The 56,353-nt window shown below is 75.0% G+C and carries 56 protein-coding genes, 1 tRNA gene and 1 riboswitch (2 of these 58 only partly in view); of the genes, 30 read left to right on the plus strand and 27 right to left on the minus strand.

The window, feature by feature from the left end; genetic code table 11:
- The 4 genes from ACI789_RS03870 to ACI789_RS03885 all read right to left on the minus strand — a co-directional run.
- Nucleotides 1–302 carry the 5' portion of an LLM class flavin-dependent oxidoreductase gene (locus ACI789_RS03870; RefSeq protein ID WP_457006815.1) on the minus strand. 745 nt of this gene lie to the left of the window's left edge, so only the first 302 of its 1,047 coding nucleotides appear in the window; it begins with the start codon at nt 300–302; the stop codon falls past the left edge of the window.
- Nucleotides 303–333: 31 nt separating this feature from the next.
- Nucleotides 334–1,425, minus strand: a complete 1,092-nt coding sequence (locus tag ACI789_RS03875; protein WP_457006816.1) for an AbrB family transcriptional regulator — start codon at nt 1,423–1,425, stop codon at nt 334–336.
- A gap of 143 nt (nt 1,426–1,568) precedes the next feature.
- The gene (locus ACI789_RS03880) at nt 1,569–1,862 is read right to left on the minus strand and encodes a transcriptional regulator (protein ID WP_456916949.1); all 294 of its coding nucleotides are present in this window, start codon (nt 1,860–1,862) and stop codon (nt 1,569–1,571) included.
- Complete coding sequence (locus ACI789_RS03885) at nt 1,859–2,308, minus strand: hypothetical protein (protein WP_457006817.1); 450 nt, start codon at nt 2,306–2,308, stop codon at nt 1,859–1,861. The genes ACI789_RS03880 and ACI789_RS03885 overlap by 4 nt, the downstream gene beginning before the upstream one ends.
- 103 nt (nt 2,309–2,411) lie before the next feature.
- Nucleotides 2,412–2,538: riboswitch (cobalamin riboswitch) on the plus strand.
- A gap of 57 nt (nt 2,539–2,595) precedes the next feature.
- On the opposite strand from ACI789_RS03885, the gene ACI789_RS03890 reads away from it, so the two are divergent.
- From ACI789_RS03890 to cobA, 7 genes are all read left to right on the plus strand, one after another.
- Nucleotides 2,596–4,617, plus strand: coding sequence for a putative cobaltochelatase (locus ACI789_RS03890; RefSeq protein WP_457006818.1), 2,022 nt, complete (start codon nt 2,596–2,598; stop codon nt 4,615–4,617).
- A gap of 1 nt (nt 4,618) precedes the next feature.
- Entirely contained in the window at nt 4,619–5,233 is a 615-nt protein-coding gene (gene cobO, locus ACI789_RS03895) for a cob(I)yrinic acid a,c-diamide adenosyltransferase (protein WP_457006820.1), read from the plus strand.
- The gene (locus ACI789_RS03900) at nt 5,230–6,603 is read left to right on the plus strand and encodes a cobyrinate a,c-diamide synthase (RefSeq protein WP_457006821.1); all 1,374 of its coding nucleotides are present in this window, start codon (nt 5,230–5,232) and stop codon (nt 6,601–6,603) included. The genes cobO and ACI789_RS03900 overlap by 4 nt, the downstream gene beginning before the upstream one ends.
- The gene (locus ACI789_RS03905) at nt 6,600–6,947 is read left to right on the plus strand and encodes a cobalamin biosynthesis protein (protein ID WP_457006822.1); all 348 of its coding nucleotides are present in this window, start codon (nt 6,600–6,602) and stop codon (nt 6,945–6,947) included. The genes ACI789_RS03900 and ACI789_RS03905 overlap by 4 nt, the downstream gene beginning before the upstream one ends.
- A complete protein-coding gene (gene cobC, locus ACI789_RS03910) occupies nt 6,940–8,019 on the plus strand; it encodes an Rv2231c family pyridoxal phosphate-dependent protein CobC (RefSeq protein ID WP_457006823.1) in 1,080 nt (359 codons plus the stop codon). The genes ACI789_RS03905 and cobC overlap by 8 nt, the downstream gene beginning before the upstream one ends.
- A gap of 44 nt (nt 8,020–8,063) precedes the next feature.
- A complete protein-coding gene (gene cobT, locus ACI789_RS03915; RefSeq protein WP_457006923.1) occupies nt 8,064–9,116 on the plus strand; it encodes a nicotinate-nucleotide--dimethylbenzimidazole phosphoribosyltransferase in 1,053 nt (350 codons plus the stop codon).
- A 61-nt stretch (nt 9,117–9,177) separates the two neighbouring features.
- Nucleotides 9,178–10,437 (plus strand): uroporphyrinogen-III C-methyltransferase, encoded by a 1,260-nt coding sequence (gene cobA / locus ACI789_RS03920; RefSeq protein WP_457006824.1) that lies wholly within the window; start codon nt 9,178–9,180, stop codon nt 10,435–10,437.
- Nucleotides 10,438–10,680: 243 nt separating this feature from the next.
- On the opposite strand, the gene ACI789_RS03925 is transcribed toward cobA, so the two are convergent.
- Entirely contained in the window at nt 10,681–11,265 is a 585-nt protein-coding gene (locus ACI789_RS03925; protein WP_457006825.1) for a hypothetical protein, read from the minus strand.
- Between the two features lie 74 nt (nt 11,266–11,339).
- Here ACI789_RS03925 and ACI789_RS03930 point away from each other — a divergent pair, with 74 nt between their 5' ends.
- From ACI789_RS03930 to ACI789_RS03940, 3 genes are all read left to right on the plus strand, one after another.
- Nucleotides 11,340–12,263: an ABC transporter ATP-binding protein gene (locus ACI789_RS03930; protein WP_457006826.1), complete on the plus strand. Its 924-nt coding sequence runs from the start codon at nt 11,340–11,342 to the stop codon at nt 12,261–12,263.
- The gene (locus tag ACI789_RS03935; RefSeq protein ID WP_457006827.1) at nt 12,260–13,132 is read left to right on the plus strand and encodes an ABC transporter permease; all 873 of its coding nucleotides are present in this window, start codon (nt 12,260–12,262) and stop codon (nt 13,130–13,132) included. Before ACI789_RS03930 ends, ACI789_RS03935 begins: the two co-directional genes overlap by 4 nt.
- A 73-nt stretch (nt 13,133–13,205) precedes the next feature.
- On the plus strand, nt 13,206–13,469 hold the full coding sequence (locus tag ACI789_RS03940; protein WP_457006828.1) for a helix-turn-helix transcriptional regulator: 264 nt from the start codon (nt 13,206–13,208) through the stop codon (nt 13,467–13,469).
- A gap of 78 nt (nt 13,470–13,547) precedes the next feature.
- On the opposite strand, the gene ygiD is transcribed toward ACI789_RS03940, so the two are convergent.
- Nucleotides 13,548–14,399 carry a 4,5-DOPA-extradiol-dioxygenase gene (ygiD, locus tag ACI789_RS03945; RefSeq protein ID WP_457006829.1) on the minus strand — a complete coding sequence of 284 codons (852 nt, stop codon included), beginning with the start codon at nt 14,397–14,399 and terminating at the stop codon, nt 13,548–13,550.
- Nucleotides 14,400–14,492: 93 nt separating this feature from the next.
- Nucleotides 14,493–14,963: a redox-sensitive transcriptional activator SoxR gene (soxR, locus tag ACI789_RS03950; protein WP_457006830.1), complete on the minus strand. Its 471-nt coding sequence runs from the start codon at nt 14,961–14,963 to the stop codon at nt 14,493–14,495.
- A 71-nt stretch (nt 14,964–15,034) separates the two neighbouring features.
- Here soxR and ACI789_RS03955 point away from each other — a divergent pair, with 71 nt between their 5' ends.
- The 6 genes from ACI789_RS03955 to ACI789_RS03980 all read left to right on the plus strand — a co-directional run bounded on the left by ACI789_RS03955 (nt 15,035) and on the right by ACI789_RS03980 (nt 21,727).
- Nucleotides 15,035–15,730 carry an SDR family NAD(P)-dependent oxidoreductase gene (locus tag ACI789_RS03955; protein WP_457006831.1) on the plus strand — a complete coding sequence of 232 codons (696 nt, stop codon included), beginning with the start codon at nt 15,035–15,037 and terminating at the stop codon, nt 15,728–15,730.
- Complete coding sequence (locus ACI789_RS03960) at nt 15,727–16,746, plus strand: S-adenosylmethionine:tRNA ribosyltransferase-isomerase (protein WP_456916933.1); 1,020 nt, start codon at nt 15,727–15,729, stop codon at nt 16,744–16,746. Before ACI789_RS03955 ends, ACI789_RS03960 begins: the two co-directional genes overlap by 4 nt.
- Nucleotides 16,747–16,860: 114 nt before the next feature.
- Nucleotides 16,861–18,003 carry a GTPase HflX gene (gene hflX, locus ACI789_RS03965; RefSeq protein ID WP_457006832.1) on the plus strand — a complete coding sequence of 381 codons (1,143 nt, stop codon included), beginning with the start codon at nt 16,861–16,863 and terminating at the stop codon, nt 18,001–18,003.
- Between the two features lie 170 nt (nt 18,004–18,173).
- On the plus strand, nt 18,174–20,126 hold the full coding sequence (gene acs, locus ACI789_RS03970) for an acetate--CoA ligase (RefSeq protein ID WP_457006833.1): 1,953 nt from the start codon (nt 18,174–18,176) through the stop codon (nt 20,124–20,126).
- A gap of 151 nt (nt 20,127–20,277) precedes the next feature.
- Nucleotides 20,278–20,781 carry a phage holin family protein gene (locus ACI789_RS03975; RefSeq protein WP_457006834.1) on the plus strand — a complete coding sequence of 168 codons (504 nt, stop codon included), beginning with the start codon at nt 20,278–20,280 and terminating at the stop codon, nt 20,779–20,781.
- Nucleotides 20,782–20,800: 19 nt separating this feature from the next.
- A complete protein-coding gene (locus tag ACI789_RS03980; protein WP_457006835.1) occupies nt 20,801–21,727 on the plus strand; it encodes an alpha/beta fold hydrolase in 927 nt (308 codons plus the stop codon).
- A gap of 108 nt (nt 21,728–21,835) precedes the next feature.
- Here ACI789_RS03980 and ACI789_RS03985 read toward each other — a convergent pair whose 3' ends face one another.
- Genes ACI789_RS03985 through nth form a run of 5 tightly spaced genes read right to left on the minus strand, consistent with a single transcriptional unit; the run spans nt 21,836 to nt 25,594 of the window.
- Nucleotides 21,836–23,017 carry a MarP family serine protease gene (locus tag ACI789_RS03985; RefSeq protein ID WP_456916928.1) on the minus strand — a complete coding sequence of 394 codons (1,182 nt, stop codon included), beginning with the start codon at nt 23,015–23,017 and terminating at the stop codon, nt 21,836–21,838.
- A gap of 3 nt (nt 23,018–23,020) precedes the next feature.
- Nucleotides 23,021–23,479 carry a plastocyanin/azurin family copper-binding protein gene (locus ACI789_RS03990; protein WP_456916927.1) on the minus strand — a complete coding sequence of 153 codons (459 nt, stop codon included), beginning with the start codon at nt 23,477–23,479 and terminating at the stop codon, nt 23,021–23,023.
- Complete coding sequence (locus tag ACI789_RS03995; protein WP_457006836.1) at nt 23,476–24,234, minus strand: NUDIX hydrolase; 759 nt, start codon at nt 24,232–24,234, stop codon at nt 23,476–23,478. The genes ACI789_RS03990 and ACI789_RS03995 overlap by 4 nt, the downstream gene beginning before the upstream one ends.
- Entirely contained in the window at nt 24,231–24,812 is a 582-nt protein-coding gene (locus ACI789_RS04000; RefSeq protein ID WP_457006837.1) for a TlpA family protein disulfide reductase, read from the minus strand. Before ACI789_RS04000 ends, ACI789_RS03995 begins: the two co-directional genes overlap by 4 nt.
- Nucleotides 24,809–25,594, minus strand: a complete 786-nt coding sequence (nth, locus tag ACI789_RS04005) for an endonuclease III (protein WP_456916924.1) — start codon at nt 25,592–25,594, stop codon at nt 24,809–24,811. Before nth ends, ACI789_RS04000 begins: the two co-directional genes overlap by 4 nt.
- A gap of 148 nt (nt 25,595–25,742) precedes the next feature.
- Between nth and ACI789_RS04010 the strand changes: the two genes are divergently transcribed.
- The gene (locus ACI789_RS04010) at nt 25,743–25,985 is read left to right on the plus strand and encodes a hypothetical protein (RefSeq protein ID WP_456916923.1); all 243 of its coding nucleotides are present in this window, start codon (nt 25,743–25,745) and stop codon (nt 25,983–25,985) included.
- Nucleotides 25,986–26,157: 172 nt separating this feature from the next.
- Nucleotides 26,158–26,832 carry a Crp/Fnr family transcriptional regulator gene (locus tag ACI789_RS04015; protein ID WP_456916922.1) on the plus strand — a complete coding sequence of 225 codons (675 nt, stop codon included), beginning with the start codon at nt 26,158–26,160 and terminating at the stop codon, nt 26,830–26,832.
- Nucleotides 26,833–26,887: 55 nt separating this feature from the next.
- On the opposite strand, the gene ACI789_RS04020 is transcribed toward ACI789_RS04015, so the two are convergent.
- The 3 genes from ACI789_RS04020 to ACI789_RS04030 are packed head-to-tail and all read right to left on the minus strand — an operon-like array spanning nt 26,888 to nt 28,348.
- Nucleotides 26,888–27,694, minus strand: coding sequence for an NUDIX hydrolase (locus ACI789_RS04020; protein ID WP_457006838.1), 807 nt, complete (start codon nt 27,692–27,694; stop codon nt 26,888–26,890).
- The gene (locus tag ACI789_RS04025) at nt 27,691–28,167 is read right to left on the minus strand and encodes a RidA family protein (RefSeq protein WP_457006839.1); all 477 of its coding nucleotides are present in this window, start codon (nt 28,165–28,167) and stop codon (nt 27,691–27,693) included. The genes ACI789_RS04020 and ACI789_RS04025 overlap by 4 nt, the downstream gene beginning before the upstream one ends.
- A gap of 7 nt (nt 28,168–28,174) precedes the next feature.
- Nucleotides 28,175–28,348 carry a hypothetical protein gene (locus ACI789_RS04030; RefSeq protein ID WP_456916919.1) on the minus strand — a complete coding sequence of 58 codons (174 nt, stop codon included), beginning with the start codon at nt 28,346–28,348 and terminating at the stop codon, nt 28,175–28,177.
- A gap of 135 nt (nt 28,349–28,483) precedes the next feature.
- Here ACI789_RS04030 and ACI789_RS04035 point away from each other — a divergent pair, with 135 nt between their 5' ends.
- From ACI789_RS04035 to ACI789_RS04045, 3 genes are read left to right on the plus strand one after another with little or no spacing between them, the layout of a single operon-like run.
- Nucleotides 28,484–29,476 carry an ArsA-related P-loop ATPase gene (locus ACI789_RS04035; protein ID WP_457006840.1) on the plus strand — a complete coding sequence of 331 codons (993 nt, stop codon included), beginning with the start codon at nt 28,484–28,486 and terminating at the stop codon, nt 29,474–29,476.
- On the plus strand, nt 29,473–30,738 hold the full coding sequence (locus tag ACI789_RS04040; RefSeq protein ID WP_457006841.1) for an ArsA family ATPase: 1,266 nt from the start codon (nt 29,473–29,475) through the stop codon (nt 30,736–30,738). The genes ACI789_RS04035 and ACI789_RS04040 overlap by 4 nt, the downstream gene beginning before the upstream one ends.
- A gap of 41 nt (nt 30,739–30,779) precedes the next feature.
- Complete coding sequence (locus tag ACI789_RS04045) at nt 30,780–33,140, plus strand: penicillin-binding protein (protein WP_457006842.1); 2,361 nt, start codon at nt 30,780–30,782, stop codon at nt 33,138–33,140.
- Between the two features lie 62 nt (nt 33,141–33,202).
- On the opposite strand, the gene ACI789_RS04050 is transcribed toward ACI789_RS04045, so the two are convergent.
- Nucleotides 33,203–33,655, minus strand: coding sequence for a GatB/YqeY domain-containing protein (locus ACI789_RS04050; RefSeq protein ID WP_457006843.1), 453 nt, complete (start codon nt 33,653–33,655; stop codon nt 33,203–33,205).
- A 54-nt stretch (nt 33,656–33,709) separates the two neighbouring features.
- Here ACI789_RS04050 and ACI789_RS04055 point away from each other — a divergent pair, with 54 nt between their 5' ends.
- From ACI789_RS04055 to ACI789_RS04070, 4 genes are all read left to right on the plus strand, one after another.
- Nucleotides 33,710–34,618, plus strand: coding sequence for a metallophosphoesterase (locus tag ACI789_RS04055; RefSeq protein WP_457006844.1), 909 nt, complete (start codon nt 33,710–33,712; stop codon nt 34,616–34,618).
- A 31-nt stretch (nt 34,619–34,649) separates the two neighbouring features.
- Nucleotides 34,650–34,726: transfer RNA gene (locus tag ACI789_RS04060), tRNA-Pro, on the plus strand.
- A 79-nt stretch (nt 34,727–34,805) separates the two neighbouring features.
- Nucleotides 34,806–36,125 (plus strand): hemolysin family protein, encoded by a 1,320-nt coding sequence (locus ACI789_RS04065; RefSeq protein WP_457006845.1) that lies wholly within the window; start codon nt 34,806–34,808, stop codon nt 36,123–36,125.
- A gap of 73 nt (nt 36,126–36,198) precedes the next feature.
- Nucleotides 36,199–37,278 carry a hemolysin family protein gene (locus ACI789_RS04070; protein ID WP_457006846.1) on the plus strand — a complete coding sequence of 360 codons (1,080 nt, stop codon included), beginning with the start codon at nt 36,199–36,201 and terminating at the stop codon, nt 37,276–37,278.
- Between the two features lie 42 nt (nt 37,279–37,320).
- Here ACI789_RS04070 and ACI789_RS04075 read toward each other — a convergent pair whose 3' ends face one another.
- Nucleotides 37,321–38,601, minus strand: coding sequence for an MFS transporter (locus tag ACI789_RS04075; RefSeq protein ID WP_457006847.1), 1,281 nt, complete (start codon nt 38,599–38,601; stop codon nt 37,321–37,323).
- Nucleotides 38,602–38,880: 279 nt separating this feature from the next.
- On the opposite strand from ACI789_RS04075, the gene ACI789_RS04080 reads away from it, so the two are divergent.
- Entirely contained in the window at nt 38,881–40,635 is a 1,755-nt protein-coding gene (locus tag ACI789_RS04080; protein WP_457006848.1) for a prolyl oligopeptidase family serine peptidase, read from the plus strand.
- Between the two features lie 92 nt (nt 40,636–40,727).
- On the opposite strand, the gene ACI789_RS04085 is transcribed toward ACI789_RS04080, so the two are convergent.
- Together ACI789_RS04085 and ACI789_RS04090 are read right to left on the minus strand one after the other, a co-directional pair.
- Nucleotides 40,728–41,783, minus strand: coding sequence for an aspartate-semialdehyde dehydrogenase (locus tag ACI789_RS04085; RefSeq protein WP_457006849.1), 1,056 nt, complete (start codon nt 41,781–41,783; stop codon nt 40,728–40,730).
- Entirely contained in the window at nt 41,780–43,048 is a 1,269-nt protein-coding gene (locus tag ACI789_RS04090) for an aspartate kinase (protein WP_456916905.1), read from the minus strand. Before ACI789_RS04090 ends, ACI789_RS04085 begins: the two co-directional genes overlap by 4 nt.
- A gap of 74 nt (nt 43,049–43,122) precedes the next feature.
- Here ACI789_RS04090 and ACI789_RS04095 point away from each other — a divergent pair, with 74 nt between their 5' ends.
- The 4 genes from ACI789_RS04095 to ACI789_RS04110 all read left to right on the plus strand — a co-directional run bounded on the left by ACI789_RS04095 (nt 43,123) and on the right by ACI789_RS04110 (nt 48,520).
- The gene (locus ACI789_RS04095; protein ID WP_457006850.1) at nt 43,123–44,715 is read left to right on the plus strand and encodes a phospholipase D family protein; all 1,593 of its coding nucleotides are present in this window, start codon (nt 43,123–43,125) and stop codon (nt 44,713–44,715) included.
- Between the two features lie 235 nt (nt 44,716–44,950).
- Entirely contained in the window at nt 44,951–45,757 is an 807-nt protein-coding gene (locus ACI789_RS04100; protein WP_457006851.1) for a helix-turn-helix domain-containing protein, read from the plus strand.
- Between the two features lie 174 nt (nt 45,758–45,931).
- A complete protein-coding gene (gene leuA / locus ACI789_RS04105; protein ID WP_457006852.1) occupies nt 45,932–47,677 on the plus strand; it encodes a 2-isopropylmalate synthase in 1,746 nt (581 codons plus the stop codon).
- 102 nt (nt 47,678–47,779) lie between these two features.
- A complete protein-coding gene (locus ACI789_RS04110; RefSeq protein ID WP_457006853.1) occupies nt 47,780–48,520 on the plus strand; it encodes a VOC family protein in 741 nt (246 codons plus the stop codon).
- A 4-nt stretch (nt 48,521–48,524) separates the two neighbouring features.
- On the opposite strand, the gene mnhG is transcribed toward ACI789_RS04110, so the two are convergent.
- From mnhG to ACI789_RS04150, 8 genes are all read right to left on the minus strand, one after another.
- Nucleotides 48,525–48,923 (minus strand): monovalent cation/H(+) antiporter subunit G, encoded by a 399-nt coding sequence (mnhG, locus tag ACI789_RS04115; protein WP_456920531.1) that lies wholly within the window; start codon nt 48,921–48,923, stop codon nt 48,525–48,527.
- Nucleotides 48,920–49,246: a monovalent cation/H+ antiporter complex subunit F gene (locus ACI789_RS04120; RefSeq protein WP_457006854.1), complete on the minus strand. Its 327-nt coding sequence runs from the start codon at nt 49,244–49,246 to the stop codon at nt 48,920–48,922. Before ACI789_RS04120 ends, mnhG begins: the two co-directional genes overlap by 4 nt.
- The gene (locus tag ACI789_RS04125; protein WP_457006855.1) at nt 49,243–49,827 is read right to left on the minus strand and encodes a Na+/H+ antiporter subunit E; all 585 of its coding nucleotides are present in this window, start codon (nt 49,825–49,827) and stop codon (nt 49,243–49,245) included. The genes ACI789_RS04120 and ACI789_RS04125 overlap by 4 nt, the downstream gene beginning before the upstream one ends.
- Nucleotides 49,824–51,563, minus strand: coding sequence for a Na+/H+ antiporter subunit D (locus ACI789_RS04130; RefSeq protein WP_457006856.1), 1,740 nt, complete (start codon nt 51,561–51,563; stop codon nt 49,824–49,826). Before ACI789_RS04130 ends, ACI789_RS04125 begins: the two co-directional genes overlap by 4 nt.
- The gene (locus ACI789_RS04135; RefSeq protein WP_457006857.1) at nt 51,560–52,048 is read right to left on the minus strand and encodes a Na(+)/H(+) antiporter subunit C; all 489 of its coding nucleotides are present in this window, start codon (nt 52,046–52,048) and stop codon (nt 51,560–51,562) included. The genes ACI789_RS04130 and ACI789_RS04135 overlap by 4 nt, the downstream gene beginning before the upstream one ends.
- Entirely contained in the window at nt 52,045–54,921 is a 2,877-nt protein-coding gene (locus tag ACI789_RS04140; protein WP_457006858.1) for a Na+/H+ antiporter subunit A, read from the minus strand. Before ACI789_RS04140 ends, ACI789_RS04135 begins: the two co-directional genes overlap by 4 nt.
- 245 nt (nt 54,922–55,166) lie before the next feature.
- Nucleotides 55,167–55,826, minus strand: coding sequence for a response regulator (locus ACI789_RS04145; RefSeq protein ID WP_457006859.1), 660 nt, complete (start codon nt 55,824–55,826; stop codon nt 55,167–55,169).
- Nucleotides 55,823–56,353 carry the end of a sensor histidine kinase gene (locus tag ACI789_RS04150; protein ID WP_457006860.1) on the minus strand. Its footprint extends 660 nt past the window's final position, so 531 of the gene's 1,191 nt are visible here — the last part of the coding sequence; its start codon lies beyond the right edge, outside the window — the gene reads right to left on this strand; the stop codon is at nt 55,823–55,825. The genes ACI789_RS04145 and ACI789_RS04150 overlap by 4 nt, the downstream gene beginning before the upstream one ends.

The following is a 56,353-nucleotide window of genomic DNA, read 5'->3' on the forward strand; positions in this document are numbered from 1 at the left end:
AGCAGGTCGACGGTGGCGAACTGCTGGAACACCCGCACGGGGTCCTCGGAGGACAGCACGGTGACCGCGCTGGTCAGCCGGATCCGCGTCGTCCGGACGGCGGCCGCGGCGAGCACGGTGGACGGCGAGCTGACCGCGTAGTCGAGCCGGTGGTGCTCCCCCACGCCGAAGACGTCGAGCCCCACCTGGTCGGCGAGCTCGATCTCCTCGAGCAGGTTCGCCAGCCGCTGCTCGGGGCTGATCGTCGTCCCGGTGCGCGGGTCCCGCAGGACGTCGCCGAACGTGTAGACCCCGAGCTCCACTGTCACTCCCTGTGCATCGTCGGTTGAACGGTCAACCACCTGTCGTCGGCTCGGATTCCCCCGGGCCGGCGCGGCGCAGCCAGCGGGCGAGCAACGGCGCGGACAGCAGCATCACGAACAGCCGGAGCACCTGGACGGCGAGCACGAAGGTGGCGTCGGCGCCGCCGTCCTGTGCGGTGGCCAGGACCGCGTACAGCCCGCCGGGCGTCGTGGCGAGGTAGGCGTCGAGGGCGCTGGCGTCGGTCGTCACGGTGAGGACCGCGCCGAGGCCGGCGCACGCCGCGATCAGGCCCAGGATGATCGCCAGCGCCAGCGGCAGCGCCCGCCCGACGGTGCGCAGGCTGTCCCGGGTGAAGTTCAGCCCCACCGTCAGGCCGATCAGCAGGAACGCGGCCAGGCCGAGCGCCGTGGGGACCTCGGCGCCCCGCGACAGGCCGCTCAGGTCCAGGCCGGTCGCCACGAGCATCGGCCCGAGCAACGCCGGCACCGGGATGTGCAGCAGCCGCGCCAGCGGGACGCCGGCCAGCAGGCAGACCGCGCAGAACAGCAGGTCGACCGGCCAGCCGGGGCCGGCGCCGTCCACCACCGCGCCGCCGGCCCCGGGCGCGGCGCCGAACACGGCCGTCGCCGTCACCGGCATCAGCACGACGATGATCAGCACCCGCAGGTACTGGAGGACGGCGACCATCCGGTCGTCGGCGCCGAGCTCCCGGGCCATCACGGTGATCCCCGACGCGCCGCCGGCGATCACCGAGAACGCGCCGGTCACCGGGCTGATCCCCGGCTGCAGCCGCATCAGCAGCCCGGCCAGCAGGGTCAGCACCAGGGTGCCGATCGTGACCGAGAGGACCGGCAGCCAGTCCCGGCCGATCGCGGCGAGGGTCTCCAGGTCGACCAGCGCGCCGATGGAGACCCCGATCAGGCCCTGCGCGGCGATCATCCCGGGGCGCGGGACCACGAGCCGCCGCCGTCCGGCCAGGCCGCGGACCAGGCCGACCACCAGGCCGCCGAACAGCGAGGGCGAGGGCAGGTCGAGGGCGTCGAAGAGGACGGTGGCCACGACCGCGGCGGCGAGGACCAGCGCCGCGTCCACCAGCCGCGCGATGCGCCCCGGGCCCCCCACGGTGCCCACTCTGCCCGCCGACCGCCGTGAGCCCGGGGCGGCCCCTCGGCAGGCACGCGCCGTGGCCCCGTCCAGGGCACCGCCCCGAGCCTGCGACGGGTGGGGAGGACGGGGTCCTTCCGTCGTGGGCGAGGGGTCCTCCCTCAGACGCCGGCGATCCGCCGCAGTTCGGCCACGTGGGCGTCGAAGGCGCGCCGACCGTCCTTGGTGAGCGCCAGACTGGTGCGCTGGCGCGAGGCGATGGTGGCCTTGTGCGCCTTCACGTACCCGGCCTCCTCCAACTGCCGGACGTGCTTGGAGAGGACGGAGTCGCTCACCCCGACCCGGTCCCGGACGGCCGCGAACTCCATGGTGTCGACCGCGGCCAGCAGGCCGCAGATCTGCAGCCGCGGCGGCGGGTGGATCACCGTGTCGAACCGCGGGGCCGTCGCGGTCACAGGGAGCTCCGCATCTCCGCGGCGAGGGCACGGCCCCAGCGGCGGCTGAGCAGCGCCGCCGCCAGGCCGAGCACCGCCCCGGCCACGACCATCACCCAGTGCTGGTCGAAGCCCTCGGCGAGGACGAACGCGGCGATCAGGACGGGCAGCACGATCGCCGTCCAGACCGCCATGGCGCCGGGGCTGACGGTCACCCAGATCCCGGTCATGTGCTTGTAGGCCGACACCAGGGCGCCCAGGCCGCCCATGAACACGATCACGGCCGGGAAGGTCACCCACAGCGAGTCGAAGGCGTAGGAGGACAGGAAGCCGAAGAGCAGCAGTCCCAGCGCGACGTCGTACCACCAGGGCTGCAGGACCCGGTCGGCCAGTGCCTCCCGGTCCGCCTGCAGGGCGGCGAGCTGCGCGGCGGCGGTGGTGCGGTCGGAGACCCCGTTGCTTTCCATGTCGGAAAGTGTGGCGGTCACTTTCCACTCCGTCAAGAGACGGGTGACTGTCCGCGCGCCGCGGCGGCGTGGTTGCATGACCGGGCCACAGCGACGGCAGTGGAGGAAGCCCGGTGAGATTCCGGCGCGGTCCCGCCACTGTGACCGGGGAGTCGGCCCCCACGCTCGGCCACTGTCCCCGCGGGGACGGGAAGGTCGGGGGCGGACGGCGATCCGGCAGCCAGGAGACTCCCGCCGTCGTCCCTGCTCCCTCCGGGCGTGGACACCCGGGGAGGAAGGACGCCCGGGTGACCTATCCCTTCGGCGCCGTCGTCGGCATGGACGACATGCGCCTGGCCCTGCTGCTCAACGCCGTCTCCCCCGCGGTCGGCGGCGTGCTCGTCCGCGGCGAGAAGGGGACGGCGAAGTCGACGACGGTGCGCGCGCTGGCCGCCGTCCTGCCGCCGGTGGACGTCGTCACCGGCTGCCGGTTCGCCTGCGACCCCGCCGCCCCGGACCCGGCCTGCCCGGACGGCCCGCACGACGCGGACACCCCCGGCCAGACGCGGGCGGCCCGGCTGGTCGAGCTGCCGGTCGGCGCCTCGGAGGACCGCGTCGTCGGCTCGCTGGACCTCGAGCGGGCGCTCACCGAGGGCGTCAAGGCGTTCGAGCCGGGGCTGCTGGCCGCCGCGCACCGCGGCGTGCTCTACGTCGACGAGGTCAACCTGCTGCACGACCACCTGGTCGACCTGCTGCTGGACGCCGCGGCACTGGGCACCGCCTACGTCGAGCGCGAGGGCGTCTCGGTGCGGCACGCGGCCCGGTTCCTGCTGGTCGGGACGATGAACCCCGAGGAGGGCGAGCTGCGCCCGCAGCTGCTGGACCGGTTCGGCCTGACCGTGGAGGTCGCCGCGCCCCGCGACCCGGCCGAGCGGGCCGAGGTGGTGCGCCGCCGGTTCGCCCACGACGCCGACCCGGCCGGGTTCGCCGCGGCGTGGGCCGCCGAGGAGACGGCGCTGGCCGCCCGCATCGCCGACGCCCGCGCCCGGCTGCCGCACGTCGTCCTCTCCGACGACGCGCTGCGCCAGGTGACCGCGGTCTGCGCCGCCTTCGACGTCGACGGGCTGCGCGCGGACCTGGTCACCGCCCGGGCCGCGATCGCGCACGCCGCCTGGTGCGGGGGCGAGGAGGTCACCGAGGACGACGTGCGGGTGGCCGCCCGGCTGGCCCTGCCCCACCGCCGCCGGCGCAACCCGTTCGACGCGCCGGGCCTGGAGCAGCAGACCCTCGACCAGGCCCTCGCCGACGCCCGCCCCGAGGAGCCCGACGACGGCCCCGACGACGACGGCCCCGGCGGCCCGGACGACGGCGGCGGCTCCGGACCCGACGACGCGCCGAGATCCCGTGATCTCGACACCGGCGCCGCGGGGGAGCCGCCGACATCCCGTGATCTCGACAGCGGTTCCGCGCGCGAGGAGGGCGCCGGGCCGGCGCCGGAGCGGGCCGCCGCGGCGCCGGGCGACCCGTTCCGCACCCGCCGGCTGGAGGTGCCCGGAATCGGCACGGGCGTGGCCGGACGGCGCTCCCGGGCCCGCTCCGACCGGGGCCGCGTGGTCGGCTCGACCCGCCCGCGCGGCACGGTGAGCCGGCTGCACCTGACCGACACGGTGCTCGCCGCCGCGCCGCACCAGCGGGCCCGCGGCCGCACCGGCCCGGGGCTGCGCCTCGCGCGCGGCGACCTGCGGCAGGCCACGCTGGAGGGCCGCGAGGGCAACCTCGTGCTCTTCGTCGTCGACGCCAGTGGCTCCATGGGGTCGCGGTCGCGGATGGGCGCGGTGAAGGGCGCCGTCCTGTCGCTGCTGCTCGACGCCTACCAGCGGCGGGACAAGGTCGGCCTGGTCACCTTCCGCGGCACCGGCGCCGAGCTGGCGCTGCCGCCCACCTGGTCGGTCGAGGCGGCCGCGGCCCGGCTGCGTGAGCTGCCGACCGGCGGGCGCACCCCGCTGGCGGCGGGCCTGCTGCGCGCGCACGAGACGCTCCGGGTGGAGCGGGTCCGCGACCCGCAGCGCCGCCCGCTGCTGGTCGTCGTCACCGACGGCCGGGCGACGGGGGTCCGCGGCGCCACCGCGGTCGCGGACGCGCACGCCGCGGCCGGCCTGCTCGCTGCCACCGGGGTCGCGAGCGTCGTCGTCGACTGCGAGTCCGGGCCGGTGCGGCTCGGGTTGGCCGGCGCTCTCGGTGCCGTCCTCGGCGGGCCGACGCTGCGGCTGGAGGAGCTGGCCGCCGAGTCGCTCGCGGCGACCGTCCGCAGCGCGCGCGAGGCGGCCTGACGTGCCGAAGGGGCAGGTTTCCTCGGTCCCCGACGACGGGCTGACCACGCGGGCGCGGCGCAACCGGCCGATCCTGGCCGTCCACACCGGGGAGATGAAGGGCAAGTCGACCGCCGCGTTCGGCATGGCGATGCGGGCGTGGAACCAGGGCTGGTCGATCGCGGTCTACCAGTTCGTCAAGAGCGCGAAGTGGAAGGTCGGCGAGGAGACCGCCCTGACCGCGCTGGGCCGGCTGCACGAGCAGACCGGCGAGGGCGGCCCCGTCGTCTGGCACAAGATGGGCCCGGGGTGGAGCTGGTCGCGCCGGCAGGGCACCGAGGTCGACCACGCCGCCGATGCCGCCGAGGGCTGGGCGCAGATCAAGCGCGACCTCGCCGCCGAGGCCCACCGCTTCTACGTGCTCGACGAGTTCACCTACCCGCTGACGTGGGGCTGGGTGGACGTCGACGACGTCGTGGGGACCCTGACCAACCGCCCCGGCACGCAGCACGTGGTGGTCACCGGCCGCAACGCGCCGCCGGCGCTGGTCGAGGCCGCCGACCTGGTCGTGGAGATGACCAAGGTCAAGCACCCCATGGACGCCGGCCAGAAGGGCCAGCGGGGGATCGAGTGGTGACCGCGGTCGTCCCCCGGGTCGTGATCGCCGCCCCGGCGAGCAACGCGGGCAAGACGTCGGTCACCACCGGGCTGGTCGCCGCCCTCACCGCCCGCGGGCTGGCCGTCTCCCCGCACAAGGTCGGTCCCGACTACATCGACCCCGGCTACGCGGGCCTGGCCGCCGGGCGGCCGGGGCGCAACCTCGACCCGGTCCTGGTCGGCGAGGAGCGGGTGGTCCCGCTGTTCCTGCACGGGGCCCGGGGCGCCGACGTCGCGGTCGTCGAGGGGGTCATGGGTCTGTTCGACGGCGCCACCTCCCCCGCCGTCGAGCCCGGGTTCGCCTCCACCGCGCACGTGGCCCGGCTGCTGCGCGCCCCGGTGGTGCTGGTCGTGGACGCCTCCGCGCAGGCGCAGAGCGTCGCGGCGCTGGTGCACGGCTTCGCCACGTTCGACCCGACGGTGCGGATGGGCGGCGTCGTCCTCAACCGGGTCGGCAGCGACCGCCACGAGGAGATCCTGCGGGAGGCCCTCGGCGCGTCAGGGGTGCCGGTCCTCGGGGCGGTCCGGCGGCTGGACGAGCTGGTCACCCCCTCCCGGCACCTGGGTCTGGTGCCCGCCGCCGAGCGATCGGCCGAGGCGCTGGCCACGGTGCGGCGGCTCGGCGAGGTGGTCGCGGGGGCCCTCGACCTGGACGCCGTCCTGCGGCTGGCCCGCTCCGCTCCCGGCCTGGACGCCGTCCCGTGGGACCCCGCCGCCGAGGTGCGCCGGGCCGAGGGGCGGCCGCGGATCGCCGTCGCCGGGGGTGCGGCGTTCACCTTCGGCTACGCGGAGAACACCGAGCTGCTCGAGGCCGCGGGCGCCGAGGTGGTGACCGTCGACCCGCTGCGCGACGAGCACCTCCCCGAGGAGACCTCCGGGCTGGTGGTCGGCGGCGGGTTCCCCGAGGTCCACGCCGCGCAGCTGTCGGCCAACGCCACGCTGCGGGCGGACGTCGCCGCGCTCGCGGAGCGGGGCGCCCCGGTCGCCGCCGAGTGCGCAGGGCTGCTGTACCTGGCCCGCAGCCTGGACGGCGTCCCGATGTGCGGGGTCCTGGCCGCCGACGCGGCCATGTCGCCCGGCCTCACGCTCGGGTACCGGGAGGCCGTCGCCCTCACCGACTCGGCGCTCGCCCCGGCGGGCACCCGGGTGCGGGGGCACGAGTTCCACCGCACCGTCGTCACGCCGGCCGCCGGGGCGCGCCCGGCCTGGCGCTGGGCCGGCGCCGCGCCGGAGGGGTTCGTCGAGGGCGGCGTCCACGCGAGCTACCTGCACCTGAACTGGGCCGGCTCCCCGGTCCTCGCCGAGCGGTTCGTGGCCGCCTGCGCGGTCCCGGCGGGGATGGCGCGGTGATCGTCGTCGGCGTGGGTGCGCGCCCGGGGGTCGAGGCCGCGGAGGTCCTGGCCGCGGTGGACGCCGTCCTGCCCGCCGGGGCCGACGGCGTCCGGCTGGCCACGCTCGACGCCCGCGCCGCGGAACCGGGCCTGCGGGCGGCCGCGGCGGCCCGCGGGTGGTCGCTCGCGGGACACCCGGCGGCAGCACTGGCCGCCGTCCCGGTGCCGGCGCCGTCGGCCCGGGTGGCCGCCGCGGTCGGGACGCCCTCGGTCGCCGAGGCCGCCGCGCTGCTCGGCGGGGGCACGCTGCTCGTCGGCCGGACGGTGGTCGGCCGGGTCACGGTGGCGGTGGCCGGTGAGTGAGCCCGACCTGGGCCACCACGGGGACGCCGAGCTGGCCCCGGGCCTGGTCGACCTCGCCGTCAACGTGCGCCCGGGCACGCCGCCGCCGTGGCTCCGGGCGGTGCTGCACGACGCGCTCGACGACTGCGCCGGCTACCCCGACGCCGGGCCGGCCCGTGCCGCGGTCGCCGCCGCACACGGCCGCCCGCCGCAGGAGGTGCTGCTCACCGCGGGCGCGGCCGAGGCGTTCACCCTCGTCGCGCGGGCCCTGCAGCCGCGCCGGGCGGTCGTCGTCCACCCGTCGTTCACCGAGCCGGAGGCCGCGCTGCGCGCCGCCGGGCACCCGGTCGAGCGGCTGCTGCTGGCGGCTCCGCGGTTCCGGCTGGACCCGGCCGCCGTCCCGGACGACGCCGACCTGGTGGTGCTCGGCAACCCGACCAACCCGACCTCGGTGCTGCACCCGCAGCGGGACGTCGCCGCGCTGGCCCGGCCCGGCCGGGTGCTCGTCGTCGACGAGGCGTTCGCCGACACGGTGCCCGGCGAGCCGGAGTCCCTCGCCGGCCGCTCCGACCTTCCGGGGCTGCTCGTGGTGCGCAGCCTGACCAAAACCTGGGGCCTGGCGGGGTTGCGGGTGGGCTACTGCCTGGGCCCGGCCGACCTGGTCGCCGCCCTCGGCGCCGCCCAGCCGCACTGGCCGCTGGCCACCCCGGCCCTGGCCGCGCTCGTCGCGTGCACCCGGCCGGAGGCCCGCGCCGAGGCCACCGCGGCGGCCCACCACCTCATCGACCACCGGGAGGTGCTGGTGCAGGCCCTGCCGCCGCAGGTCGAGGTCCTCGCCGAGCCGCGGTCGTCCTTCGTGCTGCTGCGGGTGCCCGGCGGCGAGCGGGTCCGCGCGGAGCTGCGCGCGCGGGGCTGGGCGGTGCGCCGCGGCGACACCTTCCCCGGTCTGGACGGCGACCACCTGCGGGTCGCCGTCCGCGCTCCGGCGACCTCGCGTGCGTTCGCCGCGGCCCTGGCTGCGATCCTGGAGGGGATCCCTCCCGCGCCACCGACGCCGCGGGCCGCGCCCCGCCTGCCCGAGGAGATCCGCTGAGCACCGACCCGGCCCCGTTCGCGGGCACCCTGCTGGGCGAGACGATCGCCGCGGTCGCGCCGCGGGACGGCGCGGCCGAGCGCGCCGCCCGCGACCGGCTGGACCGGATGACCAAGCCGCCGGGCTCCCTCGGCGTCCTGGAGGACGTCGCCGCGCAGCTCGCCGGCACCGCCGGCCAGTGCCCGCCGCCGCTGCCCGCACCGGCCGCGGTCGCGGTCTTCGCCGGCGACCACGGGGTGCACGCCCAGCGCGTGACCCCGTGGCCGCAGGAGGTCACCGCGCAGATGGTGGCCAACCTCGTCCGCGGCGGCGCGGTGGTCAACGCGTTCGCCGCGCAGCTCGGCGCCGACGTCGTCGTCGTGGACGTCGGGGTGGCGACCCCGTACGCGGTCGAGCCGAGCGCGGCGCTGCTGGCCCGCAAGGTGCGTTCCGGCACCGCCGACCTCGCCGTCGGCCCGGCCATGACCGGACAGGAGGCCCGGCGGGCGGTCGAGGTGGGCATCGAGGTGGCGACGGCCCTCGCCGCCGACCACGGCTGCCTGGTCACCGGCGACATGGGGATCACCAACACCACCGCGTCGGCGGCGCTGGTCTGCGCGTTCACCGGCGCGACCCCGGCCGAGGCCACCGGCCGGGGCACCGGCGTCGACGACCCGACGCTGGCCCGCAAGGTCGAGGTCGTCGGTCGCGCCGCGGCCCGCGTGCCGACCCGGCCGGCGACCCCGGAGGCGGCGCTGGCCGTCCTCGCCGAGGTGGGCGGCCTGGAGCACGCCGCGCTCGCCGGGTTCGTCCTCGGGGCGGCGGCTGCCCGGGTGCCGGTGCTGCTCGACGGCGTCATCGCGGGCTCGGCCGCGCTGGTCGCCGCCGCGCTGTGCCCGACCGCGCTGGAGCACGCGCTGGCCGGGCACACCTCGGCCGAGCCCGGGCACGCCCTCGCGCTGCGCGCCCTGGGCCTGCGGCCGCTGCTCGGGCTGGACCTGCGCCTGGGCGAGGGCACCGGCGCCCTCCTGGCGCTGCCGCTGGTGGCCAGCGCGGCGCGGGCGCTGCGCGACGTGGCCACCTTCGACTCCGCCGGCGTCACGGAGAAGGGCCGGTGAGCGACCGCACCCGCGGGGCGACGCCGCTCCCGCTCGCGACGGGCGCCGGCGAGGGGCGAGCGTGAACGCCACGCCGGTCGACCCCGCGTCGGGGGTGGTCTACCCGGTGGGGCTGCGACTGCTCGACCGGAGGGTCGTGGTCGTCGGCGGCGGCCAGGTCGCCCACCGCCGGGTGGCCGGCCTGCTCGAGGCCCGCGCCCGGGTGACCGTGGTCAGCCCGGAGGTCACGCCCGCCCTGGAGGCGCTGGTCGGGCCCGGCGCGGTCACCTGGCTGCGGCGCGGCTACCGGCCCGGCGACCTCGACGGCGCCTGGTACGCGGTCGCCGCCACCGACGACCCCGCGGTCAACGCCGCCGTCGCGGAGGAGGCCGAGCGGTCCCGGGTGTTCTGCGCCCGCGCCGACGACCGCGCGGCGTCCAGCGTCTGGACCCCCGCCGTCGGGCGGCAGGGCGACCTCGTCGTCGGCGTGCACGGCGGCGGCGACCCGCAGCGGGCCGTCGCCGTCCGGGACGCGGTCGTCGCCGGGCTCACCGACGGCAGCATCCGCGACCGCGCGGCCCGCGCGGCACCGGAGGGGCGGCCGGGCACCGTCGTCCTCGTGGGCGGCGGACCGGGCGACCCGGGGCTGGTCACCGTGCGCGGCCAGCAGGCGGTGTCCCAGGCCGACGTCGTGATCGCCGACCACCTCGCGCCGCAGTCGCTGCTGGCCTCGCTGCCGGCCGACGTCGAGGTCATCGACGCCTCCAAGCTGCCGCGCGGGCGGTACATGGCCCAGGAGCAGATCAACGCGCTGCTGGTGGAGCACGCCCGGGCCGGCCGGCGGGTGGTGCGGCTCAAGGGCGGCGACCCGTTCGTCTTCGGCCGCGGCATGGAGGAGCTCGCGGCGTGTGCGGCCGCCGGCGTGCCGGTGGAGGTGGTCCCCGGGGTGACCAGCGCGATCGGCGTGCCGGGGCTGGCCGGCATCCCGGTCACGCACCGCGGGCTCACCCACGAGTTCGTCGTCGTCTCCGGGCACGTGCCGCCCGGCCACCCGCAGTCGCTGGTCGACTGGCCGGCGCTGGCGCGGCTGCGGGGCACCCTCGTCGTGCTGATGGGCGTCGACACCGCTCCGGCGATCGCCGCTGCGCTGGTCGAGCACGGCCGCGACCCGGAGACGCCGGTCGCCGTGGTCGCCGACGGCTCCACGCCCACCCAGCGCACGGTGCGCACCACCCTGGCCGGGCTGGGCAAGGCCCTGGCGGAGGAGGGCATCCGGCCGCCCGCGGTGTGGGTCGTCGGCGAGGTGGTCCGGCTCGCTGCGGAGCTCGGCTCGCCCCGCTGAGCGGACGGGCCGGCGTTCCCGCGGGAACGTCCGGCGGGGCCCCGGCTCCGCCCCAGGTGCGCCGGGCGGGGTCCCTCCTCACGCCACGGCGGCCAGCCGGCCGGCGTTCTCGGCGGCGAGCCGCCGTTCGAGGTCCCGGTCGTGGAGCAGGACGCTGACGACGCAGCCGAGGTCCAGGGGCTCACTTTCGACCGGCATGGCGTCGGGCGGCCGGGACGTTCCCGCGGGAACGCCCCGGTCGGCTCAGCCCGCCCGGCCCGGCACACGGGCGCGCAGCTCCCGGACGGCCGCGCCGGGGTCGTCGACGTAGAACGCCACGCGGGCGACCGGGGCGGCCTGGCCCGGAACGCGCACCGGCGGGTCGACGCGCAGCTCGACGTTCGTGTCGCCCATCACCGAGACCACCAGCCGGTCCCCGTCGTGGACGACGGTGCGCCGGTGTCCGGTCTCGACGTGCCGTCGCACCGCGACCAGCCCGCTCAGCGGCACGACCACCGAGCGGAGGTGGCCGAAGCGCAGCACCAGCGCGCCGTCCCTCACCACGTGCGGGTGCTGGCGCAGGGACAGGCCGAAGCCGACCATCCACAGCAACGCGTACACGGACACCGCCAGCAGCACCCACCGCGCGACCTCCCACGGGAGCAGCAGGTGGACGACGACGGTCTCGAGCCCGCCGAGCACGCAGAGCACCCCGACCACCAGGCCGAACCGGCCGGCGTACGGCAGCGCCGCCTCCCCCGGCCGGACCTCGCGGCGGCGGCGCACCCCGTCGACCAGCGCCCGCGCGATCCCGGCCTCCGACCGCGCCACGCTCTGCAGGATCCCCATGCCGCACATGAAAGCAGTGGTGCTGCGGATGTAGTAGTCCTACTATCACCGCACCGACCTCCGAGGGAGTGCCGATGAGCGGGGATCTGTCCGACCGGGCTGCCGTCCGGGTGCGCGGCCTGCGCATGACCTATGGCGAGCACGAGGTCCTCACCGGCGTGGACTTCGACGTCCACCCCGGCGAGGTGGTCTGCCTGCTCGGACCCAACGGCGCCGGCAAGACGACCACGATCGAGGTCCTGGAGGGCTTCCGGCTGCGCTCGGCGGGCCAGGTCGAGGTCCTCGGCGCGGACCCGGCCTCCGCGGACGACGCCTGGCGGGCGCGCGTCGGCGTGGTCCTGCAGTCGTGGCGCGACCACGCCCGCTGGACGCCGCGCCGGCTGCTCACCCAGCTCGGCGGCTACTACCGGCCCTACGCGACACCGGAGCGCCCCCGGCCGTACGACGTGGACTGGCTGCTGGAGACGGTCGGCCTCACCGAGGACGCCGACCGCCGCATCGCCACCCTCTCCGGTGGCCGGCGCCGCCGGCTCGACGTCGCGGTCGGCATCGTCGGCCGCCCCGAGCTGCTGTTCCTGGACGAGCCGACCGCCGGGTTCGACCCACAGGCCCGCCGGGACTTCCACGACCTGGTGCACCGGCTCTCCGACCTGGAGGGCACCAGCATCCTGCTCACCACGCACGACCTCGCCGAGGCCGAGCGGCTGGCCGACCGGATCCTCATCCTGGCCGGTGGGCGCATCGTCGCCGACGGCAGCGCGGAGGCCCTCACCCGGCAGGTCGCCGGCACCAGCGAGGTCCGCTGGACCCGCCACGGCGAGCGGTTCGTGCACGCCACCGAGGAGTCCACGGCCTTCGTCCGGGGGCTGTTCGAGCAGTACGGCGACGAGATCGCCGACCTCGAGGTCCACCGGGCCAGCCTGGAGGACACCTACATCGCCATGGTCGCCCGGCACGAGTCCGGCGGCCGGACCGAGCTCGTGGAGGTGACCCCGTGACCGCAGGCACCGGGCGCTCCGGCGCCGCCTACGCCGTCCGGCTCGGGCTGCGGCGGGGCTGGACGGAGTTCCTGCTCAGCGTGCGCAGCGCCCAGGACCAGGGCTTCTACCTGTTCATGGGCGTGGGCACGCTGGTCTTCCTGTGGTTCAACCGCGACAGCGAGGTCGAGGGGACGACGCTGCTCTACCCCTCGGTCGCGCTGCCGAGCATCCTCGCCGCCCTGGCCGCGTTCGGGGTGGTGATCGGCCCGGCGTTCGCGCTGGCCATGGAGCGGGAGGACGGCACCCTGCTGCGGCACAAGGCGCTGCCGCACGGCATGGAGGGCTACGTCACCGGCCAGGTGGTCTACCACTCGCTCAGCCTGCTGCCGATGCTGCTGGTCATCCTCGTGCCCAGCGCCCTGCTGTTCGACGACGCGATGCCGCACGACGCGAGCGGGTGGCTCACCGTCGCCTGGGTGCTGGTCCTCGGCCTGCTCGCCACGCTGCCGCTGGGGATCATCCTGGGCGCGGTGGTGCCGGGGACGCAGAGGGTCGGCACGTGGGGGATGCTCCCGGTCGTCGTCGTCACGGTGATCTCCGGGATCTTCTTCCCCGTGCAGGCCCTCTGGGGCTGGGTGCAAGCGGTCGCCCAGGTGTTCCCCACCTACTGGATCGGCCTGGGCATGCGCTCGGCGTTCCTGCCCGACGCCGCGGCCGCGGTCGAGCTGGGCGGCTCGTGGCGGACCGGCCAGGTCGTCCTGGTGCTGGCCGCGTGGGCCGTCGCCGGACTGCTGGCGACCCCGGTGGTGCTGCGGCGGATGGCCCGGCGGCAGTCCGGCTCGCAGGTGGCGGCGGCCCGCGACGCGGCGCTGCAGTGGGTGCGGTGAGCGGGCTGGCGAGCTCACCCAGGGGCGCAGCAGCGCCGCGAGCGCGGCTGACGAGCGCCGGCGAGGAGGTGGCGTGAGCGGGGAGCGCACGGGGGACGCCGTGCACAACCGGATCGCGCTGCTGCGGGCCGAGCAGGGCGTCAGCCGGCGGGAGCTGGCCGACGCCCTCGGCGTGCACTACCAGACCGTCGGCTACCTGGAGCGCGGCGAGTACAACCCCAGCCTGCACCTGGCGCTGCGCATCGCGGAGTTCTTCGGCGTCCCCGTGGAGGTCGTCTTCTCCACGCGACCCTTCCCGCGGATCAGCGACACGGCACGCCCGTCGGAGGCCGGGTGACGTGGTGACGTGCTGGAACGGCCCCGCTGCAGGGACCCGCCCCGAGCGGAGCGAGGGGTGGGGGGCAGCGGGGTCCTTCTAGATGTTCGCGCCGTCCGGCGGGGGGTCCTCCGGCAGCGGCGCGGCGAACCCGCTGCCCTCCGCGGACGGCGGGGTCATGCCGACGGTGTAGGCGGTCATCGACAGTGACCCGTAGGCGTAGCCGTCGACCAGGACGTCCGCTGTCGTCCCGGTCGCCCCGGCGATCCCGGCGACGTAGAGCAGCGGCAGGAAGTGGTCCGGCGTCGGGACGGCGAGGTCGTAGTCGCGGTGCCCGTCGAGGCGGAGCACCTCGGTCGGCTCCAGCTGCATGAACTCCTGCGCCTGCTCGTCGAACCGGCGCGCCCAGTCGAACCCGCCGTCGGGCATCGCGCGGCTCACCCCGCCGAGGTTGTGGACGACGTTCCCGCTGCCGATCACCAGCACGCCGTCCTCCCGCAGCGGCGCGAGCGAGGCGCCGAGCTGCAGGTGGTAGTCGAACGGCTTGAGCGCGTTGATCGACAGCTGCACGACCGGGATGTCGGCGTCGGGGAACGCGTGCCGCAGCACCGACCAGGTGCCGTGGTCGATCCCCCAGCTGTCCAGGTCGGCGCCCACCCAGGTCGGGTGGACGATGTCGGCGACCTCCTGGTACAGCTCCGGCAGGCCCGGCGCGTCGTAGCTGACGTCGAACAGCTCGCGGGGGAAGCCGAAGAAGTCGTGGATGGTGCGCGGCTGCGGCATCGCGGTCACCGCGGTGGCGTGCACGTACCAGTGCGCGGAGACGACGAGGATCGCCCGCGGCCGCGGCACCGACTCGCCGAACGCGCGCCACGCCTCGGTGTAGCGGTTCTTCTCGAGCGCGTTCATCGGGTTCCCGTGGCCGAAGAACGCGGCGGGCATGACGGACATGCGACCTCCCCCTCCCGACGGCGGTCGGTCGATCATCTCCCGCACCGGGCCGGGAGGGCGAGGGAACGCCTCACCCCGCGTCCGGCCCGTGCCTCACCCCGCGTTGGATGTCGGCGGCACCCGCCGCAGCGCCGGGGACAGCCAGCGCGCCCCGGGGCCCTCGCCCGCGGCGACGTCGCCGGGGTTGGACAGCGCGCACCGCGTCAGGGACAGGCAGCCGCAGCCGATGCACGAGCTCAGCCCGTCGCGCAGCTGCACCAGCGCTGCGATCTGCTCGTCGAGCCTGTCCCGCCAGCCCTGCGACAGCCGCGCCCAGTCCCGTGCCGACGGCGTCCGCCCCTCGGGCAGCGTGGCCAGCGCCGTCCGGATCTCCGGCAGGGTCAGCCCGACGTTCTGCGCGGCCCGGATGAACGCCAGCCGGCGCAGCACGCTGCGCGGGAAGCGACGGGCCCCGCCGGCCGTCCGGGACGCCGCGATGAGCCCCTGGGCCTCGTAGTACCGCAGCGCCGACGCCGCGATCCCGGCCCGCTCGGCCACCTGCCCGATGGTCAGCTCGTCGGCCACGACGACCTCCTCGAATTGAAGTCGACTCCAAGTATTGACCTCGAGTGCACTTCAGGTTCCACCGTGGCCGCATGACTCGCACCGCACTCGTCACCGGAGCGTCCCGCGGCCTCGGCGCCGCCCTCACCCAGGCCCTCGGCCGGCGCGGCTGGCGCCTCGTCGTCGACGGCCGCGACCCCGACCGCCTCGCCGCCGCGGTCGCCGCCCTGCCCCGCCCCGACCTGGTCACCGCCGTCCCCGGGGACGTCGCCGACCCCGCGCACCGGGCCGCCCTCGCCGCGGCCGTCGGCGACCGTCTGGACCTGCTGGTCAACAACGCCAGCGAGCTCGGCCCCACCCCGCTCTCCCGGCTCGCCGACCTGCCGCCGGCGGCGCTGGAACGGGTGCTCGCGGTGAACACGGTCGCGCCGCTCGCCCTGGTCCAGGCGGTGCTGCCGGCGCTCGAGCGGGCCGGCGGCACGGTGCTCGACATCAGCAGCGACGCCGCGGTCGAGGCCTACGAGGGCTGGGGCGGGTACGGCGCGAGCAAGGCCGCACTCGACCTGCTGACCGCCGTCCTCGCCGTCGAGCACCCGGCGCTGCACGTCCACGCGGTCGACCCCGGCGACATGGCCACCGACATGCACCGCGCCGCCGACCCCGACGCCACGGGGCTGCCGGCCCCGGAGGACGTCGTCCCCGCCCTGCTGCGACTGGTCGACGGTGACTCGCCCAGCGGTCGCTACCGGGCCGCCGAGCTCGCCGCGACGGCGGAGGCCGCGCGATGAGCGCCGTGGCCATGGGCGCCGAGGCGACCGCGCCGCCCGAGCACCGCGGCCTGGCCCGCGACGAGGTCCGCCTGCTCGTCGTCCGGCCCGCCGGCCTGCACGACGCCGTCTTCCGGGACCTGCCCGAGCACCTCGAGCCCGGCGACCTGGTCGTGGTCAACACGTCGGCGACGCTGCCCGCGCGGCTCGACGTCCGCCGGGCCGACGGCACGACCGTCCCGCTGCACGTGTCGACGGCGCTGGACGACGGCGACTGGGTGGTCGAGGTCCGCCGGCCGGACGGCGACGGACCCGACCGCGGCGTGGAACCGGGCACCGAGCTGGACCTCCCCGGCGGCGTGCGGCTGCGGCTGCTCGCGGCGTTCCCGGACCCGGCCCACCCCTCCCGGCTGTGGCGCGCCCGGACCGAGCCGCACGCCGACCGGGGAGCGCACCTCGCCCGCCACGGGCAACCGATCCGCTACGGCTACCTGCGCACCGCCCCGACCCTCGCCGACGCGCAGAACGTCTACGCGACCGAGCCGGGCAGCGCGGAGAACGCCAGCGCCGGGCGGCCCTTCACCGACCGGCTGCTGGTGCGGCTCATGGCCCGCGGGGTGCCCGTCGTCCCGGTGGTGCTGCACGCCGGGGTCTCCAGCCCCGAGCTGCACGAGCCGCCCGCGCCGGAGCGCTTCGACGTCCCGGAGGTCACCGCCCGCCTGGTCACCGCCACCCGCGAGGCCGGGGGGCGGGTCGTCGCCGTCGGCACGACCGTGACGCGCGCACTGGAGACCGCGACCGGCGAGGACGGCGTCACCCGTCCAGCGGCCGGCTGGACCGACCTCGTGCTCGGCCCCGACCGCCCCGCCCGCGCGGTCACCGGGCTGGTCACCGGCCTGCACGCACCCGACGCGAGCCACCTGCTGCTGCTCGAGGCGGTCGCCGGGCGGGCGCTCGTCGAGCGGGCGTACGCCCACGCCGCCGCCGGCAGCTACCTCTGGCACGAGTACGGCGACACGATGCTCTTCCTCCCCTGAGCGAGGTGTGGGACGGCCGGGTCGGGGGAAGGCTGGCCGTGCCGGAGAGGGCCAGGACGGTCGGACGTCTCCGGCCGCGGACCGGGCGGTGCGCCCGGACCCCGGGAGGTGCCCGTGCCAGGGACGTGGCTGCTCGGCGCGGAGGCCGAGCGCGGCGACGACGGGGACGGCGCCCGCGCGGTGCTGCTGGGCGTGCGCGCGGAGGACGACGGAGCCGCCGACCCCCTCGACGAGCTCGCGCGGCTGGCCGAGACCGACGGGGTGGACGTCGTCGGTCGGCTGGTGCAGGCGCGCGACCGGCCCGACCCGGCCACCTACCTGGGCTCCGGCAAGGTCACCGAGCTGGCCGACCTGGTCCGCCAGCGGGACGCCGCCCTCGTCATCGCCGACGGTGACCTCTCCCCGGCCCAGGTGCGCAACCTGGAGGACCGCCTCGGTGCCCGGGTCGTGGACCGGACGGCGCTGATCCTGGACATCTTCGCCCAGCACGCGCGCAGCAGTGAGGGCAAGGCGCAGGTGGAGCTGGCCCAGCTGGCCTACCAGCTGCCCCGGCTGACCGGGCACGGCACGGAGCTGTCCCGGATCGGCGGAGGGCGGACGGCGGGCGGCGCGGGCACCGGCGTCCGCGGGCCCGGTGAGATGCGGCTGGAGCGGCAGCGGCGGCACCTGCGCCGGCGGATCACCCAGCTGCGCCGGCAGGTGCAGGAGACCGCCCGGCGCCGGGAGCGGACGCGGCTGCGGCGCCGGCACAACCGGGTGCCCTCGGTGGCACTGACCGGGTACACCAACGCCGGGAAGTCCGCGCTGATGAACCGGCTGGCCGGCGCCGACGTCCTGGTGCAGGACGCGCTGTTCGCCACGCTGGACCCGACCGTCCGCCAGGCCCGCACGCCGTCGGACCGGGAGTACACGCTCAGCGACACCGTCGGCTTCGTCCGCCACCTGCCGCACCAGCTGGTCGACGCGTTCCGCTCCACCCTGGAGGAGGTCACCGAGGCCGACCTGGTGCTGCACGTCGTGGACTCCTCGGCCCCCGACGCGATGGCCCAGGTGACGACGGTCCGCGGCGTGCTCTACGAGATCGGCGCCCGGGACAAGACCGAGCTGCTCGCGCTCAACAAGGTCGACGTCGCCCCGCCGGAGTGGCTCGCCGCGCTGCGGGCGGCCTATCCCGACGCCGTCCCCGTCTCGGCGCTCACCGGCGACGGGCTCGACGACCTGCGGCGGGCCGTGGAGACGGCGCTGGGCCAGCGGTGACGCCCGCGCTCGGCGCGTCCCCGCGCCCCCCGCACCGGCGTCCCCGGCCCGGGCTCCCGGCACCTCGCTGCAGCCACGTTGCACGGGGCAGACGCGAGACGGCCCCGGACCATACGGTGTGGCGGGGAGCACGTCGCGCCGTCGCGGCGTCGGACACGCAGGAGGTAGTCGTGAGCGAGACGACCGAGGTGGAGGGCCGCCGGTTCCCGGTGCCCGAGCAGCTGGCCGCCCAGGCCAACGTGGGTCCCGACGTCTACGAGGAGGCGTCGCGCGACCGGCTGGCGTTCTGGGCGAAGCAGGCCGAGCGGCTGACCTGGGCGCAGCCGTGGGACCAGGTCCTCGACTGGACCAACCCGCCGTTCGCCAAGTGGTTCGTCGGCGGCAAGCTCAACGTCGCCTACAACTGCGTGGACCGGCACGTCGAGGCCGGCCACGGCGACCAGGTCGCCTACCACTGGGAGGGCGAGCCCGGCGACACCCGGACGATCACCTACGCGCAGCTCAAGGACGAGGTCAGCAAGGCCGCCAACGCGCTGCTCGAGCTGGGCGTGCAGACCGGCGACCGGGTCGCCATCTACATGCCGATGATCCCCGAGACGGTGATCACCATGCTCGCCTGCGCCCGCATCGGCGCGGTGCACATGGTGGTCTTCGGCGGCTTCTCCCCCGACGCCCTGGCGAGCCGGATCACCGACGCGCAGGCCCAGGTGGTCGTCACCGCCGACGGCGGCTACCGCCGGGGGGCGCCGAGCGCGCTCAAGCCCAACGTCGATGAGGCGCTGGCCCGGACCGAGGGCGTGCGCAGCGTCATCGTCGTCCGGCGGACCGGGCAGGACGTCGAGATGACCGAGGGCCGCGACGTGTGGTGGCACGACCTGGTCGACCGGCAGTCCACCGAGCACACGCCCGAGGCGTTCGACGCCGAGCACCCGCTGTACATCATGTACACGTCCGGGACCACGGCGAAGCCGAAGGGCATCCTGCACACCAGCGGCGGCTACCTGACCCAGGTCAGCTTCACGCACTGGGCGAGCTTCGACCTCAAGGCCGACACCGACGTCTTCTGGACCGCCGCGGACGTCGGCTGGGTCACCGGCCACAGTTACATCGTCTACGGGCCGCTCTCCAACCGGGCCACCAGCGTCATGTACGAGGGGACGCCGGAGACCCCGCACCGCGGCCGCTGGTTCGAGCTCATCGAGAAGTACCGGGTCTCGATCCTCTACACCGCCCCCACGGTGATCCGCACGTTCATGAAGTGGGGCGAGGACATCCCCGCGGGCTTCGACCTGACCAGCCTGCGCATCCTCGGGTCGGTCGGCGAGCCGATCAACCCCGAGGCCTGGCTCTGGTACCACCAGAACATCGGCGGCGGGCGCTGCCCGATCGTCGACACCTGGTGGCAGACCGAGACCGGCGCGCACATGATCAACCCGCTGCCGGGCGTCACGAACCTCAAGCCCGGCTCGGCCCAGACCCCGTTCCCGGGCATCTCGGCCAAGGTCGTCGACGACGAGGGCAACGAGCTCGGCGACGACACCACCGGGCTGCTCGTGCTCACCGAGCCGTGGCCGTCGATGCTGCGCACCATCTGGGGCGACGACGACCGCTACGTCGACACCTACTGGTCGCGGTTCGGCAAGGACGTCTACTTCGCCGGGGACGGCGCCAAGAAGGACGCCGAGGGCGACATCTGGCTGCTCGGCCGGGTGGACGACGTCATGAACGTCTCCGGCCACCGCATCTCCACCACCGAGGTCGAGTCCTCGCTGGTCGCCCACCCCGCGGTCGCCGAGGCCGCGGTCGTCGGCGCCAGCGACCCGACCACCGGGCAGGGCATCGTCGCGTTCGTCATCCTGCGGGGCAACGCCGAGGACTCCGGTGAGGACCTGGTCAAGGAGCTGCGCCTGCACGTCCGCAAGGACATCGGCCCGATCGCCAGCCCGCGCCAGATCATGGTCGTCCAGGAGCTGCCCAAGACCCGGTCGGGCAAGATCATGCGCCGGCTGCTGCGGGACGTCGCGGAGAACCGCGAGCTGGGCGACGTCACCACGCTCACCGACTCGTCGGTGATGAACCTGATCAAGGACAAGCTGCCCGCGTCGGCGTCCTCGGAGGACTGAAGCGGAGTGCGGGAGCGCAGGTCACCTGCGCTCCCGCACTCCGGTCGGGGGACACCGGGGACGCGCGCCCGGTGATCATGGGGCACCATTCCCCCAGGTGGACCGCCCGCCCGGCGGCCCGTAGCCGCCATCGACCTCAGGAGGTGCCCCCGTGGCCCACAGCGCATCGTCGACCCCGCCCCTGGGCCGGCCCGCCGGCGCGGAGGAGCCCTCCGTCGGCGTCCTCGTCCAGAGCGCCATGGCGGACATGTCGACGCTGATCCGCAGCGAGATCGAGCTGGCCAAGGCCGAGGTCGGGAAGTCGGCGAAGAAGGCCGGCATCGGCGCCGGGGCGTTCGGCGCCGCCGGTGTCCTGCTCGGTGTCTCCACGGTCTTCCTCTTCATCACGATCGCCGAGTTCCTCACCTGGCTGGGCCTCCAGCGCTGGATCTCCTACCTGATCGTCTGGGCGTTCTTCGTGCTGCTGGCCGCGATCGCCGCCCTGGTCGGCCGCGGGCAGATCAAGAAGATCGAGAAGCCGGAGCGGACCCTCGAGACGCTGCGCGAGCTGCCCGCGGTCGTCCACCGGGAGGCCCCGGGCGAGCGCCGCCGCGAGGTGCCGACGGTGAGCAACGGCCGCGTGCAGCTGCGCGGCAGCGAGAACTACCGCGTCTGACCCGGGCCGCGCGCCGGTCGTGAGCGTCCCCGAGGAGGAGCCGCCCGACGCCACCAGCGTCCTGCTGCCCGGTCCCTGGACGCACCGCGACCTGTCGGCCAACGGCGTCCGGCTGCACGTCGCCGAGGCCGGCGAGGGACCGCTGGTCCTGCTGCTGCACGGCTTCCCCGAGTTCTGGTGGAGCTGGCGGGCCCAGCTGCCCGCGCTGGCCGCGGCCGGGTTCCGCGCCGTCGCCCCGGACCTGCGCGGGTACGGGGGCAGCGACAAGCCGCCCCGCGGCTACGACCTGCCGACCGCGGCCGCCGACGTCGCCGCCCTGGTGCGCGCCCTCGGCGAGCGGGACGCCGTCGTCGTCGGGCACGACTGGGGCGGGCTGGTCGCCTGGACGGTGGCCGCCCTGCACCCGCGCAGCGTGCGCCGGCTGGCGGTGCTCTCGATGGCGCACCCGCGGATGCTGCGCTCAGCACTGCGGGACGGCGCCCAGCGACGGGCGCTGCGGCACATGCTGGGCTTCCAGCTGCCGCGGCTGCCCGAGCGGCGGCTCACCCGCGCCGACGACGACCCGGTGGCCGAGCTGATGCGCCGCTGGGCCGGCCCGGCCTGGACGTCGACGGCCGACTTCGCCGAGGCGGTGACCCGCTACCGGTCCGCGGCGCGCATCCCGCAGGCCGCCTACGGATCGATGGAGTACTTCCGCTGGGCCGGCCGCTCCCAGCTGCGCCCCGACGGGCTGCGCTACGCCCGGCGGATGGCCGCGCCGGTCACCGCGCCCACGCTGCAGCTGCACGGGGGCCTCGATGCGTACGTGCTGCCGTCGTCCGCCCGCGGGTCGGGCCGCTACGTCGCCGGCGCCTACGAGTGGCGCGAGCTGCCCGACGTCGGCCACTTCCCCCACGAGGAGGCCCCCGACGAGGTCAGCGCCGCCCTGACCGCCTGGGCCCGATAGAGCGGCCCCCGCCCAGGGCGTCAGCGGCCCCCTGCAGGGCCCCGCCGCCGGCCCCGTCCCGGGTCCCACCCTGAGCCTGCGAAGGGTGGGGAGGACGGGGTCCTTCTTCTATTCGCAGGCGCCCGTGGGGACCGGTGCCGTGGCCGTGGTCCCGGCCGACACCGCGTCGGCGACCTGGGCGTTGGTCAGCGCGTAGCCGGTCTGCGGGTCGTCGATCGCCGAGGCGAACACGACGCCGAGCACGTGCCCCTCGCGGTCGAACAGCGGACCGCCCGAGTTGCCGGCCCGCACCTCGCCGTAGAGCTGGTAGACGTCGCGGACGACGGTCCGGGAGTCCCGGAAGTCCGGCCCGCTGATGTCCCGCCGGTCGCGCACCCGGGCCGGGCCGACGAACAGGTCGCCGCCGCCGGGGTAGCCCATGATGATCGCGTCCGCGCCGGTGTCCACGGGCCCGGCGGCGAAGGTCAGCGGCACCTGCGGCAGCCCGGGGACGGCGAGCACCGCGATGTCGGTCTCCTCGTCGACGTAGACCGGGGTGGCGCCGTACTCCTCCCCCTCCGCGGTGACCACCGGGTCGGTCACGCCGGCCAGGACGTGCGCGTTGGTCAGCACCCGCTCCCGGGCGTAGACGAAGCCGGAGCCGTCGATCTGCCGCGAGCAGGACGGCGCGACGCCGCTGATCTGCACCACCGAGCCCTGCACCGAGGCGACCACCGGGCTGGTCTCCAGCGCCTGGTCCGGCGCCGGGACGTCCCGGGCCTCGGTGGACGTCAGCGGGTCGAGGACGTCGGGCAGGCCGGGCCGCTCGATCGCCCCGCGCAGCGAGTCGTAGACCGCCCGCACCCCGTCGGGCACCGTGCGGTCGACCGCCTGCACCAGCGACGACTGCTTCACCTGGCCGGCCACCTCGGGGAACGGCGCCAGCGCCAGCGGGCTGGCGACCATCCAGGCGACCAGGAGCACCGCCGCCGCCGAGAGCACCGCGCCGGCGATCGAGTCGACCACCTTGGCCGGCTCCCAGGTCACCCGCCGGCGGATCGCCCGGCCGACCGCGCCGGCCAGCAACTGCCCCAGCAGGGCACCGGCGAGGACCACGACCAGGGCGACGAACACACGGGTCACCGGCGAGCCGTCGACCCGGTCGGCGACCGTGCCCGACAGCTGCGCGCCGAGCACCGCGCCGCCGAAGAACCCGAAGAACGACGCGGCCGAGACGACGAGGCCCTGCCGGAAGCCGGAGAAGGCGAAGACCAGCGCGAGGACGATGATGACCAGGTCCACGAACGACATCGCCTAACCGCTCACCGTCATCGTGCCGACCTGGCCGAGCTGCGTGTGGAAGCTGCACTCGAAGCCGTAGTCGCCGGGCGTGGTCACGGTGAACTCGATGGTGCGGGTCTCCCCCGGCGCCAGCAACGGGATCTCCGGGTCGATCCCGGCCGGCCCGGCACCGGGCGTGAAGCGGAAGTTGTGGGTCAGCTGCTCGGCGACGTTCACGACCGTCAGCCGCACCTGCCCGGGTGCGACGGTGAACCGGTCCGGGGTGAACACGTAGTCGTCCTGCGTCTGCAGCGTGACCTCCTGGACGCCGTCGGGCGCCGTCGTCACGGTCCCGGCCGGCGTCCCGGTGGACGACGACGGCGCCGCGGCGCTCTCGTCGTCCCCACCGCAACCGGCCAGGACGCCGACCGCCAGGAGCAACGCGACCAGCGGCGCGCACCCGCGCCCCAGCCGCCGTCCCCACGCGCTCATCGCGGGGGAACCGTACGCGTCGCGGGCCCGTCCGGTGCGGGATCGGCGACCGTCGGCGCGGCGGCCTCCTCCTCCTCGGCGGGCTCGAACGTCCCGGGCAGCTGCGGCCGCCGGGCGCCGATGACCGGCAGCGGGCGGACGTCGGAGGCGTCCCAGGGCCGGGCCAGCCCCGCCGCATCGAGGATCGCGTCGAGCAGCGCCGCGGTGAACCCCCAGACCACCATGCCCGCGACCCCGAAGGCCGGGCCGACGAAGCCCGACGGGTGCCGGGTGCGGAACCGGTTGGCGGGGTCGGCGAGGTCGACCAGCGGCACCCGCGCCACCCGGGCCACCTCCCGCGGGTCGCCGACGGTCACCTCCCGCGGGTCGTCCCACCAGCCCACCACGGGGACGACGAGGTTGTCCGACCGCCCGAGGAACAGCTCCGGCAGCGTGGCTAGCACGCGGACGCCGTCCGGGTCGATGCCGGCCTCCTCCTCGGCCTCCCGCAGCGCCGTGCCCACCGGGTAGTCGTCACCGGGGTCGACCCCGCCGCCCGGGAACGCCGGCTGCCCGGCGTGCGTGCGCAGGTGCGCGGCCTTCTCGATGAGCAGGACGTCGGCGCCGCGCGGGCCCTCCCCGAACAGGATGAGCACCGCCGAGCGGCGGGCGGTCGCCGTGGGCCGCGGCATCCGGTGGCGCAGCGGCAGGTCCTCGGCGGACTCCAGCAGCCGGCGCAGGTAGCCGGGCAGCTCGCGGTCCTCGGCGGCGCTCACACCTGCACCCCCAGGTGCTCGGCCACCAGGCCCTCGAGCTCGTCGAGCGAGGTGACCGGCCGCAGCTGCAGGTGGGCGACCGAGCCGTCGGCCCGCAGCAGGTAGGTGTAGGGCAGCCCCCGCAGCCCCTGCTCGATCGCGAGGTCGCCGTCGGCGTCGACGCCCGTGGGCATGGTGATGCCGGCGTCGGCGGCGAAGGCGCGCCCGTTGGCCGCCGGGTCCTGGCTGACCAGGCCGACCACCTTGAGCCGGTCGCCGGCCTCGTCGGCCAGCTGCTGCACGATCGGCAGCTCCTCGCGGCAGGGGCCGCACCAGCTGGCCCAGAGGTTGACCACCGTCGGCAGGCCCTGAGCGCGGGCGAAGGCCAGCTCGCCGCCGCCGAGGCAGTCCACGGTCACGTCGGCGAGCACCTCGCCCCCGGACGCCGGCCGGTCGGGCTGCGCCGGACACGGCGCGGTGGTGTTCTCGACCGGCGGCTCGGTCGGCGCCGCGGCGGCGTCCGGTTCGTCGGACCCGCAGCCCGCCAGCGCCGCCGCGAGCATCAGCGCGGCGGCCGCTCCCCTGCCGCGGCCGCTCATTCGGTGTCGGAGGCGGCCGGGGTCTTCACCAGCTTCAGGGCGACCTCCGGGTCGGTCGGGCCGATGCCGTAGGACGGGCACCAGCGGGCCAGGCCGCACGCCCCGCAGGCGGCCTTCTTGGCGTGGCAGACGCGGCGGCCGTGGAAGATCACCCGGTGGGAGAACATCGTCCACTCCCGCTTGGGGATCAGCTCCGCGACCTCGGCCTCGACCTTGACCGGGTCGTCCTCCGCCGTCCAGCCGAACCGCCGGACCAGCCGGCCGAAGTGGGTGTCGACGGTCAGCCCGGGGACGTCGAAGGCGTTGCCGAGGACGACGTTGGCGGTCTTCCGGCCGACGCCGGGCAGGGTGACCAGGTCCGCCATCCGGCCGGGCACCTCGCCGTCGAAGCGCTCGACCAGGGCCTGGGCCAGCCCCAGCACCGAGTTGGCCTTGGCGCGGAAGAACCCGGTGGGCTTGAGGATCTCCTCCAGGTCGGCGCGGTCGGCGCCGGCCAGGGCCACCGCGTCGGGGTACTTGGCGAACAGCGCCGGCGTGACGCGGTTGACCGTCTTGTCGGTGGTCTGCGCCGAGAGCACCGTGGCCACGAGCAGCTCGAAGGCGTTGGTGAAGTCCAGCTCGCAGTGCGCGTCGGGGTGGATCAGCGCCAGCTCGCGGGCCATCCGCCGGGCCCGCCGGGTGCGCGCCAGCGGCGTCTCCTCCGGGTCGAACGGTGCGCCACCACGCGCGGCAGCGCGCCGCGCGCGCGGGGGGACGGGGCGGGCGTAGGCGGGCGAGGACACGCGGTCGAGGGTAGGCGGATCCGCTGACGACTCCGGGTCCGTGCCATCATCGCAGCCGCCGCGGGCGGGCATCGGGTCCCGCGGGGCGGGGTACACAGGAGTGGCTGCGGGCGCCGGCCCGCCCCGACGAGGACTGAGGAGGTACCCGGTGGTCGCCCTCATCGTCATCCTCTTCCCGCCGCTGCTCATCGCCTTCCTCCTGGTCATGGAGCGCGTGGAGGAACCGCTGCGGCGGCCGACCGGTCCGCGTGAGGTCGCGGAGTTCCTCAACACCGCCAGCCCCGGCGAGGTCGACACGCTCGCCACCTCCGGGATCCGCCGCGCGATGGCCCGGTGGCGCCGTCGGCGCGCCAGCCGCGTCCGGCGCGAGGCCGAGCCGCCCGTCGTCTAGACCCCGGCAGCCCGGTTCGTCACCCCTCCGGGTGGGCTGACCTCCCCACTGATCGGGTGACCACGCGCACAGCCCCCTAGACTCACTGCGGACAGCGCCGCGCCGGCAGGCGCGCGCTCTCCGGGAGGCGCCGGGTGTCGGCGTTCCCACTGGTCGTGCGAGAGGACGCGTAGTGGACGAGGTGCTGGCCCAGTCCGGGCTCTTCCAGGGGCTGTCGGAAGAGGCGGTGGACCCGGTCGCCAGCCGGCTGGAGACCGTGACGCTGCCCCGAGGCCGCGTGGTGTTCAACGAGGGCGAGCCCGGCGACAGCCTCTACATCGTGATGTCCGGCAAGATCAAGCTCTCCCGACGCTCGCCGGACGGGCGCGAGAACGTGCTGGCCGTCATGGGCCCGTCGGACCAGTTCGGCGAGCTGTCGGTGTTCGACCCGGGGCCGCGGACGGCGACGGCGACGGCCGTCACCGACGTCAAGCTCGCGCGCATGCCGCAGTCGACGCTGCGGACGTGGATCGAGGCGCACCCCGAGGTGGCCGAGCGGCTGATGCACGTGCTGGCCCGCCGTCTGCGCCGCACCAACGACTCGGTGGCCGACCTCATCTTCACCGACGTCCCGGGCCGGGTGGCCAAGGCGCTGCTGCAGATGGCCGACCGGTTCGGCAGCCGCGAGGGCGAGGGGCTGCGCGTCAAGCACGACCTCACCCAGGAGGAGCTGGCCCAGCTGGTCGGCGCCTCCCGTGAGACGGTCAACAAGGCGCTGGCCGACTTCGTGCACCGCGGCTGGATCCAGCTGCAGGGCAAGTCGGTCGTCGTCCTCGACGAGGAGCGCCTGCGCCGCCGCGCCCGCTGAGACCTGCTGTGCGACGAGGCCCCCGCTCCTGCCGGAGCGGGGGCCTCTCGTCTCTTCACGAGGGGAGCGGCACGACCAACCGGATGCGGGTGCCGTCGGGCAGCACGGCCCAGCGGCCGTCGGGCTCGTCCTCGAAGGTGGGGCTGATCGGGTGCAGCGGCTCCGGCGGTGAGCCGGCCAGCGCCGCGGCCACGTCCGGGAAGGGCGCCAGCTGGCCGAGGGTGTGGATCGTCGGCGGCAGCATGGGGCGGGTGCCCGCCGACAGCTCCGCCAGCGCGGCAGCCGGGGTCAGCCAGCTGGCCTCGTCGGCCTCGCCGGTGACGTGCCGGGCCTCCTGCCCGGCCGGCAGCGCGGCGGCGAAGAACTTGGTGTCGTAGCGGCGCGACTCCCCCGGCGGCGTGACCCAGTGCGCGAAGGGTCGCAGCAGGTCCGAGCGCAGCGCCAGGCCGCGGTCGGCGAGCAGCTCGGCCAGGGAGAGGTCGCGCGCCAGCAGCGCCTGCCGCTGGTCCTCCCAGTCGTCGCCGGAGACGTCCGGCACCACACCGACCGGCCCGCCGGCGCCGTCGGCAGGGCCGGCCAGCAGCACCCCGGCCTCCTCGAAGGTCTCCCGGACGGCGGCACAGACCAGTTCCCGGGCGGTCCGCTCGTCGCAGCCGAACGCCCCGGCCCACTGCGCGGGCGACGGGCCGGCCCACGTCGTCTCGACGTCGGCGTCCCGCGGGTCGACCCCGCCGCCCGGGTAGGCGGTCATCCCGCCGGCGAAGGGCATGCCGCGGGTGCGGCGCAGCAGGTACACCTCGAGCCCGGCGGCGCCGTCGCGCAGCAGCAGCACCGTCGCCGCCTGCCGCAGCGAGGCGGTCATCCCCTCAGCTCGACGGTGAGCTCGACCTCGACCGGCGCGCCGAGCGGCAACTCGGCCACCCCGACGGCGCTGCGGGCGTGCCGGCCGGCCTCACCGAACACCCGCCCCAGGAGCTCGCTGGCACCGTTGACGACCCGCGGCTGCCCGGTGAAGCCCTCGGCGCTGGCCACGTAGCCCACGACCCGCACCACCCGGGCCACGGAGTCCAGCCCGACCAGCTCGTCGATCGCCGCCAGGGCGTTGAGGCAGGCCACCTTGGCGTCGTGCGCGGCGTCCTCCGGGTCGACCGACCCGCCGACCTTGCCGGTGCGGCGCAGCCCGCCGTCGACGAACGGCAGCTGGCCGGAGGTGTACACCAGCGAGCCGCTGCGGACGGCGGGGACGTAGGCGGCCACGGGCGCGGCGACCGCGGGCAGCCGGATGCCGAGCTCGGCGAGCCGGGCGTGCCAGCTCTGGGTCTGCGGCGTCGACATGGCGAGGTCAGCCCACCGGGCGCTTGAGGTACGCGACCGGCTGCTCGGGGCCGCCCGGGCCGGGGAGCACGGTGACCAGCTCCCACCCGTCGACGCCCCAGGAGTCGAGGATCGCCTTGGTGTTGTGGATCAGCAGCGGGATGGTGGCGTACTCCCACCGCACGCGGGCCGGTTCGCTCATGGGCGCGACGCTAGCGCAGTGTGAGGACCCTCCCGCCTCCCACCGCGAGCGAGCTCGCGGTGGGCCCCTGCAGGAGGGCCGGGCTGCTCGCGGGTGCGGGAGCCCGGAGGGCGGGGGCCTTCTACGCTGATCTGCGTGGCACCCGAACCCTTCCCCGTGCGCTGTCACGTCGTGACCGGGAAGGGCGGGACCGGCAAGACCACCGTCGCCGCCGCCCTGGCACTGGCACTGGCCGCCGACGGCCGGCACGTGCTGCTGGTCGAGACCGAGGGCCGGCAGGGCATCGCGCAGCTGTTCGACACCCCGCCGCTGCCCTACGAGGAGCGGCGGGTCGCCGTCGCGCGCGGCGGCGGCGAGGTCAAGGCCCTGGCGATCGACATCGAGGAGGCCCTCCTCGAGTACCTGGAGATGTTCTACAACCTCAAGCGGGCCGGCCGGGCGCTGCGCAGGATGGGCGCCATCGACTTCGCCACCACCATCGCGCCGGGTCTGCGCGACGTGCTGCTCACGGGGAAGATCAAGGAGGCGGTCACCCGCCGCCGCGACGGCCGGCGGGTGTACGACGCCGTCGTCGTCGACGCCCCGCCGACCGGCCGGATCACCCGCTTCCTCAACGTGACCGGGGAGGTGGCCGGCCTGGCCCGCTCCGGTCCGATCAAGACGCAGAGCGACGGCGTGATGGCGGTGCTCAAGTCGCCGCAGACGGCGGTGCACCTGGTGACCCTGCTCGAGGACATGCCGGTCCAGGAGACCGCGGACGCGATCGCCGAGCTCACCGCGAGCGGCCTGCCGGTCGGGTCGGTGATCGTCAACATGGCCACCGAACCGCTGCTGCCCGAGGAGGACCTGCTCCGCGCCGCCGAGGGCCGGATCACCGGCGCCGAGTTCACCCCCGCCCTCACCGCCGCCCACGTCCACGACGGCCCGGAGGTCGCCGACGCGCTGGCCGCCGAGGCGATCGAGCACGCGCAGCGCTGGGCCGCCCAGGACGAGCTGCGCGACGAGGTGGAGGCGCTGGACCGGCCCACCGTGGAGCTCCCGCTGCTGCCCGGCCCGATCGACCTCGGCGCGCTGTTCGAGCTCGCCGGCCGGCTCGAGGAGCACCTGCGCACGGAGGTGGCGGCGTGACCGACGCGGCGAGGCAGCCCGCCTCCCCCGTGGGCGAGCGGCACCGGCACCCCCGCCCGGCGGCGCCGTCGATCCCGCAGGCCCTCCCCCTCGACCTCGAGGAGCTGATCGAGGACCCGGCGACCCGCATCGTGGTCTGCTGCGGCGCGGGCGGCGTGGGCAAGACGACGACGTCGGCGGCGCTGGCGCTGGCCGCGGCCGAGGCCGGGCGCACGGTCGTCGTCCTGACCATCGACCCGGCGCGCCGGCTGGCCCAGTCCCTGGGCCTGGTGGAGCTGGACAACGAGCCACGGCGGGTCGACGTCCCGGGGGCCAAGGGCGAGCTGCACGCGATGATGCTCGACATGAAGCGCACGTTCGACGACGTCGTGTGCGCGCACGCCACGCCCGAGCGGGCCGAGCAGATCCTGGCCAACCCCTTCTACCAGGCGCTGTCGTCCTCCTTCGCCGGGACGCAGGAGTACATGGCGATGGAGAAGCTGGGCCAGCTGCGCGCCAGCGAGCAGTGGGACCTCATCGTCGTCGACACGCCGCCGTCGCGGTCGGCGCTGGACTTCCTCGACGCGCCCAACCGGATGAGCCGCTTCCTGGACGGCACGATGATCCGGCTGCTGACCGCGCCCGCCCGCGCCGGCGGCCGGGCCGGGATGCGCCTGGTGGGCGCCGGGTTCCTGGTGTTCAGCCGGATCATCAGCAAGATCCTCGGCGGCCAGCTGCTGCGCGACATCTCCGCGTTCGTCTCCGCCCTGGACACCATGTTCGGCGGGTTCCGCGAGCGCGCCACGGCCACCTACGAGCTGCTGCGCCGGCCGGGCACCTGGTTCGTCGTCGTCGCGACGCCGGAGCCCGACGCGCTGCGCGAGGCCTCCTACTTCGTCGACCGGCTGTCGGCCGAGCAGATGCCGCTGGCCGGTCTGGTGCTCAACCGCACGCACCCGCCGGCGACGACGGCGCTGACCGCGACCCGCGCCGACGGTGCCGCCGAGGAGGTGCTCGAGGCCGACGGGGAGGGCGCCGCGCTGGCCGCGGGCGCGCTGCGCGTGCACGCCGACCGGATGTCCGTCGCCGCCCGCGAGCAGCGGCTGGCCGACCGGTTCACCAGCGCCCACCCGCAGGTCGCCGTCCGCACGGTGCCGGCCGCCGCCGGCGACGTGCACGACCTCGACGGGCTGCGCGGGATGGCCGACGCGCTGACCGGTCCGAACGACGACACGCCGACGGGAGTGCCCCGGACACGCGTCCTCCCCGCGCGCCGTCGCTGACGGCGACGTCAGGACCGCGCGGCACCGTACATTGGCTCGCGATGTCTCCCGCCGCCTCCCCCCGCGCCCGGGTCCTCGCGAAGCTCGCCGCGACGATCGTCCTCGCCGGTGCCCTGGTCGCCGGCATGCTGCTGCCCTTCGTGGGCGGCACCGGCCTGGTCGCCCGCAACTCCGCCTCGCTGCTGGACGCCCTGCCCGTCGAGCTGACCGACCACGCCCCCGCCGGCAACACCCGCGTGCTGGCCGCCGACGGTTCGCTGATCACCTACTTCTACCGGGACAACCGCATCCCGGTGGCGTCCGACGAGATCGCCGACGTCATGAAGAAGGCGCTGGTCGACATCGAGGACTCGCGCTTCTACCAGCACAACGGCCTCGACGTGCAGGGCACGCTGCGGGCGCTGGCGACCAACCTGGCGGCGGGCTCGGTGCGCGAGGGCGGCTCGACGCTGACCCAGCAGCTGGTCAAGCAGACGCTGGTGCAGACGGCCACCACGCCCGAGGAGCGCAGCGCGGCCACCGAGGAGAGCGTGGGCCGCAAGCTCAAGGAGGCGCGGCTGGCCCTCGCGCTGGAGGAGGAGTACTCGAAGGACGAGATCCTCACCCGCTACCTCAACATCGTGTACTTCGGGCAGGGCGCCTACGGCATCCAGGCCGCCGCGCAGAAGTACTTCAGCGTGAACGCCGCCGACCTCACGCTGCCGCAGGCGGCGATGCTGGCCGGCCTGGTGCAGAGCCCGACCAACGACGACCCGATCACCAACCCGGAGAACGCGCAGGTCCGCCGCAACCAGGTGCTGCAGCGGATGCTCGACCTGGGCCACATCGAGCAGCGCGAGTTCGACGAGATCTCCGGCACGCCGGTCGAGGTCCACGAGGGCGTCTCCCCGCCGAACGGGTGCATCGACGCCGCCGTCGGAGCCTTCTTCTGCGACTACCTCTACGGGTACCTGCGGGGCACGCTGGGGCTCGGCGAGGACCAGATCAAGAACGGCGGCTGGACGATCCAGACGACGCTGCGGCCGGACATGCAGGTCGCCGGCGACCAGGCCGTGCTCAACACCCTGGCGATGGGTGACCAGCTGGTCGGCACATACACCGCGGTGGAGCCGGGCACCGGCCACGTGCTGGCGATGGCGAACAACCGCCGCTACGGCTGCAACGACCCCGAGTGCGAGTCGGTGAACTTCAACGTGGTGCCGAGCAAGGGCTCGGGCTCGACGTTCAAGGTGTTCACCGCCGCGGCCGCCCTGGAGCAGGGCTTCTCGAAGTACTACACGATCACCACCGGTGACCGGTACGTCTCGCGGGTCTACAAGGACGGCGCGGGCCCGTACGACATCGGCAACGCCGGCCGCTACCCCGCGACGCTGGACATGACCAAGGCGCTCTACATGTCCTCCAACACGTACTTCCTGGCGCTGGAGGACCGGCTCGGCTCCGTCGAGGGGCCGGTGCGCATGGCCGAGCGGATGGGCATGCACTTCGACGGCGCGAACCAGTGGCCGGCCGACACGATCATCGCCGAGAACCGGGGCTCGTTCACCTTCGGCACCGACGCGGTCAGCCCCCTCGACCTGGCCAGCGCCTACTCCACGCTGGCCGCCAGCGGCACGCAGTGTGATCCGACCCCGGTCACCCAGATCCTCGACGTGGACGGCGAGCCGCTCACCGGGGACGACGGCGAGCCCGTGGTGAAGGACGACAACTGCACCCCGGAGGCGATCCCGCCGGGCGTGGCCAACACGCTCAACCAGATGCTCCGCGGGGACGTCGAGCCGGGGCACCCGGGCCAGACCGCGTCGCGCGCCTACGTCCCGGGCCACCAGATCGCCGGCAAGACCGGGACGATCAACAACAACGCGTCGGTGACCTTCGTGGGCTACACGCCCGAGTACACGGCCAGCGTGATGGTGTTCAACTCGGTGGCCGACCGCAGCGTCGGCGGCTTCGGTGGTGGCAAGGGCGCCACGATCTGGCACGACGCGATGGCGCCCATCCTGAGCAACCAGCCGACGGCCGCGTTCCCGGCGGAGGACCCGGTGGTGGCCAACGGCAACACCCGCCCGGTGCCCTCGTGCTCGTCGGTGAGCGCCTGCCGGTCGGCGCTGGAGGCGGCCGGGCTGCGCGCCACCGTCAGCGAGGTGGACAGCGCGGAGCCGGAGGGCGCCGTCGTGGGCACCGACCCCGGCGCCGGCAGCCGGGTCACCAACGGCGAGACCGTGGCCATCCTGGTGAGCAACGGCTCGCAGGTCCCGGCGCCGGAGTCCGACGAGCCGTCCGACAACGGCGACGAGGACGCCGGCAACGGGGACCGCGGCGACGGGAACGGCGGCGACGAGGGTGACGCCGCCGCCGACCGGTCCGACCGCCGGGACGGCGGAGGCGACGGGGACGACTGAGGAAACACCCCGTCCTCCCCACCCTTCGCAAGCTCAGGGCGGGACCCGGGACGGGGCCGGCGTCAGCCCAGCTGGCGGCGGACCTCGGCGGCCACCCGGCCGCCCTCGGCGCGGCCGGCGACCTCGGACTGCACGGCGCCCATGACCCGGCCCATGTCCTTCATGCCGGCTGCCCCGGTCCGGGTGATCACGTCGGCGACCAGCGCGGCGAGGTCGGCGTCCTCCAGCTGGGCGGGCAGGTAGGCGGCGACGACGTCGCCCTCGGCGCGCTCCCGGTCGGCCTGCTCCCCGCGTCCGGCGGCGGCGAAGGCGTCGGCCGCCTCTCGGCGCTTCTTCGCCTCCCGGCGGAGCACGGCCTGCACCTCGTCGTCGCTGAGCTCGCGGGCCTGCTTGCCGGCCACCTCCTCCGCGCTGACCGCGGCGAGCACCATCCGGAGGGTCGCGGTGCGCAGCTCGTCGCGGTTCTTCATCGCGGTGGTCAGGTCGGCGCGGAGCTGTTCCTTGAGGTCGGGCACCCGTCCACCCTGGCACGTCGGGTCCCGGCGCGGCGCTGCGTACCCTGGGCTGCCGTGCGCGCGACTCCCGTCCTGGCCTCCCTCGTCACCTCCGGCGCCGCGGGGGTCGCCTACGCCTCCCTGTACGAACGCAACCGGTGGACCCTGCGCCGCTTCGACGTCCCGGTGCTGCCACCGGGGTCGGCGCCGCTGAGCGTGCTGCACCTCTCCGACCTGCACATGACCGCGCCCCAGCGGTCCAAGCAGGAGTGGGTGGCCTCGCTGGCCGAGCTCGAGCCGGACCTGGTGGTGAACACCGGGGACAACCTGGCCGGCGCCGACGCCGTGCCCGGCACGCTGCGCGCGCTGGAGCCGCTGCTGGACCGGCCGGGGGCCTTCGTGCTGGGCAGCAACGACTACTACGCCCCGCGGCCGAAGAACCCGCTGAAGTACTTCAAGCGCGACCACAAGCGGGTGCACGGCGACCCCCTGCCGTGGCGGGACCTCCGCGACGCCATGGCCGGGCGCGGCTGGCTGGACCTCACCAACGCGACGGGCGAGCTGACCGTCGGCGGACGACGGATCGCGTTCGCCGGCGTGGACGACTCGCACATCCGGCGGGACCGCTACGACCGCGTCGCCGGCCCCGCCGACCCGACCGCCGAGCTGCGGATCGGGCTGGCCCACTCCCCCGAGCCGCGGGTGCTCGACCGGTTCGCCGGCGACGGCTACGACCTGCTGCTGTGCGGGCACACCCACGGCGGCCAGCTGCGGGTGCCCTTCTACGGCGCCCTGGTCACCAACTGCGGCATCGACCGCGACCGCGTCCGGTGGCTGCACCGCTGGTCGCAGCCCTCGGCCGCGCACCCGCGCGGGACCTGGCTGCACGTGTCCGCCGGCCTGGGTACGAGCCCCTACGCGCCGGTCCGGTTCGCCTGCCCGCCGGAAGCGACGCTCCTCACCCTGACCGCCCGTCAGACCTGAGGACGGCGTCGGCTAGACTCGACGCGTACCTCGGGGTGTGGCGCAGCTTGGTAGCGCGCGTCGTTCGGGACGACGAGGTCGCAGGTTCAAATCCTGTCACCCCGACCAGAGCTCAGGGGCCGCCGCGAGGCGGCCCCTGAGCCGTTCCCGGGGTTGACCTGCCGGGAACGCGGGCACCGGGGTCGCGATGACCGAGTGGTTGCTCCTGCTCGCCGCCGTGGCGCTGACCGCGCTCACCGGCTTCTTCGTGGCCGCCGAGTTCTCCCTCACCACGGTCGACCGCGGCCGGGCCGAAGAGGCGGCCCGCGCCGGGGACCGCCGCGCCCGGGGTGTGGTCGCCGCCCTGCGGTCGCTGTCCACCCAGCTCTCGGCCGCCCAGCTGGGCATCACGATCACCACGCTGGTCGTCGGCTACCTCGCCGAGCCGGCGCTCGGCCGGCTGCTGCACGGCCCGCTGGAGGCCCTGGGGCTGTCCGGCGGAGTGGTCACCGGGCTCTCCTACGGCCTCGGGCTGGCGCTGGCCACCACGCTCCAGATGCTGCTGGGCGAGCTCGGCCCCAAGAACCTGGCGATCGCCGACCCGATGGCCGTGGCCGGCGCCGTCGCCCCCGGCATGCGGGCGTTCACCGGGGCCGCCGGACCGGTCGTGCACGGCCTGCAACGGGTCGCCAACGCCATCGTGCGGCGGTTCGGCATCGAGCCGCGGGAGGAGCTGGACTCCGCCCGCGACGCCGAGGAACTCGCCGCGGTCGCCCGCCGCTCCGCCGAGGAGGGCGACCTCTCCCCCGTCGCGGCCCGGCTCCTGCAGCGGTCGCTGGCCCTGCGGCAGGGGTACGCCACCGACGTCATGACGCCGCGCACCCGGCTGTGGAGCCTCCCGGCCGGCGCCACCGCGGACGACGTGATCGCGACCGCCGTCGAGTCGGGCAACTCCCGCTTCCCGGTGTACGGCGCCGACCTCGACGACGTCACCGGTGTGGTGCACGTCAAGCACGCCGTCGCCGTCCCGGAGGCCGAGCGCGGCACCCGGACCGCCGGCGAGCTGGCCACGCCCGCGCTCGCCGTCCCCTCGTCCGTGCAGCTCGAGCGGCTGCTCGACCTGCTGCGCGAGCAGGGTCTGCAGATGGCCGTGGTCGTCGACGAGTGGGGGGCCACGCACGGGGTCGTGACCCTCGAGGACATCGTCGAGGAGCTGGTCGGGGAGATCGCCGACGAGACCGACCGCCCCCTGCGCACCCTCCGCCGCCTCGACGACGACACCTGGCTGCTCTCCGGTCTGCTGCGCCCGGACGAGGTGCGCCAGCGCGCCGGGGTCGCGGTGCCCGAGGGCCGCTACGAGACGGTGGCCGGCTTCCTCGCCGAGCGGCTGCAGCGGCTGCCGGAGGTCGGGGACACCGTCGACCTCGAGGGCGCCCGGCTCACCGTGGAGGCCCTCGACGGACGGCGGGTGGCGCGGGTGCGCGCCGAGCGGGTCGTCGTCCCGGCCGCCGAGGAGGTGGCTGCGTGAGCGAGCTTGCGAGCTCACCCGTGGGCACAGCAGCGCCGCGAAGGCGGACGACGAGCGCCAGCGAGGAGTCCGCGTGAGCGACGTCGTCAGCGTGCTGGTCCTGATCGCGCTGCTGTTCGGCAACGCCTTCTTCGTGGCCGCGGAGTTCGCCCTGGTCTCGGCGCGGGTGGACCAGATCGAGCCGCGGGCCGAGGGCGGCTCGGCGCGGGCCCGCCGGACGCTGGCCGCGATGCGCAACGTCTCGCAGATGATGGCCGGCGCGCAGCTGGGCATCACGCTCTGCTCGCTGGGCCTGGGCGCGGTCGGGGAGCCGGCGGTGGCGCACCTGATCGAGGCGCCGATGGCGGCCCTCGGCGTCCCGGAGGGGCTGCTGCACCCCATCGCACTGGTGATCGCCCTGTCGATCGTGACCGTGCTGCACATGGTGCTCGGCGAGATGGTGCCCAAGAACGTCACGATCGCCGGTCCCGACCGCGCCGCCCTCGCGCTCGGGCCCCCGCTGGCCGCCTTCGTGCGGGTGCTGCGGCCGGTGATCTGGTTCTTCAACACCGTGGCCAACGCCTTCGTCCGGCTCTTCGGCGTGCAGCCCACCGACGAGGTGACGGCCAGCTTCGACGAGGCGGAGATCCGCTCCATGGTCACCCGGTCCCGGGAGGAGGGGCTGCTGGGCAGCGAGGTCAGCGAGCTGGCCGCCGGGGCGCTCACCTTCGAGCAGCACACCGTGGAGTCGGTGCTGCTGCCGATGGAGCAGGTGGTGACCGTGCCGCGGTCGGTGACGCCGCGGCAGCTGGAGGCGGTGGTCGCCGAGCACGGGTTCAGCCGCTACCCGGTCCGCGGGGAGGACGGCGAGCTGCTCGGCTACGTGCACGTGAAGGACGTGCTCGGCGTCGATGCGGCGGCCCGCGACCGGCCGGTCGCCGACCGGTCCGTCACCCCGCTGGTGCCCGTGGCGGCCGGGACGGCACTGCCCGACGTGCTCTCCGAGATGCGTGTGCAGGGCGCCCACCTGGGCCGGGTGCAGCAGGACGGCGCGACGGTGGGCGTGGTGGCGCTCGAGGACGTCCTCGAGCGGCTCATCGGCGACGTCCGGGACGCCACCGTCGAGCGCCCGGGGGTCGGCGCGGAGGCGGTTGCGGGCGCCGGGGGGCGGTGACGGCGGCTCCGGGCCCCGGAGCCGCCGTCACCGCGAGCGCGCTCAGCTCCGGGCGAGCCGCGGAGGCAGCACCATGCGCCGACGGTCGACCAGCGGCAGCGCCGCGAGGCCGACGACGGGCAGCAGGGTGAGCTGGACCAGCCCGGCGCCGTCCCACCCGAGACCGGCGACGAGGCGGGCGAACAGCAGCCCGGAGAACGCCGCCGCGACGTAGTAGGTGAGCATGAACAGGCCCGCTCCGCGGCCCACGTGCTCGGGCCGGACGGCGCGCTGCATGGCCGTCGTGCAGTTGGTGAACAGCACGCCGCTGGCGAAGGTCCCCATGAGGAAGGCCAGGACGTACTGCGCGGCCGGGCCGTCGGCGAACCGGTAGGCCAGGAGCGCGGTGATCGACGAGCCGACGAACCCCACCGCGAGCAGGAGGCGCTGGTCGTAGCGGTCGGCCAGCCACCCCACGGGCAGCGCGGTCATCGCCCCGAAGCCGACCAGGGAGACGGCGAGCGCGGCCTGCGGCGGAGCGAAGCCCAGCGCCTCCTGCAGGAAGGTCGGGTACAGCCCCAGGAAGCCGTAGAAGACCAGGCCGGAGACGGCCGAGGCGATGCCGAGGCCCAGCGTGCCGCGGTTGTACGGGGTGGGCGGCACGTGGTCGTAGGAGGTGCGGTCGGCGGTGCCGGCGCGACCGGCGACCGCCTCGCTCATCGCCCGCGGCACGGCCACGGCCAGCACCACGGCCATGACCAGGCCGGCGGCGCCGAAGACGTAGAAGGGCGCCCGCCAACTGTCGGAGGCGGTGGCGAAGGCCTGACCGACCACCGGCCCGAGGAAGACGCCCAGCCCGAACGCCACGCCGATGAAGCCTGCCGCGACGGCACGGCGGTGGAAGAAGAAGGCTCCGATGACCGCGTAGATCGCGGTGGCCTGGACCCCCTCGCCGACGCCGGAGACCAGGCGGTAGACGGCCATGTCGCCGAAGCCCACCGCGAGCGGGATGGCCAACGTCCCCAGCGAGTACACCACGACGCTGACGACCACGATCATCTTCCGCGAGAGCCGGTCCAGCAGGTACCCGGCGGGGATGCCGGTCAGCGCGATGCCCAGGGTGAACCCGGTCGCCAGGAGGCCGGACTGGGCCAGCGAGAACCCGAACTCCTCCCGGATCTGGGGCAGCAGCGGGTAGAAGACCTGCCGGTCCATCGCGTTGAGCATGTACGAGAGGCAGAGGACCGTGAACCCGACGGCGACCGCCGCCGCGGACAGCCCGCCGTCCTGGCGCGGCGCCGCACCGGTCCGCGCGGCCGCGCTCCTCCGAGTGGACTGGGACATGAGCACTCCTGTCGACGCGCCGTGTGTCCGCAGGGCGGACATGCGTCCGGATCCGACGGGGTCCATGGTGTGCGTCACACCGGCGTCGCGTCAACCGTCGTCCTCGGCCCGCCCGGAGGCCGCCGCACCGCAGCCGTCGCGGCCGGGGAAGATGGCCGGGTGAGTGCCGAGCCCGCCGCGACACCCGACCCCACCGCGACCCCCGGGGCTGCTGACCCCCGGTCGGGCGTCCTGACCCCCGATACCCCGCCGCCCTCCGCCACGCCCCTCCCGGCCGAGGTGACCGCCCGCTGGCAGGCCCGCTTCCGGGCGCCGCGGGTGAGCCTGCCCGACTGGGCTCGCGACGCCCCGCAGCGCTGCCTGTACTCCTCCGACGTCAGCGGCGTCGTCGAGCAGTACGCCTGGGACCGGACGACCGACGCCCACCGGCAGGCCACCGACCGGGCCAACGGGACGCTCATCGGCACCCTCAGCCCGGACGGCGAGACCATCTGGTGGTTCGCCGACACCGACGGTGACGAGTTCGGCGTCTGGATGGTGCAGCCCTTCGCCGGCGGGGACGACCGGGTCGCCGTCCCCGAGGTCGGGCCGGCCTACCCGGCGGGGCTGGAGATCGGCCGCTCCGTCGTCGCCCTGGGCCGGTCCACGGACGACGGCTCCGAGCTGTGGATCGCCCCCGCCGGCGGCGCCCCGCGGGTCGTCTACCGGCACGAGGACCCGGCCTCGGTCGACGCCCTCACCCACGACGAGGACCTGCTGGTCGTCTCGCACTCCGAGCACGGCGACCCCCGCTACCCGGCGCTGCGCGTGCTGGGCACCTCCGACGACGCGGTCGTCGCCGAGAAGTGGGACGGCGAGGGCCGCGGGTTGCACGCGCTGGAGTTCGCCCCGCTGCCCGGCGACCGGCGGCTGCTGGTCGGCCACGAGCGCCGCGGCCGCGAGGAGCTGCTCGTCTGGGACGTCGGCAGCGACACCGAGACCGAGATCGTGCTGGACCTCCCCGGCGACGTGACCGCCGGCTGGTACCCCGACGGCTCGGCGCTGCTCGTCGGGCACGACCACGCCGCCCGCAGCGAGCTGTACCGCTACGACCTGGCCACCGGCGCCCTGGAGCGGCTGGACACCCCGACGGGCGTCGTCCGGGGCGCCACCGCCCGCCCGGACGGCACCGTGGAGCTCGCCTGGTCCAACTCCGAGCTGCCGCCGGTGATCCGGCGGGCCGACGGCCCCGTCGTGCTGGCCGCGCCCGGTGAGGCGCCGCCGGAGGCCTACCCGGTGGAGGACCGCTGGGTGCCCGGCCCGGGCGGGGACGTCCACGCGCTGGTGGTGCGCCCGGCCGGCCCGGCCCCGTACGCCACGGCCTTCCTCGTGCACGGCGGCCCGGAGGCGGCCGACGACGACTCCTACCGGGCGCGCCGCGCGGCCTACGTCGACGCCGGGTACGCCGTCGTGCACGTCAACTACCGCGGGTCCACCGGCTACGGCAGCGCCTGGCGGGACGCGCTGACCGGCCGGCCCGGGCTCACCGAGCTCGAGGACGTCGCCGCGGTGTACGACGCCCTCGTCGAGGAGGGGTTCGTCGACCCGTCCCGGGCGCTGCTCACCGGCGGCTCGTGGGGCGGCTTCCTGACCCTGCTCGGGCTCGGCACCCAGCCGGAGCGATGGGCGGCCGGCATCGCCGAGGTGCCGGTGGCCGACTACCTGGCCGCCTACGAGGACGAGATGGAGGGGCTGCGGGCCTACGACCGGGCACTCTTCGGCGGGTCACCGGACGAGGTGCGGAACGTGTACGTGCGCTCCTCGCCGATCACCTACGTGGACGCGGTCCGCGCGCCGGTGCTCGTGGTGGCCGGCGCGAACGACCCGCGCTGCCCGATCCGGCAGATCGAGAACTACCTGGGCGAGCTGGCGCGCCTGGACAAGCCGCACGAGGTGTACCGGTTCGACGCGGGGCACGGCTCCCTGGTCATCGAGGAGACCATCCGCCAGGTCGAGGTCGCGCTGAGCTTCGCCCTGCGCAACGTGCAGCCGTAGGACGACCGCCGCTCCCCCGATGATCATGGCGCCGTGACCACCGATCCGGTCCGGGAGTGGTCACGGCGCCATGATCGCCGGGTCGAGCGGGCTCAGCGCTGCGCGGCGATCAATTCCGCGATCTGGACGGTGTTGAGGGCGGCGCCCTTGCGCAGGTTGTCGTTGCTCACGAACAGCGCCAGCCCGCGGCCGCCGTCGACGCCCGGGTCCTGCCGGATGCGGCCGACGTAGCTGGGGTCCTGCCCGGCGGCCTGCTGCGGGTTCGGCACCGCGCTGAGCTCGACCCCGGGCGCGCCGGTCAGCAGCTCGGTGGCCCGCTCGACCGACAGCGGCCGGGCGAACTCGACGTTGAGCGACAGCGAGTGCCCGGTGAAGACGGGCACCCGCACGCAGGTCCCCGACACCCGCAGCTCCGGGATCTCGAGGATCTTGCGGCTCTCGTTGCGGAGCTTCTGCTCCTCGTCGGTCTCGGACGAGCCGTCGTCCACCAGCGAGCCGGCCATCGGCAGCACGTTGAACGCGATCGGCCGCACGTACTTGACCGGCTCCGGGAAGGTCACCGCCGAGCCGTCGTGGGTGAGCTCGACGGCCTTGTCGACGACCGCCTTGACCTGGGTGTCGAGCTCCTCGACCCCGGCCAGGCCGCTGCCGGACACCGCCTGGTAGGTGCTGGCCACGATGCGCACCAGCTCCGCCTCGTCGTGCAGCGGCTTGAGCACCGGCATCGCGGCCATCGTGGTGCAGTTCGGGTTGGCGATGATGCCCTTGCGCATCTCGGCCAGGGCGTGCGGGTTGACCTCGGCGACGATCAGCGGGACGTCGGGGTCGCGCCGCCAGGCGGAGCTGTTGTCGATGACCGTGACGCCCGCCTCGGCGAACCGCGGTGCCTGCACCCGGGAGGTGGTGGCCCCGGCGGAGAAGAGCGCCACGTCCAGGCCCGAGGGGTCGGCGGTGGCAGCGTCCTCGACGGTGATCTCGCCGTCACCCCACGGCAGCGTGCTGCCGGCGGAGCGGGCGGAGGCGAAGAACCGCAGCTCGCTGATGGGGAAGTCCCGCTCGGCGAGGATCTGCCGCATGACGCCGCCGACCTGGCCGGTGGCGCCGACGACGCCGACCCGCAGACCGTCGTCCTTGCTGAAGAGGCTCATCGTCCGGTCCCTCCGTAGACGACCGCCTCGGCTTCGTCGGTGCCGAGGTCGAAGGCGTCGTGCACCGCGCGGACGGCGAGGTCGACGTCGGTGTCACGGCACACCACGGAGATGCGGATCTCCGAGGTGCTGATCAGCTCGAGGTTGACGCCGGCGTCGGCGAGCGCGCCGAAGAACCGCGCCGAGACGCCGGGGTGCGAGCGCATGCCCGCGCCGACCAGCGAGACCTTGCCGATGTGCTGGTCGAACCGGGTGTCGGTGTACCCCACGGTGTGCTTGACCCGCTCCAGCGCCGCGAGCGCGGCCGGGCCGTCGCTCTTCGGCAGCGTGAAGGAGATGTCGGCGAGCTTGCTGGCCTCGGCCGACACGTTCTGCACGATCATGTCGATGTTGATCTCGGCGTCGGCGAGCACGCGGAAGATCTGGGCGGCCTCGCCCGGCCGGTCGGGCACCCCGTAGACGGTGATCTTGCCCTCGGAGCGGTCGTGCGCGACGCCGGTGATGATGGCCTGTTCCACGCTGAGGTCCTCCATCGAGCCGGTCACGATCGTGCCGGGGAGCTGGGAGTAGGAGCTGCGGACGTGCACCGGGATGCCGTAGCGGCGGGCGTACTCGACGCAGCGGAGCATGAGCACCTTCGCCCCGGAGGCGGCGAGCTCGAGCATCTCCTCGTACGTCACGGTGTCCAGCCGCTTGGCGTTCGGGACGATCCGCGGGTCGGCGGTGAAGACGCCGTCGACGTCGGTGTAGATCTCGCAGACGTCGGCCCGCAGCGCGGCGGCGACCGCCACCGCGGTGGTGTCGGACCCGCCGCGGCCGAGGGTGGTGACGTCCTTGGTGTCCTGGCTGACGCCCTGGAACCCGGCCACGATGACGACCGACCCCTCGTCGAGGGCCTCGCGCAGCCGGCCGGGGGTCACGTCGATGATCCGCGCCTTGCCGTGGGTGGAGGTGGTGATCACCCCCGCCTGGGAACCGGTGAACGACCGCGCCTCGTACCCGTGGGTGCTGATCGCGATGGCCAGCAGGGCCATGGAGATGCGCTCCCCGGCGGTGAGCAGCATGTCCAGCTCGCGGCCGGGCGGGTCGTCGGTGATCTGCGCTGCCTGGTCGAGCAGCTCGTCGGTGGTGTCACCCATCGCGGAGACCACGACGACGACGTCGTTGCCGTCCTTCTTGGCCGCCACGATGCGCTCGGCGACGCGCTTGATGTGCGCGGCGGAGGCGACGGAGGAGCCGCCGTACTTCTGGACGACGAGGGCCACGGGTCCACAGGCTACCGACGTCCCCCGTGCGGTCCGTGGTTGCGTCCCCTTGAGCGGGACGATGTGATCACCAGGTGGACGATCCGGAGCGCTGGCTGCTGACCGCCGAGGAGCGCGGCAACCCGGCCACGCGCCTGCCCGCCTACACCGAGGGCAACCTCGCGGTGCCGCTGGTGCACGGCGCCACGTACTTCGACCGGCTCGTCGAGTGCGTGGAGGCCCTCGACGAGGGCGACCACCTGTTCTTCACCGACTGGCGGGGCGACCCCGACGAGCAGCTGCGCCCCGGCGGCCCGACCGTCGCCCAGCTGTTCACCGACGCGGTGCGCCGCGGGGTGACCGTGCGCGGCCTGGTGTGGCGCTCGCACATGGACCGGATGTCGTTCAGCAAGGAGGAGAACCGGGCGCTCGACGCGGAGATCGAGCACGGCGGCGGCGAGGTGATCCTCGACCAACGGGTGCGCCGCGGCGGCAGCCACCACCAGAAGTTCGTCGTCCTGCGGCACGACCAGGACCCGACCCAGGACGTCGCGTTCGTCGGCGGGATCGACCTGTGCCACTCGCGCCGGGACGACGCCGCGCACGCCGGCGACCCGCAGCCGCTGGCGATGTCCGACGCGTACGGGCCGAACCCGCCGTGGCACGACGTCCAGCTCATGCTGCGCGGGCCGGCGGTCGGCGTGCTCGACACGGTGTTCCGCGAGCGCTGGGACGACCCCACCAACCCCGACGTCGACCACCCGATCGCCTGGGTGCGCGACAAGCTGCACCACGCCCGGCTGAAGGGCGACCCGCTGCCGCCGCAGCTGCCGCCACCTCCGCCGTGCGGGCCGATGCTGGTGCAGAACCTGCGCACCTACCCGGCGATCCGGCCCCCCTACGACTTCGCGCCCGTCGGCGAGCGCTCGGTGGCGCGGGGCTACTCGAAGGCCATCAAGCGGGCGCGGCGGCTGGTCTACCTCGAGGACCAGTACATGTGGTCGGCCGACATCGCCCGCCTGTTCGCCCGGGCGCTGGCCGAGAACCCGCGACTGCACCTGGTGGTCATCGTGCCGCGGGTGCCCGACCAGGACGGCGCGGTGGCCCAGCGGTCGCAGTACGTCGGCCGCTGGCAGGCGCTGGAGATGTGCCGGAGGGCCGGCCGCAACCGGGTGCACGTGTTCGACGTGGAGAACCACCAGGGCACGCCGGTCTACGTGCACGCGAAGGTCTGCGTCGTCGACGACGTGTGGGCCAGCGTCGGCAGCGACAACTTCAACCGCCGCTCGTGGACCCACGACAGCGAGCTCTCCTCGGCCGTCCTCGACACCACGCGGGACCCCCGCGAGCCGCGCGACCCGGCCGGCACGGGGGACGGCGCCCGGACCTTCGCCCGCGACCTGCGCCTGGAACTGGCCCGCGAGCACCTGGACCGCGCGGTCGACGGCAGCGAGGACGGCGACCTGCTCGACCCCGACGCGTTCGTGGCGGCGCTGGAGTCCTCCGCGGCGGCGCTGGACGCCTGGTACGAGGACGGCCGGCGCGGCCCTCGGCCCCCGGGACGGCTGCGGCAGCACCACACCGAGCGGCTGTCGCTGCCGGCCCGGCTGCTGACCACCCCCGTCTACCGCGTCGTAGACGACCCCGACGGCCGCCCCTGGCGGATGCGCCTGGCGAAGCGCTTCTAGGCCAAGCACTTCTAGGCCAGGCCGCCCTCGACTGCCGCCCCCGTCGCGGAGGGATGCCGCCCTCCACGCACCCCGCGGAGCCGACGCCGGGCCCGCGCCGACCACCTGGTTCCAGGAAGGTCGTGCTCTGCGTGCCTGTCGCAGGCAGAGCACGAAGCCGCGCCTCCCAGGTGAACCCCCGTGAGGCTCGTGCTCTGCGTCCTCGTCGCACGCAGCGCACGAAGCGGTGCTTCCGATGGGGGCCTCCGGGAAGGTCGTGCTCTGCGTACCCGAGGCACGCACAGCACGACCTTCCCGGAACCAACACCACCGCAGGGGGTTCGAGGCCCGTCCACAACCTCGACGGCCATCCACATGCAGCCCGTCGAGCACCCCAGCGCGGTCGCTGAAGCGCCACGGTGACGATGTGTCCGAGCTCGACCTCCCGGGGACGCTGCGGCGCATCCGCAGGCAGGCAGACCTCTCGCAGCGTGAACTGGCCGCCGCGTGCGGGGTGTCCGCCTCCGTGATCTCCCACGCCGAGGCCGGCCGTCGCGGCTTGCCAACGGAGTTGTTGGTGCGCGCCGCCGCGCTCGCCGGACTCCGCTTGGCGCTGGTCGACGAGCACGGCCGCGAGGTGCCGGGCATGGACCCCGGCGCCGTCCGGGACAAGAGCGGCCGGCTGTACCCGGCCCACCTCGACACCCGCTACTCCGACGAGGGCTGGTGGCACGACGAGCACCGGTACAGCCGCGAGCGGGTCTGGTACACGTTCGACCGCGACCGGCGCCGGCGCGACGCCGTCCGGCGCCACACCGGCACGCCCGACGACCACCAGCTCCCCCGGGCCGGCGACGCGCCGTCGGCCCGCGCCGAGGCAGGCCGCCTGGCGCGGTGGCAGGCGCGGGAGGCCGAGCGGCGACGGCGGTTCGAGGCCGGCGAGCTGAGCCGCATCGACGTGCGCTTCGACTGCACCTGCCCACCCCGGTGCGACGAGCTCGACGACGGCACCGGCAGCCCCGTGCACGCGCCCGACTGCCCGTGTGGCTGCGACCTCGCCTGACGCGCTGCTACCGTGGGGGTGTGCGCGGCAGCCTCCTGCTTACCCGCCGCGGCGAGGCCCTCTCCTAGGTCGGCCCCCTCGCCGCGGAGACCTGCCGTGACCGGAAGCGTCCCCGGCGCCTGCTGACCGCCCCACCGGAGCTGAGTCCAGCCCGCGCCAGAGGAGCGAACCCCTGTGAGCAGGAACATGAGCGAGAACCACCCGCACGTCCGGCACGCCCAGCAGCCGTCCGGGATGCCGATCCACCGCTACGCGCCCTTCACCCCGATCGTGCTGCCCGACCGCACCTGGCCGGACACCGTCACCACGACGGCGCCCCGCTGGTGCGCCGTCGACCTGCGGGACGGAAACCAGGCGCTGATCGACCCGATGACCCCCGACCGCAAGCGGCGGATGTTCGAGCTGCTGGTCCGGATGGGCTACAAGGAGATCGAGGTCGGCTTCCCGGCGGCCAGCCAGACCGACTTCGACTTCGTCCGTCAGCTCATCGAGGACGACCTGGTACCCGACGACGTCACCATCCAGGTGCTGACCCAGGCCCGCGACGAGCTGATCGAGCGCACCTACGAGTCCCTGCGCGGCGCCAAGCAGGCGATCGTGCACCTGTACAACTCCACCTCCACCCTGCAGCGCCGGGTGGTGTTCAACTCCGACCGGGCCGGGATCGTCGACATCGCCGTCCACGGCGCCCAGCTGGTCCGCAAGCTGGCCGAGCAGCTGTCGGGCACGGAGGTGTTCTTCGAGTACTCGCCGGAGTCCTTCACCGGCACCGAGCTGGACTTCGCCGTCGAGGTCTGCAACGCGGTCACCGACGTGTGGGAGCCCACCCCCGACCGGCCGACGATCATCAACCTGCCGGCCACGGTCGAGATGGCCGAGCCGACGGTCTACGCCGACCAGATCGAGTGGATGCACCGCAACCTGGGCCGCCGCGACGCCGTCGTCCTCAGCCTGCACCCGCACAACGACCGGGGCACCGCCGTCGCCGCCGCCGAGCTGGGCTACCGGGCCGGCGCCGACCGCATCGAGGGCTGCCTGTTCGGCAACGGGGAGCGGACCGGCAACGTCGACCTGGTCACCCTGGGGCTGAACTTGTTCAGCCAGGGCATCGACCCGCAGATCGACTTCTCCGACATCGACGAGATCCGCCGCACCGTCGAGTACTGCAACCAGATCGGCGTGCACGAGCGGCACCCCTACGGCGGCGACCTGGTCTACACCGCCTTCTCCGGGTCCCACCAGGACGCCATCAACAAGGGGTTCAAGGCCCTGGAGGCCGACGCCCGGGCGGCCGAGAAGCCGGTCGAGGACATGCCCTGGGCCGTGCCGTACCTGCCGATCGACCCCAAGGACGTCGGCCGCAGCTACGAGGCCGTGATCCGGGTGAACAGCCAGTCCGGCAAGGGCGGCGTCGCCTACATCATGAAGACCGAGAACCACCTGGACCTGCCGCGCCGGCTGCAGATCGAGTTCAGCTCGGTCGTCCAGCGGCACACCGACGACGAGGGCGGCGAGGTCACCGCCGCGCAGATGTGGTCGGCGTTCTCCAACGAGTACCTGCCCGACCCGGACGCCCCGTGGGGCCGCTTCTCGCTGGCCGGCCACACCCACCGGGCGCACGGCGCCTCCCTGGACGAGATGTCGGTCGAACTGGTCGACAACGGCGTCCCGGTCACGGTCGAGGGCCGCGGCAACGGGCCGATCGCGGCGTTCGTCGACGCGCTGCGCAGCCTGGACGTCGACGTCCGGGTGCTGGACTACGCCGAGCACGCCATGAGCGCCGGCGGTGACGCGCAGGCCGCCGCCTACGTCGAGTGCGCGGTGGGCGAGCGGGTGTTGTGGGGCGTCGGCATCGACCCGAACATCGTCACCGCGTCGCTGCGCGCGGTCGTCTCTGCAGTGAACCGGGCTCAGCGGTAGCAGAAGGACCCCTCCGCCCCCACCCCTCGCGCGCTCGGGGTGGGACCCTGCGGAGGGGCCAGCAGGTGCCACCTGCCAGCCCAGCCACGGGAGGCCGGTCCGATGTCGCAGCTCACGCCCTACCTCGTCGTACGGGACGCCCGCGCGGCGGTGAACTGGTACGCCGAGGCGCTCGGTGCCCGCCTCGTCGGGGATCCCCACGTCACCGACGACGACCGCATCGGCCACGCCGAGCTCGACGTCGGCGGGTGCACGGTCTACCTCGCCGACGAGCACCCCGAACTGGGCCTCATCGGGCCGGAGCAGGGCCGGGTCAGCGTCAGCCTCCACCTGGCCGTCGGGGACGCCGACGCCGCCGTGGCGCGCGCTGCCGCGGCCGGCGCCACGGTCGAGCGGGAACCGGCCGACGCCCCGTACGGCCGCACCGGCGTCGTCGTCGACCCGTTCGGCCACCGGTGGATGCTGCAGACCCCCGCCGGGGCACCGGCCGCCTCCCGGCCCCCGGTGCACTGCGGGGACACCGTGTACCTCACCCTGCGGGTGCCGGACGGCGCCCGTGCCCGGGACTTCTACGAGGCCGTGCTGGACTGGTCCATGAGCCCCGGGCGGGTCGAGGACGGCTGGGAGGACCAGTCGGTGACCCCGACGGTCGGCGTCGCCGGCGGCGCGACCCACGACCTCGGGGCCGTGCCGATGTACGCGGTCGACGACATCGAGGTCGCCGTCGCCGCGGTGCGCACCGCCGGCGGGCAGGCCGGGGAGATCGAGCGGCAGCCCTTCGGCCTGTCCGCGTACTGCCGGGACGACCAGGGCCTGCCGTTCTGGCTCGGCCAGCTGGGCTAGCCGGTCAGCCGCCCGGGACCGACTCGGGCGGTGCGTCGCCGGGTTCGTCCCCGCGGTACAGCCGGTCCTGGTGACCGCCGGCGCCGAGCTCGTCCACCAGCAGCAGGTCGCGGCGGACGTGCCGGCGCCGGTAGGCCACCCGGCTGATCATGTGCGCGCTGACCGGCGCGGTGATCAGCTGGAACGCGGCCACCAGCAGCAGCATCCAGGTCGCCGACCAGCCCGAGAGCCGGATGGCGGCACCCACCATGACGAGCAGCACGCCGAGCACCTGGGGCTTGGTGCCGGCGTGCATCCGGGAGAGCACGTCGGGGAAGCGCAGCAGGCCCAGGCCCGCGGTCAGGCAGAGGAACGCCCCCGTCAGCAGGCAGGCCATCGCCACGACGTCGGCCAGGCCGCTCATGACTGCCCCTCCCGTTCCTCGGCCGCGACGGGCAGGCCGAGGTCGCGGGCGTCGTCGGTGCGGGCCCGGACGAGCATCCCGCCGACGTAGCGGGCGATCGACACCGTGCCGACGAACGCCAGCAGCGACACCACCACCAGCACCGGGACGACGCTGGCGTTGCGCTCCAGCGCGGCGTAGACCGCCAGCCCCGCCGAGATGATCACCAGCAGGGTGTCGGTGGCGACCACCCGGTCGAGCAGCGAGGGGCCGCGGGCCAGCCGCACCAGGGTCAGCGCCGCGCCGGCACCGATCAGGCCGTAGAGGAGGTAGTCGACGATCACGGCGTCCGCCTCCCGGCCGGCCGGCGCTCGGGCTGGTGGGGGTCGGCGTCCAGCGCGGCGACGTCGGCGGCCGAGCCGAACGCCCTGACCATCCGGTCCTCGGTGGCCAGCACCCGCTCCTTCTCCCGCGCCACCGCGTCGAGGTCGCGCACGCCCAGCAGGTGCAGGGTGATCAGCTTCTGCTCCCGGTCGAGGTCCAGGACGATCGACCCGGGCACGAGGGACAGCGACTCCGCCACCATCGCCAGCAGCAGGTCGGAGTCGGTGCGCAGCTGGACCTGCACGATGGCCGACCGCTCCGCGCCGCCGGGCCGCAGGGTCAGCCAGGCGACCTGCGCGGCGGACACCACCAGGTCGGTGGTGAAACCGCCCAGGAAGGCCAGCAGCGGCAGCGGCCGCAGCCGCACGCCGCCGACCACGTGCGGCAGCGGCAGGAACACGGTGACCACCAGCGCCACGACGACGCCCGAGACCACGTTGGCCCACGACCAGGTGCCCCACAGCAGGATCCAGACCAGCACGAGCCAGGCCAGCAGCGGGACCTGGTGCCGCAGCCGGGTGACCGCGGGCTCGACCGTCACGGCTGCCCCCCGTCGTCGGCCGACGCCGGGCCGAAGACCGCCGAGATGTAAGGCGTGCGGTCCAGCAGGTCGACCGACGCCCGCTCGGCCACGCCGTACAGCGGCCCGGCCAGGCCGGTGAGGGCCACGGTGACCGCGACCAGGGCCGCGGTCGCCGCCACCATCGTCACCGGGAGCGGCCGCAGTGCCCGGACCCCCGCCGCCGGCGGCGGCAGGTCGGGCTCGGCCGCCGTCGCCACCGCGGTGTGCCGCGCCCACGCGTCCTGCAGCGCCGTGCGCGGCGGGCCGTCCGGGCTCCCGTCCGACCGGCCTCCGTCCGAGGCGGCGCGGCCCGGCCCGCCGTCGGCGGCCGGCGCGCCGCCGTCGGGCCCGGCGGCCGCGGCGGCCGCGGCCGCGGTGTCGTCGGCCGGTGCCTGCGTGGGGGACCGCCAGAACGCGCGGGTCCACACGCGGGCGATGGCGAGCAGCGTCAGCAGGCTGGTGACGACCCCGCCGGCGACCAGGGTCAGCGCGAGCCCCCCGCCCTCGGCGACGCCGGCCTGGAGCAGGCCGAGCTTGCCGATGAAGCCCGACAGCGGCGGGATGCCGGCCAGGTTCATCGCCGGCACGAAGAACAGGACGGCCAGCAGGGGCGAGCGCCGGGCCAGGCCGCCGAGCCGGTTCACCGACGTCGTCCCGCCCTGCCGCTCAACCAGCCCGGCGACGAGGAACAGCGTCGTCTGGATGGCGATGTGGTGGGCCACGTAGAAGATCGCGCCGGCCAGCCCGGCCGCCGTCCCCAGGGCGATGCCGAACACCATGTAGCCGATGTGGCTGACCAGGGTGAACGACAGCAGCCGCCGCAGGTCGGTCTGCGCGACCGCGCCGAGGATGCCGATGAGCATGGTGGCCAGGGCGGCCCACATGAGCAGGTCGTCGAGCGCGCCGCCGGGGAACAGCAGGGTCTGCGTGCGGATGATCGCGTAGACGCCGACCTTGGTGAGCAGCCCGGCGAAGACCGCGGTGACCGGCGCCGGCGCGGTCGGGTAGCTGTCGGGCAGCCAGGCCGACAGGGGGAACACCGCGGCCTTGATGCAGAAGGCGATGAGCAGCATCGACTGGAGCAGCACCTGGGTGCCCTCCGGCAGCTCACCGAGGCGCAGCGCGAGGTCGGCCATGTTCACCGTGCCGGTCGCGGCGTAGACCAGCCCGATGGCGGCCAGGAAGACCAGCGAGCTGGTCAGGCTGACGATGACGTAGGTGATGCCGCCGCGGATCCGCGGCGCGGTGCCGCCGAGGGTCAGCAGCACGTACGAGGCCATGAGCAGGATCTCGAAGCCGACGTAGAGGTTGAACAGGTCGCCGGCGAGGAAGGCGTTGCTCACGCCCGCCACGAGCACCAGGAACGTCGGGTGGAAGATCGACAGCGGCGTCTCCTCCGATCCGTCGGCGGCGCCCTGGCCGACGGCGAAGACGAGCACGCCGAGGGTGACGGTGGACGCCACGACCAGCATCAGCGCCGAGAGCCGGTCCACCACGAGCACGATGCCCAGTGGCACCGGCCAGCCCCCGACGGCGACCGAGGTGGCCCCCTCGGCGTCGGCCACGACCAGCAGGGTCACCGAGACCGCGAGCACCGCGGTGAGGACGGCGAGGCTGACCAGCCGCTGGAACCGCGGGTGCCCGGACACGAGCAGGGTGGTGGCGGCCCCGAGCAGCGGGAGCAGGACCGGCAGCGGCGCGAGGACGCCGGTCATCGCGCCCCCGCCGGCAGGTCGACGTCGTCGGCCGGGGTGCCCCGGCGCTCGTCGTGCAGGCTGTCCGCGTGCCCAGCGATGCGGTCGTCCGGGGCGAGGTCGTCGGGGTCGAGCTCGTCGGCGTCGGTGCCCGACCGCGCGGCGACCCGGCGGTCCTCCTCGTCGGTCCCCACGACCTCCTGGTGCACCAGCCGCCAGGACCGGTGGATCATCGCGAGCACGAACGCCGAGACGCCGAAGGTGATCACGATGGCGGTGAGGATGAGCGCCTGCGGCAGCGGGTCGTTCATGTCCTGCGGCTCGGAGTAGCCCAGGATCGGCGCCAGCCCCGCGGGACCGCCCGTGGACAGCAGCAGCAGGTTGGTGGCGTTGCCGAGCAGCAGGAAGCCCAGCAGGACGCGGGTGAGGCTGCGGTCGAGCAGCAGGTACACGCCCGCGGCGTAGAGGCCACCGATGATCACCGGCAGCACGATCGTCGGGGTCATCGGACCACCACCTCTCCGGGGCCGAGCTCGATCGGGTCGTCCTCGTCCTCCTGGCGGTCCAGCTCCGCGCCCAGGCTGCGCAGCACGTCGAGGACCAGCCCGACGACGATCAGGTAGACGCCGGTGTCGAAGAACAGCGAGGTCACGAGCTTCACGTGGCCCAGCACCGGCAGGTCGGTCTCGAGGATCGCCGTCTGCAGCACGTCGGCGCCGAGCAGCAGCCCCGCGGCGCCGGTGCCCGCGGCGAGCAGCAGGCCGGTGCCCAGCAGCAGACCGGGGGCCACCGGCGCGGCCTCGCCCAGTTCGTAGCGTCCGCCGGCCAGGTAGCGCAGGACGAGGGCCAGCCCGGCGACCAGCCCCCCGGCGAACCCCCCGCCGGGCTCGTTGTGGCCGGAGAAGAGCAGGTAGACCGAGAAGACCGTGATCGTGTGGAACAGGATCCGGGTCACGACCTCCAGCACCACCGAGCGGCGGGCCGGGTCGAGGGTGGCCGTGGCGGCCAGCCAGCGGTTGCGGGGCGCCCGGCCACCGGTCGGACGGCGCCGCGTCAGCGCGCTGCGGTCGATCCGCTCCACCCCACCGGTGCGGCCGCGCAGGAACACCAGGCTGGCCACGCCGGTGGCGGCGACGACCAGCAGCGAGATCTCACCGAGGGTGTCCCAGGCGCGGATGTCGACCAGCGTCACGTTGACGACGTTCTTGCCGCCGCCGAAGTCGTAGGCCTGCTCCGGGTAGTCCGCCGAGACCGGGGTCGCGGTGCGCACGGCCAGGGCGACGCCGCCGACCACGGCCATGAACGCGCCGACGGCCACCGCGACCAGCCCGCGGACGGCGCGCTCCCGCGGCCGGTGGCGCTCGCTGATGTCCTTGGGCAGCTTGCGCAGCACGAGGACGAAGACGACGAGGGTGAGCGTCTCGACGAGGAACTGGGTGAGCGCCAGGTCGGGGGCGCCCTGCAGCGCGAAGAGGACGCCGACGCCGTAGCCGGTGACCCCGACGACCAGCACCGCCGACAGCCGCTGTCGGATGCGCAGCGCCAGCACCGCGGCGGTGATGACGACGACGCCGACCAGCGCCTGCACCGGGGTGTCCCAGGCGCGCCACTCCCCCGGCCACGGCGCCCGGGTGAGCAGCAGCGTGCCGGGCACGGCGAGCACCGCGACCAGGATCGTGCCGAGGTAAGCGGGCAGCGAGCCGCGCTGGGTGGTGCCGGTGACCAGCACCGACAGCCGGTCCAGGCCCTGGATGACGTTCCAGTAGCCCTCGTCGGCCGACGCCCCCACGGCCACCCGCCGCTGCAGCCGGGACACCCGGGCGCGGACGGCGAACAGCGCCAGGCCGCCGGCGAGGGTCAGCGCGGACAGCCCGAGGGCCGGCTGCCAGCCGTGCCACAGCGCGAGGTGCTCCGCCTCGGGGCCGAGCAGCGGCAGCGTCTCGGCGTACCCCGCGACCAGGGGCTCGAGCAGCGGGCTGGCCGGCCCGGCGACCAGCCCGGTCAGCGCGAGGACCGCCGGCGCGGCGAGGAACAGCGGGCCGGGCGGGTGCGCCGGCTCGGTGTCGTCGACGCCGGGCTTGCGGGCGAACGCGCCCCACAGGAAGCGGGCCGTGTAGGCCACGGTGAGCACCGAGCCGAGGACCAGCCCCGTGAGGACGACGACCGCGGCGGTCCGGTTCGGCAGGCCGACGTCCCACAGCGCGGTGAACGCCGCCTCCTTGCCGACGAACCCGAGCAGCGGCGGCAGCCCGGCCATCGACGCGCCGGCCAGCCCGCCGGTCACGGCCAGCACCGGCAACCGCCGGCCCAGCCCGGACAGCTCGCGCAGGTCTCGGGTCCCGGTGGCGTGGTCGATGACGCCGACGGTGAGGAACAGGGTGGACTTGAACAGCGCGTGCGCCATGGTCATGACCAACCCGGCGGCGGCGAGCTCGTAGCTGCCGCCGCCGACGAGCGTCATGAGGAAGCCCAGCTGGCTGACCGTGCCGAAGGCGAGCAGGAGCTTGAGGTCGTTCTGTCGCAGCGCCCGGTAGCCGCCGACGAGCATCGTGGCCACACCTAGGCCGAGCACGAGCGGCCGCCACCCCGGGACGTCGGCGAAGCCCGGTGCCAGCCGCGCGACGAGGTAGATGCCGGCCTTCACCATCGCGGCGGCGTGCAGGTAGGCGCTGACCGGTGTGGGGGCCTCCATGGCCGCGGGCAGCCAGAAGTGGAACGGCACCATCGCCGACTTGGTCACCGCGCCGGCCAGCAGCAGGACCGTGCCGGCGACCATCGCCGGGCCGGTGCCGGGGTTCGCGACGACCTCCGAGAGCAGGAACGAGCCGCTGGCCTGGCCGACCATGATCAGGCCGACGAGCATCGCGAGGCCGCCGGCGGTGGTGAGGACCAGCGCCTGCGACGCCGCCCGTCGCGCGGCCAGCCGTCGTCCCGACCCGCCGATCAGCAGGAACGAGAAGACGGTGGTGAGCTCCCAGAAGACGTAGAGCAGGAGCAGGTCGTCGGCGAGGACCAGGCCCAGCATCGACCCGGCGAAGGCGGTGAGGCACCCGGCGAACCGGCCGGTGCCCTCGTCGTCCGGCCCGAAGTAGCGGGCGCAGTAGAGCAGGACCAGGGCGCCGACGCCGGTGACCAGCGCGGCGAAGGCCAGCGCGAGGGCATCCAGCCGCAGCGCGACGTCGAGGTCGAGGGCCGGGATCCACGGCACGGTCTCGCGGACCTCGTCACCGGCGAGGACGGCGCGCAGCTGCAGCAGCGTCCAGCCGAACGCGGCGGCGGGCACCAGCGCGAGGACGAGGAAGGCCTGCCGCCCCCACCACCGCACGAGGACGGGCGCCAGCAGCGCAGCCAGCAGGTGGAGGAGCAGCAGAACGAGCATGTGTCTCCGGGAGTCGATGGGCGGCTCGGGGACACCAGTGACGTCGGTCGACGACGGCCGGCGGTGACCAGAAGTCTACCCGTCAGGGCGTTTCGGCCCGGCCCCGCTGCAGGGGCCCGCCGCGAGCGTGCGAGCGGTGGGAGGCAGCGGGGTCCTTCTACTACCCGTCAGGGCGTTTCGGCCCGGCCCCGCTGCAGGGGCCCGCCGCGAGCGTGCGAGCGGTGGGAGACAGCGGGGTCCTTCCCTTACCCGCCAGGCGTGACCAGGCCGCTCTCGTAGGCGAACGCGACGGCCTGCACCCTGTCCCGCAGGCCCAGCTTGAGCAGTACCCGGCTCACGTGCGTCTTGACCGTGGCCTCGCCCAGGTAGAGCCGCGCGGCGATCTCGGCGTTGGACAACCCGGCCGCGACCAGGGCGAGGACGTCGGTCTCCCGCTCGGTCAGCTGCGCCAGCGCCCCTGCCCGCGCGGGGTCGGGCGCCGGTGCCGCAGCGAAGGACTCGATCACCCGCAGCGTCACGGCCGGGTCGAGCAGCCCGTGCCCGGCCGCCACGGTCCGGACGGCGGCCACCAGGTCCTCCGGCGGGGCCACCTTGAGCAGGAAGCCGCTGACCCCGGCGCGCAGCGCGGCGGCGACGTACTCGTCCTCGTCGAACGTCGTGAGGACGACGACCCGCGTCGGCAGGTCCGCGGCGACGATGCGCCGCCCGGCCTCCAGCCCGTCCATCCCGGGCATCCGCACGTCGAGCAGGACGACGTCCGGCCGGGTGTCGGTGACCACCTGCACCCCGGCCGCGCCGTCGGCCGCCTCGCCGACCACCTCGATGTCCGGCTCGGCGGCGAGCACCATGCGCAGCCCGGTGCGCACCATCGCCTGGTCGTCGACCAGCACCACCCGGATGGTCACGCGGGCACCTCCGCGGGCGCCGGACGCTCGGCCGGGAGCGGGAAGGACGCGCGCACCCGGTAGCCACCACCGCGGACCGGGCCCACCTCCAGCCGGCCGCCGACGACGGAGACCCGCTCGCGCATGTGCAGCTGGCCGTGCCCGCCGGTGCCGGGCACCGGCGGGGGCGTCGCCACCCGGGCCCGCCCGTCGTCGGTGACGATCACCGTGACCCGGTCGGCCGCGTGGTCGACGGTCACCCGGGTGGCCGCGGCCCCCGCGTGCCGGACGACGTTGGACAGCGCCTCCTGCACCACGCGCACCGCCGAGACGTCGACCAGCTGCGGCAGCTCCACCGGGTCGCCGGTGACCGTCAGCTCGATCGGCATGCCGCCGGTCCGCAGCTCGTCGAGGACCGCGTCGAGCCGGGACAGCGAGGGCAGCGGCGCCGGCCCGGCAGCACCCTCCCCACCGGCCCCCTCGCGAAGGATGCCGACGACGCGGCGCATCTCGTCGACCGAGTCGCGGCCCAGCTTCTCCAGGCCACG

It is taken from the genome of Geodermatophilus sp. SYSU D00965 (assembly GCF_054050075.1).

What these genes read in the sequence shown, in the direction of transcription:
- ACI789_RS03885 (WP_457006817.1), bottom strand. Translation starts at nt 2,308, where the DNA reads ATGGAAAGCAACGGGGTCTCCGACCGCACCACCGCCGCCGCGCAGCTC.
- ACI789_RS03925 (WP_457006825.1), bottom strand. Translation starts at nt 11,265, where the DNA reads ATGGGGATCCTGCAGAGCGTGGCGCGGTCGGAGGCCGGGATCGCGCGG.
- ACI789_RS03930 (WP_457006826.1), top strand. Translation starts at nt 11,340, where the DNA reads ATGAGCGGGGATCTGTCCGACCGGGCTGCCGTCCGGGTGCGCGGCCTG.
- ygiD (WP_457006829.1), bottom strand. Translation starts at nt 14,399, where the DNA reads ATGTCCGTCATGCCCGCCGCGTTCTTCGGCCACGGGAACCCGATGAAC.
- ACI789_RS03955 (WP_457006831.1), top strand. Translation starts at nt 15,035, where the DNA reads ATGACTCGCACCGCACTCGTCACCGGAGCGTCCCGCGGCCTCGGCGCC.
- ACI789_RS03960 (WP_456916933.1), top strand. Translation starts at nt 15,727, where the DNA reads ATGAGCGCCGTGGCCATGGGCGCCGAGGCGACCGCGCCGCCCGAGCAC.
- ACI789_RS03985 (WP_456916928.1), bottom strand. Translation starts at nt 23,017, where the DNA reads ATGTCGTTCGTGGACCTGGTCATCATCGTCCTCGCGCTGGTCTTCGCC.
- ACI789_RS03990 (WP_456916927.1), bottom strand. Translation starts at nt 23,479, where the DNA reads ATGAGCGCGTGGGGACGGCGGCTGGGGCGCGGGTGCGCGCCGCTGGTC.
- ACI789_RS04000 (WP_457006837.1), bottom strand. Translation starts at nt 24,812, where the DNA reads ATGAGCGGCCGCGGCAGGGGAGCGGCCGCCGCGCTGATGCTCGCGGCG.
- ACI789_RS04020 (WP_457006838.1), bottom strand. Translation starts at nt 27,694, where the DNA reads ATGACCGCCTCGCTGCGGCAGGCGGCGACGGTGCTGCTGCTGCGCGAC.
- ACI789_RS04025 (WP_457006839.1), bottom strand. Translation starts at nt 28,167, where the DNA reads ATGTCGACGCCGCAGACCCAGAGCTGGCACGCCCGGCTCGCCGAGCTC.
- ACI789_RS04030 (WP_456916919.1), bottom strand. Translation starts at nt 28,348, where the DNA reads ATGAGCGAACCGGCCCGCGTGCGGTGGGAGTACGCCACCATCCCGCTG.
- ACI789_RS04045 (WP_457006842.1), top strand. Translation starts at nt 30,780, where the DNA reads ATGTCTCCCGCCGCCTCCCCCCGCGCCCGGGTCCTCGCGAAGCTCGCC.
- ACI789_RS04065 (WP_457006845.1), top strand. Translation starts at nt 34,806, where the DNA reads ATGACCGAGTGGTTGCTCCTGCTCGCCGCCGTGGCGCTGACCGCGCTC.
- ACI789_RS04075 (WP_457006847.1), bottom strand. Translation starts at nt 38,601, where the DNA reads ATGTCCCAGTCCACTCGGAGGAGCGCGGCCGCGCGGACCGGTGCGGCG.
- ACI789_RS04085 (WP_457006849.1), bottom strand. Translation starts at nt 41,783, where the DNA reads ATGAGCCTCTTCAGCAAGGACGACGGTCTGCGGGTCGGCGTCGTCGGC.
- ACI789_RS04100 (WP_457006851.1), top strand. Translation starts at nt 44,951, where the DNA reads ATGGGGGCCTCCGGGAAGGTCGTGCTCTGCGTACCCGAGGCACGCACA.
- ACI789_RS04110 (WP_457006853.1), top strand. Translation starts at nt 47,780, where the DNA reads ATGTCGCAGCTCACGCCCTACCTCGTCGTACGGGACGCCCGCGCGGCG.
- mnhG (WP_456920531.1), bottom strand. Translation starts at nt 48,923, where the DNA reads ATGAGCGGCCTGGCCGACGTCGTGGCGATGGCCTGCCTGCTGACGGGG.
- ACI789_RS04130 (WP_457006856.1), bottom strand. Translation starts at nt 51,563, where the DNA reads ATGACCGGCGTCCTCGCGCCGCTGCCGGTCCTGCTCCCGCTGCTCGGG.
- ACI789_RS04135 (WP_457006857.1), bottom strand. Translation starts at nt 52,048, where the DNA reads ATGACCCCGACGATCGTGCTGCCGGTGATCATCGGTGGCCTCTACGCC.
- ACI789_RS04140 (WP_457006858.1), bottom strand. Translation starts at nt 54,921, where the DNA reads ATGCTCGTTCTGCTGCTCCTCCACCTGCTGGCTGCGCTGCTGGCGCCC.